General features: G+C 41.9%; 37 protein-coding genes and 1 tRNA gene. 34 read left to right on the forward strand and 4 right to left on the reverse strand.

Features of this window, described 5'->3' with window-relative positions:
* A partial coding sequence (locus tag D1164_RS21615) for a choice-of-anchor L domain-containing protein (protein ID WP_147372265.1) occupies positions 1-3955 on the reverse strand: 3955 nt, incomplete at its 3' end.
* A 583-nt stretch (positions 3956-4538) separates the two neighbouring features.
* Between D1164_RS21615 and D1164_RS21620 the strand changes: the two genes are divergently transcribed.
* The 32 genes from D1164_RS21620 (at position 4539) to rhaB (ending at position 50348) form a co-directional block, all read left to right on the forward strand.
* Positions 4539-5999, forward strand: coding sequence for an alpha-L-fucosidase (locus D1164_RS21620; protein WP_119351997.1), 1461 nt, complete (start codon positions 4539-4541; stop codon positions 5997-5999).
* A gap of 30 nt (positions 6000-6029) precedes the next feature.
* Entirely contained in the window at positions 6030-7397 is a 1368-nt protein-coding gene (locus D1164_RS21625) for an alpha-L-fucosidase (RefSeq protein WP_119351998.1), read from the forward strand.
* A gap of 10 nt (positions 7398-7407) precedes the next feature.
* On the forward strand, positions 7408-8454 hold the full coding sequence (locus tag D1164_RS21630; RefSeq protein ID WP_119351999.1) for a zinc-dependent alcohol dehydrogenase: 1047 nt from the start codon (positions 7408-7410) through the stop codon (positions 8452-8454).
* A 79-nt stretch (positions 8455-8533) separates the two neighbouring features.
* A complete protein-coding gene (locus tag D1164_RS21635; protein WP_119352000.1) occupies positions 8534-9895 on the forward strand; it encodes an Nramp family divalent metal transporter in 1362 nt (453 codons plus the stop codon).
* A 124-nt stretch (positions 9896-10019) separates the two neighbouring features.
* Entirely contained in the window at positions 10020-11267 is a 1248-nt protein-coding gene (locus D1164_RS21640) for a tagaturonate epimerase family protein (RefSeq protein ID WP_119352001.1), read from the forward strand.
* A gap of 8 nt (positions 11268-11275) precedes the next feature.
* On the forward strand, positions 11276-12682 hold the full coding sequence (gene uxaC, locus D1164_RS21645; RefSeq protein ID WP_241558311.1) for a glucuronate isomerase: 1407 nt from the start codon (positions 11276-11278) through the stop codon (positions 12680-12682).
* Positions 12683-12857: 175 nt separating this feature from the next.
* On the forward strand, positions 12858-13892 hold the full coding sequence (locus D1164_RS21650) for a sugar kinase (protein ID WP_119352003.1): 1035 nt from the start codon (positions 12858-12860) through the stop codon (positions 13890-13892).
* A gap of 36 nt (positions 13893-13928) precedes the next feature.
* Positions 13929-14597 (forward strand): bifunctional 4-hydroxy-2-oxoglutarate aldolase/2-dehydro-3-deoxy-phosphogluconate aldolase, encoded by a 669-nt coding sequence (locus D1164_RS21655; protein WP_119352004.1) that lies wholly within the window; start codon positions 13929-13931, stop codon positions 14595-14597.
* 16 nt (positions 14598-14613) lie between these two features.
* Positions 14614-15597, forward strand: coding sequence for a TRAP transporter substrate-binding protein (locus D1164_RS21660; RefSeq protein WP_119352005.1), 984 nt, complete (start codon positions 14614-14616; stop codon positions 15595-15597).
* Between the two features lie 11 nt (positions 15598-15608).
* Entirely contained in the window at positions 15609-16088 is a 480-nt protein-coding gene (locus D1164_RS21665) for a TRAP transporter small permease (RefSeq protein ID WP_206611091.1), read from the forward strand.
* Between the two features lie 5 nt (positions 16089-16093).
* Positions 16094-17557: a TRAP transporter large permease gene (locus tag D1164_RS21670; protein ID WP_119352006.1), complete on the forward strand. Its 1464-nt coding sequence runs from the start codon at positions 16094-16096 to the stop codon at positions 17555-17557.
* A 121-nt stretch (positions 17558-17678) separates the two neighbouring features.
* Positions 17679-18584 (forward strand): type IX secretion system protein PorD, encoded by a 906-nt coding sequence (gene porD / locus D1164_RS21675; protein WP_119352007.1) that lies wholly within the window; start codon positions 17679-17681, stop codon positions 18582-18584.
* 11 nt (positions 18585-18595) lie between these two features.
* Positions 18596-20251 carry a DNA repair protein RecN gene (gene recN / locus D1164_RS21680; protein WP_119352008.1) on the forward strand — a complete coding sequence of 552 codons (1656 nt, stop codon included), beginning with the start codon at positions 18596-18598 and terminating at the stop codon, positions 20249-20251.
* A 311-nt stretch (positions 20252-20562) separates the two neighbouring features.
* A complete protein-coding gene (locus D1164_RS21685; protein ID WP_119352009.1) occupies positions 20563-21525 on the forward strand; it encodes a FecR family protein in 963 nt (320 codons plus the stop codon).
* Between the two features lie 106 nt (positions 21526-21631).
* On the forward strand, positions 21632-25108 hold the full coding sequence (locus D1164_RS21690; RefSeq protein WP_119352010.1) for a SusC/RagA family TonB-linked outer membrane protein: 3477 nt from the start codon (positions 21632-21634) through the stop codon (positions 25106-25108).
* A 22-nt stretch (positions 25109-25130) separates the two neighbouring features.
* The gene (locus D1164_RS21695) at positions 25131-26903 is read left to right on the forward strand and encodes a RagB/SusD family nutrient uptake outer membrane protein (protein ID WP_119352011.1); all 1773 of its coding nucleotides are present in this window, start codon (positions 25131-25133) and stop codon (positions 26901-26903) included.
* 237 nt (positions 26904-27140) lie between these two features.
* Positions 27141-28790 (forward strand): glycoside hydrolase family 10 protein, encoded by a 1650-nt coding sequence (locus tag D1164_RS21705; RefSeq protein WP_119352013.1) that lies wholly within the window; start codon positions 27141-27143, stop codon positions 28788-28790.
* A 141-nt stretch (positions 28791-28931) separates the two neighbouring features.
* The gene (locus D1164_RS21710) at positions 28932-30218 is read left to right on the forward strand and encodes a sialidase/neuraminidase family protein (RefSeq protein ID WP_119352014.1); all 1287 of its coding nucleotides are present in this window, start codon (positions 28932-28934) and stop codon (positions 30216-30218) included.
* An 18-nt stretch (positions 30219-30236) separates the two neighbouring features.
* Positions 30237-31622 (forward strand): sialidase family protein, encoded by a 1386-nt coding sequence (locus D1164_RS21715; protein ID WP_147372261.1) that lies wholly within the window; start codon positions 30237-30239, stop codon positions 31620-31622.
* A gap of 162 nt (positions 31623-31784) precedes the next feature.
* Positions 31785-33302: a hypothetical protein gene (locus tag D1164_RS21720; protein ID WP_147372262.1), complete on the forward strand. Its 1518-nt coding sequence runs from the start codon at positions 31785-31787 to the stop codon at positions 33300-33302.
* A gap of 95 nt (positions 33303-33397) precedes the next feature.
* Positions 33398-34915, forward strand: coding sequence for a sulfatase (locus D1164_RS21725; RefSeq protein WP_172594585.1), 1518 nt, complete (start codon positions 33398-33400; stop codon positions 34913-34915).
* A 40-nt stretch (positions 34916-34955) separates the two neighbouring features.
* Positions 34956-36002, forward strand: a complete 1047-nt coding sequence (locus D1164_RS21730; RefSeq protein ID WP_119352018.1) for a glycoside hydrolase family protein — start codon at positions 34956-34958, stop codon at positions 36000-36002.
* Positions 36003-36042: 40 nt separating this feature from the next.
* A complete protein-coding gene (locus tag D1164_RS21735; RefSeq protein WP_119352019.1) occupies positions 36043-37659 on the forward strand; it encodes a hypothetical protein in 1617 nt (538 codons plus the stop codon).
* A 32-nt stretch (positions 37660-37691) separates the two neighbouring features.
* Complete coding sequence (locus D1164_RS21740) at positions 37692-38555, forward strand: metallophosphoesterase (RefSeq protein ID WP_119352020.1); 864 nt, start codon at positions 37692-37694, stop codon at positions 38553-38555.
* Between the two features lie 35 nt (positions 38556-38590).
* Entirely contained in the window at positions 38591-39772 is a 1182-nt protein-coding gene (locus D1164_RS21745) for an SGNH/GDSL hydrolase family protein (RefSeq protein WP_119352021.1), read from the forward strand.
* Between the two features lie 131 nt (positions 39773-39903).
* Positions 39904-41679 (forward strand): FAD-dependent oxidoreductase, encoded by a 1776-nt coding sequence (locus tag D1164_RS21750; RefSeq protein ID WP_119352022.1) that lies wholly within the window; start codon positions 39904-39906, stop codon positions 41677-41679.
* A 66-nt stretch (positions 41680-41745) separates the two neighbouring features.
* On the forward strand, positions 41746-42588 hold the full coding sequence (locus tag D1164_RS21755) for a polysaccharide deacetylase family protein (protein WP_172594586.1): 843 nt from the start codon (positions 41746-41748) through the stop codon (positions 42586-42588).
* On the forward strand, positions 42572-43852 hold the full coding sequence (locus tag D1164_RS21760) for an exo-alpha-sialidase (protein ID WP_119352024.1): 1281 nt from the start codon (positions 42572-42574) through the stop codon (positions 43850-43852). The genes D1164_RS21755 and D1164_RS21760 overlap by 17 nt, the downstream gene beginning before the upstream one ends.
* Before the next feature lie 20 nt (positions 43853-43872).
* A complete protein-coding gene (locus tag D1164_RS21765) occupies positions 43873-45162 on the forward strand; it encodes an exo-alpha-sialidase (protein WP_119352025.1) in 1290 nt (429 codons plus the stop codon).
* A 166-nt stretch (positions 45163-45328) separates the two neighbouring features.
* Complete coding sequence (locus D1164_RS21770; RefSeq protein WP_147372263.1) at positions 45329-46255, forward strand: dihydrodipicolinate synthase family protein; 927 nt, start codon at positions 45329-45331, stop codon at positions 46253-46255.
* A 6-nt stretch (positions 46256-46261) separates the two neighbouring features.
* Entirely contained in the window at positions 46262-48703 is a 2442-nt protein-coding gene (locus D1164_RS21775) for a sodium:solute symporter family transporter (protein ID WP_119352027.1), read from the forward strand.
* Between the two features lie 175 nt (positions 48704-48878).
* Positions 48879-50348: a rhamnulokinase gene (rhaB, locus tag D1164_RS21780; RefSeq protein ID WP_119352033.1), complete on the forward strand. Its 1470-nt coding sequence runs from the start codon at positions 48879-48881 to the stop codon at positions 50346-50348.
* Positions 50349-50458: 110 nt separating this feature from the next.
* Here the strand turns inward: rhaB and D1164_RS21785 are convergent, their stop codons facing one another.
* Positions 50459-51952, reverse strand: a complete 1494-nt coding sequence (locus tag D1164_RS21785) for a hypothetical protein (RefSeq protein WP_119352028.1) — start codon at positions 51950-51952, stop codon at positions 50459-50461.
* Positions 51953-52800: 848 nt separating this feature from the next.
* On the opposite strand from D1164_RS21785, the gene D1164_RS21790 reads away from it, so the two are divergent.
* Positions 52801-53679, forward strand: coding sequence for a MerR family transcriptional regulator (locus tag D1164_RS21790; protein ID WP_147372264.1), 879 nt, complete (start codon positions 52801-52803; stop codon positions 53677-53679).
* Between the two features lie 39 nt (positions 53680-53718).
* Here D1164_RS21790 and D1164_RS21795 read toward each other — a convergent pair whose 3' ends face one another.
* Both D1164_RS21795 and D1164_RS21800 read right to left on the reverse strand, forming a co-directional pair.
* Positions 53719-53958, reverse strand: coding sequence for a hypothetical protein (locus D1164_RS21795; RefSeq protein ID WP_119352030.1), 240 nt, complete (start codon positions 53956-53958; stop codon positions 53719-53721).
* Between the two features lie 176 nt (positions 53959-54134).
* Positions 54135-54593 (reverse strand): thioredoxin domain-containing protein, encoded by a 459-nt coding sequence (locus tag D1164_RS21800; RefSeq protein ID WP_119352031.1) that lies wholly within the window; start codon positions 54591-54593, stop codon positions 54135-54137.
* A gap of 205 nt (positions 54594-54798) precedes the next feature.
* On the opposite strand from D1164_RS21800, the gene D1164_RS21805 reads away from it, so the two are divergent.
* A tRNA-Trp gene (locus D1164_RS21805) sits at positions 54799-54871 on the forward strand.
* The last annotated feature ends 216 nt before the right edge of the window (positions 54872-55087 follow it).

Raw genomic sequence — 55087 nt, forward strand, 5'->3', positions numbered from 1 at the left:
TAGCGGTAGCTGATGTCTGTCCGTCGCTCCAGAGGTAGGAGTATCCACCCCATCCTCCGGTTGGAGTAACAGTGGCTTCACCGTCTGTTCCGCCTACGCAGGTCACCACGTTGTCAAGACTGGTTTCGCAAGAGAGTTCTGTTTCGGGACCTGTAACAGTAATATTTCCAGTTATTGGATCACAATCTCCACTTTCGCTGACACTCCAGGTATAAGTCCCTGCTGGAATGTTGGTAAAAATTCCGGTCTGGTTTTCGTAAGAATCTAATGTGTAGGTTAGAGGCCCTATTCCTCCAACAGCAGTGATTTCAACTGTTGCTGTTTCTCCATAGCAGACAATTCCATCAGTAACATTGGCTTCTGCCGATTCAAGAGAGCAACAAACTTCAACTTCGATAGTGGTTTGTGCTGTATTCGTGCAGCCGATTCCCCTATCGGTATATGTATAAGAAATACTATACGATCCAGCCCCTGTTGCAGCCGGGTCAAATAACCCGGTTTCGGAAACCCCTGTTCCTGAGAATGTACCACCTTCCGGATTCCCGGTTAATTGGTATGCCTCGCCGGTAGTACAAAATGGTCCTGCCGGAGTAATTGATACGGTAGGCAGGGCATTGATAACGATAATTATTTCAGATGAGTCTTTACACTCATTCTCGTCAGTATAAACATATTTTATAGTATTGTTGCCAATACTTGCTGTTCCGGGTGTAAATAATCCGGAAGCATCAACTCCGGGACCAGAATAAACTCCACCTGAAGGACTTCCGTCCAGTGATACCGGTTCGGCATCTTCACAGAATGGTCCCACATCAGAAAGAGTGACTGTTGGGCCGGGAATGGCACTTATGGTTGCATTCAGCGGATCCAGTATTTGGCAATCCCCAACTAATGAAACATCTTTCACCATAATTGAATAGCTTCCGGCAGCCAATCCATCAATGGTAGTTGATGTATTTCCTGCTCCAAACGGAGTCCAGGAGCCACTATTCAATGAAAATTCTAATTCGGGTGCTGGAGAGGAAGTCTCTACAGCGATTGTTATATAACCATTGTCATCTCCACAAGTTGCATCAGCAAAATCTGTAATGGAAGCTTCAAGGCCTTCAATCGTTACATTAAACTGACAAATTGCACTAGCTGGCGTTCCACTTGAAGGAGTGTATACAGCAGTATAAGTAATTAAAGAATCATTTACAACCGGGAAAAATCCGGGAACCGGCCCACTAACAACGAAGTCAATTCCGCCGGTACAGCCGTCATCGAAAATAACACCATCAAAGGATATATTGTCGAGGCTGTTGGCATTTGATCCGGTATCTCCGGAATTCTGATGTACAACAAATTTAAGTCTGTAAATACCACTTTCGTTGTTGTTGGTTGTAAACGTATAAGTTGTTTGAGCAGCTGTTACAAAATGTGAACCTGCCATCGGCAAATCATTTCCATCGACATCAACCAAATAGAGTTGAATATCGTAATCGCCATCTGTATAGATAATATCAATAGAAGCGGGAATGTTTGCTTCAATATAAACATAAGGTGTAATAAGGGTAGGATGTATACTATCTTTATTACTATTGAATAGTTTCATAAACCCACCGGAGCCACCCGCTCTGGTTACATAGTTAAAGTCCCAGCAGTCTTTGCCTAACAGATTTTCGTTTAGTTCGAATTGCATATTGAAGTTGCTGTTACTTCCCGATCCCAAACAATTTAAATTGAAATCCGGGATAGACCAGTTTATGATTTTTCCGAGTTTTCCATCATAAATCATGTCAGCACATTCAATAATGTCGGTCGGACAGTTAGTGACAGCAATTGGATCGCTGCTAACTGATACATCCACCGAAGCACTGCTAAAGCAAGTTCCATCGCTGGCGGTAACGGTATATAGCCCATCGTAAACACTTGTTGCACCCAAAATGGTCGGGTTTTGTTCGGTTGATGTAAATCCATTGGGACCTGTCCAACTCCAGCTAATTGCTTCTCCTCCGGTTTCATAAAGATGAAGGTTTCCTCCTTCACAAACTGGCGAGTTGCTTTCTGCAACAACATTAAGTTCCGTAGGTTCTGTTACATCAAGGGTTCCGCTTTCTGGACCGCAACCAAAGGTATCCGTTACACTCCATGAGTAGTTCCCTGCAATAATATTCGTAAATTCTCCTGTGTTGTTGCTTATGCCATTGAATGTATAAGTGAATGGTTCAACTCCTCCGGAAGCATTAATGAATACTTTTGCAGTGCCTCCGAAACAGTCAATCTCTTCAGTTATTAAAGCTGATGCGGAAATTGGTGTGGCAGCGTTAATTGTTAAAGGTTCTGTTACATCATTGTCGCAATTTAATCCGTCTGCTTCCCTTACATAAACTGTGTAGTTATCAGCCGCCAGGTTGGCAAAAATATTGGAACTTTGGAAGTTAGTCCCATCAATGCTGTAAAGAAAGTTTCCTGTTCCGCCGCTTGCTGATATTTCGATTGAACCACTATTGGGATCGTCACATCGAACATTTGCGATGCCCACATCATCAATTGATATCGGATCGTGGATCGTCATCGTAACTGATTCATATTCTGTCGTGGCATCGCAGGGACAACTGATTGCTATTTTTACGGTGAATGTTTCAAGGTTGTCTGATGTTCCGTCATTAACCGCTTTATAAGGAATAATTACGGAATCTTGTCCTGCTGGTATTGTAACTGAATTGGGGAATGGATTTCCGCCAGGAAGGGTAACAATGTCATTTCCATTGGAGAATGATCCTTCAAGTATGAGCGGAAAGGTTATGTCTGCACTGTTGTCGCTATCTTTTCTTTTTACAACCAATGCATTTTCGCAATTGACGTTATCAGATTCAAAAATGTTTAAGTTATTCACCATTCCACCGCCGATATTATATATACCAGCGCGATCTGAATTAAAACTTCTGGCTTCCAAAAATACTCCGGCATCCCATTTTTGGTCACTGACGTCGGCAATTGCCAGTTTTATATGATAGGTTTCACAAGCCTGTACCTCATAAGTTGCTGTGAGGACAACCGTCATTCCATCAAATTGAGTGGTTGGTGAGTTCTCTGCTGAGGTGTAGCTTTTACCGCTTCCATTATCAATGTAATATGCATCGTTTTGAGCACTACAAGGATAAGGCCCCCTTTCGTTGTAAGAGTAATAAGAGGCATCAGTTGAAGTAAACGGGCCGTGTATATTATTAATGGTAACGGCAGTGCCATTGGAAAGCTTTGCCAGGTTTACCGAGCCGGATATGCCGGGACCGCTCAAAAAGAAACCAAAAGCATCATTGTATTGAGAGCATGCCCACTCGCGGTATTCTTCTGATGCAAAAACATACCGAAATTCCATCGTATTTCCTGCCGGAACAAAATCAAATTCCAAAATCGCAGCATCATACGAAGTGTGACCTGCAAGATCTTCAAGATCTTTGTCGCGGGCACTTTCAACCATTTCGTCTGTTTTACTCGCAAGGTTGTTGGGGCCTTCTGCAGAGCTTATTTTTCCTGTTGAAAGAAGAAGTCCTTCTTCAAGGGGAAAATCAGAATTGCCTTTATGAAAATAACCTAACTGCCTGTTACCTGCTGTTGATGACCAGTAGTGATCTGACCAATTCCAGGTGGTGTAGCTTTTCGTGTAATATCCAAATTTTACGTTGCTGGCTTTTAAACAGCCAGAAACCAGGATGTTCTCTACGAGTTGTTGAGGAGAGTAGGTATTGTATTCAGCATTTTCTGCTACCTGTATAGACCCCGAAGGGACTTCTGCCGACTTGAGCATGGGCGTTGCCTGATAGTCTTCCTTTTGTTCTTCAGGAATACGGACAAAGTCCGAATCATAAGGCTGTGCAAATGCTTGAGTAGCCCATAACAGCATAAGCAAAACACCGAACAATCTTCCTGTCGGTGAAAATTTTAATCGCTTGGAAAGTAAAGATTTTTTCATATCCTTTTGTCTTTAATTGTTAACATCCTCCATTTAGTCATTACATATTCAAAGCACAGTGAACCCGATTTATTCAAATCAGTTACACGTAATAATAATTAACCTGGATTGATGAAATTTTGGGAAGGATATTGAAAATAAAAACCCCATATTTTTTTATCTTCCCAAATGTTCCAAAAACCCTTTTTTTTGCGTCATCCAATTTATGACGAAAATTTTTAAAAAACAACTTTTTTTTATGTGATGTTGCGTCCATACAACTTCATTTTTATTTCTTGTTTCCGTACTTTTCGGATTCTATTATATATTGCAATGAATGTGCCTGTTTGTGTAAGTTGTTCTTATTTAGTGTTTTATGAGTGTGTCATTTTTGGTTCTTTGTCTCGATATGGGACATGGTATCTCGTAACGATAAAGTGAAAATTTATTGTTTTTTCGATATTGTAAAATATATATTTTACATAAGTTTATAATGTGTGGTTTTGATAAATTGAAATCGAATTTTTTGAAATAATTACCCGGTATTGTATTATTCTGTGTATTTTGGTTCCGAATTTATCATTGTGCCAGTCAATTCTGAATTATGAAACTATTATTCTTTTTTTTCGGTGTCATTTTATTCTGTTCCTGTACTTCTCCCGAGCCTCCCGAACCGGTTCTTCCCGTGCCTTCTGAGCGTCAACTGGCCTGGCATGAATTGGAATTTTATGCCTTTGTTCATTTTAACATGAATACGTTTACGAATAAAGAATGGGGATTTGGGGATGAAAGTCCGGAGTCGTTCAATCCGACTGCACTGGATTGCCGCCAGTGGGCGAGAGTTTGCAGTGAGGCCGGAATGAAAGGAATTATCCTGACTGCCAAACATCATGATGGTTTTTGTCTGTGGCCTTCGGAATATACCGAACATTCAGTAAAGAATTCGCCCTGGAAAAATGGGGAGGGCGATGTGGTTCGGGAATTGGCTGATGCCTGTAGGGAGTATGGGTTAAAGTTTGGTGTTTACCTTTCTCCCTGGGACCGAAATCATCCTGATTATGGTAAACCGGAATATCTGACCTATTACCGTAACCAGTTACGTGAGTTACTGACAAACTATGGCGAAGTGTTTGAAATGTGGTTCGACGGAGCCAATGGAGGAACAGGCTGGTACGGTGGGGCAAACGAAGAACGGCGCATTGACCAGAAGTCTTATTATGACTGGGAAAATACCTGGAGAATAGTTCGGGAACTTCAACCCGGTGCCTGTATTTTCAGCGATGCCGGTCCCGATATTCGCTGGGTTGGCAACGAGCAAGGTTGGGCGGGGGAAACCAATTGGTCATTGCTTTACCGCGATGATTTTACCCCGGGGCTGGTTTCCGATCGAACATTTTTGCAGCAGGGACAGGAAACCGGGACCCATTGGGTGCCTGCCGAGGTGGATGTATCCATCCGTCCGGGGTGGTATTACCATCCTTCTGAGGACAATAAGGTAAAGTCGTTAGAGCAATTATTGGATATTTACTATAATTCTGTGGGGCGCAATGCTTCTTTACTCCTGAATTTTCCGGTTGATACCAGAGGGCTTATTCATGAAAATGATGTGGAGCAAGTGCTCAAACTCGCCGGAGCATTAAAAGCCGATTTTGCCGTGGACCTGGCCAGGGAAAACCGGGTAACAGCTACCAATATCAGAGGAAATTCAAGGAAATACAGGGCTGGAAATATAAATGATGGTAACCCGGATACTTATTGGGCTACCGATGATAATATTTTAGAAGCATCACTGGAAATTCATTTGGGAACCCCTGCCGAAATAAACCGGGTTTTAATACAGGAAGACATTCGACTGGGGCAACGGGTTAAAAAGTTTAAGCTTGAGGCACTGGTTGAAAATGAGTGGCAACTGGTAGCGAGTGAAACGACGATTGGAAGAAAACGGATTTTGCGTTTTCCCAATATTACCACTTCAAAACTCCGACTGACAATTGAGGATGCAAAAGCCTCTCCGGTTATTACAAATCTCGAGGTTTACAATGCTCCCAACGTTTTGGTTGAATAAGCGACGATGTTGAATTAAAATTATATTACAATGAAACGATTACTAATTGCATTACTGTTGACTGCATTTGTTGGTCAAACCGCCTTCTCCCAGAAGAAAATATGGGATGAAACCGAAGCAGAAAAAACCGAACGCCTTGCCTGGTGGACTGATGCCCGTTTTGGCATGTTTATTCACTGGGGATTGTATGCACAGGCCGCCCGACATGAGTGGGTGAAAAAGCGGGAACGCATTTCCGATGAAGCGTATCAAAAGTATTTTGAGATTTTTAATCCTGACCTTTTTGACCCTTCAGAATGGGCCAAAAAAGCAAAGGCTGCCGGAATGAAGTATGCCGTTATTACCAGTAAGCATCACGAAGGCTTTTGTATGTTTGAATCGGATTATACTGATTACGATGTGATGAATACCCCTTACGGGCAGGATATAATTAAAAAATGGGTGGATGCGTTTCGGGCCGAAGGACTTGGTATCGGATTTTATTATTCGCTTATTGACTGGCACCATCCGGAGTACACCATTGACAGGGTGCATCCGCAGAGCGCCAACACCCAGGAAGAGTATGATGAACTGAATAAAGATCGCGATATGGCCGTTTACCGCGAATACCTTAAAAACCAGGTACGGGAAATTCTTACCCAATATGGAAAGATTGACATTTTATGGCTCGACTTTTCGTTTCCCGGCGAATTTGGCAAAGGTTACGAAGATTGGGGCTCGGTGGAACTGATAAAAATGGTGCGGGAACTTCAGCCCGGAATTATTATAAATGACCGTGCCGATCTGAAAGATTATTGGGGAGGCTGGGATTTTACCACACCGGAACAGTTTAAAGTGGAAAAATGGCCTGAGGTTGACGGAAAGAAAATTCCATGGGAAACTTGTCAGACTTTCTCTGGTTCCTGGGGATATTACCGCGATGAACATACCTGGAAAGATAAAAAGCAGCTGCTGGTGTTACTTATCGAATCGGTAAGCAAAGGGGGTAATTTATTGTTGAATGTAGGTCCTACTGCCAGAGGAACTTTTGATTACCGGGCAGATAAAGCTTTAAATGAAATGGGCGAGTGGATGAAATACAATAGTCCATCGATTTACGGATGTACACAGGCACCTGCTGACTTTGAAGCACCGGACAATACGCTCCTTACATACAATCCTGAAACCAACCGGTTATATATTCACTTGCTCGACTACCCGTTGCAAAATTTCCTGTTGCGTGGTTACAAAGACAAAATTAAATATGCCCAGTTTTTGCACGATGCCTCTGAGCTTAATATTTCTGAGCCACGCGGGCACTGGATTAAACAGGAAACCGGTGAGAATGATATAAACCTTTTATTGCCGGTTAATAAGCCAAACGTGGAAATTCCGGTTATAGAAGTATTTTTGAAGTAAGTATTTTTATATGAAAGCAGCCGTACTTGAAGCGTACAATCATTTTATTTGGAAAGATGTTCCCACCCCGGAAGTGAAGGAAGGAGAAGTGCTGGTACGAATACAGTTTGCCAGTATTTGTGGAACTGATATGCATATTTTTCCGGGAGATTTTCATCCACGAACACCTGTGCCGTTCATCCCCGGGCATGAAATGGGAGGGATAGTTGCGGAAGTAGGGGAAGGTGTTTCCGGTTTCGAACCCGGCGATAAAGTGGCTGTTGATCCTATCATCTGGTGTGGTGAATGTCCGGCCTGCCAACGGAAACACTATCCGGCCTGTCCCCGTTTGAAACTGCTGGGCGTGGATTTGGATGGCGGCTTTGCCGAATACATTTCCGTACCACCGCACATGTTGTTTAAAACGGCTCCTCATTTGCCCGACGAGCATGTGGCACTGGTGGAAATTTATGGAATCGGTTTTCATGCCAATAACCGCGCCGGAACGAAAGAAGGCGATACGCTGGCCATTTGGGGGGCCGGAAGGGTGGGGCAGGTGATTTTACAGGCTGCCCGCACCAAAACCAAAGGAAAGATTTTTTTGGTTGATCCGGCAGAAAACAGGTTGCAGATAGCCGTTAATCATTATGAAAATGTGATTCCTGTCAATCCAAAAAAAGAAAACCCGGTGGACGCCATCAGGCGGCATACCGAAGGGAATGGGGTGGATATTGCCTTTGAGGCCGTGGGCCATGCCGAAGAGATAGCAGGTGTTTTCAATCCTGTACGCTGTTGTGTCCAAAGTTTGCGGGGAGGCGGAAGAGTATGTGTGCTTGGGTTGGGGGACGACCCCGCACCGGTTGTTTTTAAAGAATTAATCTGGAAGGAAGGACATATTATTACGTCCCGGGTAAGCGACGGAGAATTTACCGAAGTAATCGGGCATTTGAATGCCGGAAACCTGAAACCGGATGCACTGATTTCAAAAGTGATGCCCGGTTCGGAAATACAAAAGGCATTTGAACTGGTGCAGCATGAAAAAGAGAAGTACCTGAAGGTGTTGCTGGATTTTAGGTGAAAAGAAAAATTCAGGACATCTTTCCGGAAAAGCAACTAAAGCCAGCTAAGATTGCTCCAGCCGGCATTAAAACTAAATAATGATAACAAAGTCAGATCCCTATATTCGTTCTGCTGAAGGAGTGAAGCCTGCTCCGGCTACTTTTTTTGGGAAGCTGAAATATCTTGGCCCCGGATTTATTTTGTCCGCATCGGTTGTGGGATCGGGTGAACTCATTTCCACCACCACCCTTGGGGCCAAGGCAGGTTTTACTACCTTGTGGGTTATTCTTGTCAGTTGCGCAGTAAAAGTGGCGATTCAGCTTGAATTTGGAAAACAGGCTATTCGTACCGGCGAAACAGTATTTACCTCACTCAACCGTATCGGGGGTCCCAGGTTTGGCCGCAAACGGATCAACTGGAGCTTATGGACATGGTTTTTTCTCTGGCTTTTTAAGCCTTTGCAATTGGGGGGTATTATCGGCGGTGTTGCCATCACATTGAATATGGCTTTCCCTTCCATTAGTATTAATATATTTGCCATAATCGTGGGAATTATTGTGGCCGCCCTGGTTTTTAAAGGCTACTATTCTTTTATTGAAAAGATGTCGGTGGTATTGATGCTGGTGTTTACACTGTTTACAATTGTTGCGGTATTTATGATTCAGTATACTCCTTCGGCCTTTTCATTTGCTGATGTGCTCGAAGGGCTCCGTTTTAAGCTTCCTGCTGCCAGCGTGGGGTTTGCTATTGCCGCATTTGGACTCACCGGGGTGGGAGGCGATGAAATTGTAGCTTACAACTATTGGTGCCTCGAAAAAGGATATGCCCGGTTTACCGGTCCGCATGAAAATACCGATGAATGGAGGGAAAGGGCCAAAGGCTGGATTAAAGTAATGAACCTTGATGCTATTTTTTCCATGGTAGTTTATACGCTGGTGACTGCTGCGTTTTATCTGCTGGGGGCTGCGGTTTTGTACAAGAGCGGAGATATTCCCCGCGGATTTGCCATGATTGAGACTCTTTCAAAGATGTACACCGGGGCCTATGGAGAGTGGGCAAAGAGTTTCTTTCTGTTCGGGTCGTTTATTGTGTTGTTTTCTACCTTGTTTTCGGCGTTGGCAGCCCGTACCCGTATTTTTTCTGATTTGTTCGGGCAACTGGGCTGGATTGATTTTTTTAACCGGGAGCAAAGGCGGAAAACAATTGCCATTCTTGCATGGGTCTTCCCCGTTTTGTGGATCATTGCACTGGCGTGGATAAAACTTCCTGTGTTGATGGTTACCATTGGTGGCATTGTTACTTTTTTTATGCTGCTTATTATTGTTTATGCCGGTCTGCATTTCAGGTACCGGCAACAACAGTTTGGCCTCGAATCTTCCCGGTTTTATGATATCGCGTTGTGGGTCAGTTGTGTATCTGTTTTTGTTGTAGGTTTTTATGGTGTAGTCTCACTCCTTTAGTATCGTTAATTATTCCTGAATAACATTCAAATATTTTTTGGTAGTCCAAAATATATCTCTATTTTCGTGTTCGTACACGGAAATACTTTTTCAATACAAATAAATCATCTAATAATACGTAAAAATGAAATTGGGAAAATACAGTTTTGGGGTAGGAGATCGCTTTAACCATGAAGGAGAAGCACAACTCCGGGCTATTTTAAATGCCAACAAAAAGGGAGTGGAAGTTTCACCTGTCTGGAACAAGTCGAACCGGGAGCACAACACCATTCATTCCGAGCCCCTGGGTACCCGCGAAGAAGCTGATGCAGCGGTAAAAAATCTGGGTTGGGACAAGCCTTACTTCGTAGATGCCGATCATATTAACCTTACGAATGTGGATCGTTTTATCGATCATGCCGATTTTTTTACACTCGATGTGGCTATGTATATTGGTAATGCTTCTTCACCGGAAGATGTTGCTGCATTTAAAAAGTCCTGTGCATCGTTAGGTACAAATGTAACGATTCCCGGAATTTCGGAACCAGTTCAGATTTCGGATGAACTTTTGGAAGAAGAAGCGGGGAAATACCTTGCAGCTGTGAAAGAGGCGGGAAAAATTTACCGGCATATTGAAGCGAAAAAAGGGGCAGGCAATTTTGTAACAGAGGTTTCAATGGACGAGGTGGAAGCGCCGCAAACGCCTGTTGATATGTTTTTTATTCTGAAAATGATTGCCGATGAAAAAATTCCGGCACAAACCATTGCCCCTAAATTTACCGGAAGGTTTAATAAAGGAGTGGATTATGTGGGTGATGTGGAACAGTTTACCAAAGAGTTTGAGCAGGATGTGCTGGTTATTGATTATGCTGTAAAAAACTTCGGTCTTCCCGAAAATTTAAAACTCAGTGTGCATTCCGGGTCCGACAAGTTTACGATTTACCCCGTAATGGCTGAGATTATAAAAAAATACGATAAAGGTTTGCACGTTAAAACCGCTGGTACCACCTGGCTGGAAGAGGTAATTGGATTGGCCGTTTCCGGAGATGAAGGGTTGGCAGTGGCCAACGAAATTTATAAAAGTGCACTGGCCCGCAAAGAAGAACTGTGCGGTCCGTATGCCGATGTTATTGATATTGATGATTCCAGGCTTCCTTCTCCGGAAGAAGTTGCAGGTTGGACCGGTGAAAAATTTGGTAATACATTGCGCCATATACCCGGACATTCTGATTATAATCCCAATTTCAGGCAACTGGTTCATGTAGGATATAAAGTGGCTGCCGAGATGGGTGAAAAATATACCAACTTGCTAAAAAAGTATAGCAATATAGTGGGAGGTTGTGTAGAAGAAAATATTTATGACCGTCACCTGAAAAGGTTATTCGATCTTTAAAAACGAAAATGATGAAGAAATTTTTGGATGACAATTTTCTGCTGCAAACCGAAACGGCACAGAAATTATATCACGGGCATGCGGCAAAAATGCCCATTTTCGATTACCATTGCCACATTCCGCCCATTGATATTGCAAAAGACACACAATTTGAAAATATAACTCAAATATGGCTTTACGGCGATCATTATAAATGGAGGGCCATGCGCTCCAATGGAGTGGATGAACGGTTTTGTACCGGCGACGCTTCCGATTGGGAAAAATTTGAGAAGTGGGCAGAAACAGTCCCCAATACAATCCGGAACCCGCTTTACCATTGGACACATCTGGAGTTAAAACGTTTTTTCGGAATAGATAAATTATTGAATGCTGACACGGCCAAAGAAATATGGGATACGTGCAATGCTAAGTTGCAAACCCCTGAATATTCGGTTCGAAATATTATTCGGATGGCCAATGTCCATACCATATGTACTACCGACGATCCGGTAGATTCGCTGGAATATCATCGCCAGATAAAAGAGAGTGGTTTTGAAGTGGCTGTTTTGCCGGCCTGGAGACCAGACAAAGCCATGGCGGTGGAGAATGTAACAACGTTCAATGAATATGTGGATAAGTTGGCTGAAGTTGCCGGAACAACCATCGATTCATTTTCTGATTTTATGGATTCGCTTGAAATTCGCCACCGTTTTTTCCATGAAAATGGGTGCCGTCTTTCCGATCATGGACTGGAAACTGCCATTGCCGAGGATTACACAGAAAAGGATATCCGGGATATTTTCGAAAAAATACGCGGCGGAAATGATTTGAAGGAGATAGAAATTTTGAAGTTCAAGTCGTGCATGTTATATGAGTTTGGCATTATGGATCATGCGCGTGGCTGGACACAGCAGTTTCATCTGGGGGCATTGCGCAACAACAGTACCCGCCTGCTGAATAAATTGGGGCCTGATACCGGATTGGATTCCATCGGTGATTTTGAGATCGCCCGCCCGCTTTCGAAATTTCTGGACAGGCTGGATTTGGAAAATAAATTGACCAAAACCATTCTTTACAACCTGAACCCGCGCGATAATGAGTTGATTGCCACTATGTGCGGAAACTTTCAGGATGGATCGGTTCCGGGAAAAATGCAGTTTGGGTCCGGCTGGTGGTTCCTGGATCAAAAAGATGGGATGGAGAAACAGATGAATGCGTTGTCAAATCTTGGTTTACTGAGCCGCTTTGTCGGAATGTTGACCGATTCACGTAGTTTTCTTTCTTATCCGCGGCATGAATATTTCCGCCGGACGCTTTGTAACCTTTTGGGGAATGATGTGGAAAACGGCGAAATACCTGACGATATGGAATTGCTGGGGACTATGGTTGAAAACATATGTTTTAACAATGCTAAGAGTTATTTTAATTTCGGATAATTCATGGCCAATCTTTTTTTGTTTTATGAGAGAATGTTAATTTTGCAATCGATTGCAGAATCGTTAGAATAGAATTATGATGAAGCAAGCCGCGTCAGATATTTTGACTTACGATGAGAATCATTGTAATGGCGGGGTTACATCAAATACCTTAAAAAATTAACAATTTAAAGAGATGAAAAAAGTCGTTACGTTTGGAGAGATTATGTTGCGTCTGGCAACACCCGGTTATCTTCGTTTTTCACAGTCAAATGAGCTAACAGCCACTTTTGGAGGTGGCGAGGCCAATGTTGCCGTTTCGCTTTCTAACTACGGTATTCCGGTTGATTTTGTAACCCGTCTCCCAAATAACGATATTGGTCGTGCCTGTATGATGGATTTGCGTAAGCACGGAGTAGGAACCGATCAAATCGTATGGGGTGGCGAACGTCTGGGGATTTATTTTCTTGAAACCGGGGCAGTAAGCCGTGGCAGTAAAGTGGTTTACGACCGCGCCCATTCTGCGGTGTCGGAGATTGAGCCCGGAACAATAGATTGGGAGAAGGTTTTTGAAGGGGCAAACTGGTTTCACTGGACGGGCATTACACCGGCCATTTCGCAAAATGCAGCGGATGTGTGCCTGGAAGCTATCAAAAAAGCAAATGAATTGGGAGTAACGGTTTCATGTGATCTGAACTACCGTAAAAATCTCTGGAAATATGGTAAAACAGCCGGAGAAGTGATGCCGGAACTGGTGGCCGGGACCGATGTGGTTTTGGGTAATGAAGAAGATGCTGAAAAAGTGCTTGGCATCAAACCTGAAGGGGTAGATGTGACCGGAGGACATGTGGAAGGCGCTGCTTATGAGTCGGTTTCAAGGCAGATTATGGAAAGGTTTCCCCGTTGCAAGAAGGTAATCACAACCTTACGGGGATCTGTAAACGCCAACCATAATACCTGGTCAGGTGTGCTTTGGGATGGTACAAGACTATACGAAGCGCCCACCTATCAGATTACCCACATTGTTGACCGCGTAGGTGGTGGCGATTCGTTTATGGGAGGCCTTATTTACGGATTACTTACCTATGAAGGCGACGACCAAAAAGCGCTGAACTTTGCGGTGGCGGCTTCTTGTTTGAAACATACCATTTACGGTGACTTTAACCAGGTAACTGTGGATGAAGTGGAAAAACTGATGGGAGGCGATGCTTCCGGCAGGGTAGCACGATAATTCAACCGGAATTTAAACTCGAAATTTTAAACTACGATGGCAAGATTTACAAGAATAGAAGTGGCATTAAAAATGAAAGAAACAGGGATGATCCCTGTGTTTTACAATGCCGATGCAGAAGTGTGCAAAAAAGTGGTGAAAGCCTGCTACGAAGGAGGAGCGCGGGTATTTGAATTTACCAATCGCGGCGATTTTGCCACGCTCATTTTTGCCGAATTAAATAAATGGGCAATGCAGGAATGCCCCGACATGATAATGGGAGTGGGGTCGGTTGTTGACGAAGGAACGGCTGCTATGTACATTGCATTGGGGGCAAATTTTATTGTTTCGCCGCTTATTGATGAAGCAACCGCCAAAGTGTGTAACAAACGAAAAATTGCCTGGAGCCCGGGATGCGGTACGGTTACAGAGATTGGCCGGGCGCATGAACTGGGGGCCGAAGTGGTTAAAATTTTCCCTGGTTCGCAGGTTGGTGGCCCCGGTTTTGTGAAGGCAGTAAAGGGGCCCATGCCATGGACAAGCATCATGCCTACCGGCGGTGTTTCACCCACAGAAGAGAATCTGAAAGAGTGGTTTGAGGCCGGTGTGACCTGTGTGGGAATGGGATCAAAATTGTTCCCCAAGGAGGTTCTGGCCAACAAAAATTATGGCTACATTACGCAAAAATGTAAAGAAGCACTTGAAATTATAAGTAAGTACAAGTAATATCAACTACAAACGAATGAATTATAACAGATTAACCAAATTTTTGGTAAGCCTTCTTTTGCTCGCGACTTTCGCCTGTATGGGGCCTTCTGAAAAAAGGGAACTAAAACTGGCGCACGGACTTCCAACAGATCATCCGGTGCATAAGGCTATGGAATTTATGGCCGAAAGGTGCGGTGAATTGTCGGAAGGAAAGCTGACCATTGAAGTTTACCCGGCTGAGCAATTAGGATCGGAACAACAGTGTGTGGAACTGGTGCAAATTGGAAGTCTTGCCATTACCAAAGTTTCGGCTGCAGTGATGGAAAGTTTTGCCGAAGATTACAAAGTTTTCGGGTTGCCTTACATCTTTACATCAAAAGAGCATGCCTTCAAAATTATGGATGGCGAAATAGGCAGGGACTTGCTTCTCAGTACCGAAGACAAATGGATACGTGGCCTTTGTTATTACGATGCCGGCTCACGTAGTTTTTATACCAAATCGAAACCCATTACTCATCCGGATGATTTGTCCGGATTGAAAATCAGGGTAATGCGCAGTATTACGGCCGTAGAGATGATTCGGGCCCTTGGTGGTTCTGCAACCCCCATTTCCTGGGGCGAACTTTACACCGCCCTTCAAAGTGGCGTGGTAGATGGTGCGGAAAATAATCCGCCCAGCCTGTATACTTCGCGCCATTATGAGGTATGTAAATATTACTCTCTCGATGAGCATACCACAATCCCCGATGTACTGGTCGTCAGTAAAATTATCTGGGACAAACTTTCTGATCAGGAAAAGAAATGGCTTCAACAGGCTGCTGATGAGTCAGCTGTGCTCGAACGGAAGCTTTGGGCTGAATCGGAAATTAAATCGCTGGAAGAGGTACAGAAGGCCGGTGTAAAAATTAATTACCCCGACAAACAACCTTTTATCGACAAAGTGCAGCCTTTGCTTGAAAGTTACCGCGATAATGAGATTATCTATTCTTATATAAAACGAATTCAGGCTGTTGAATAAAATCAGAAACTATGACGATACGAAAAATCATTGACAAAATACTGGAGTGGGTACTTGTATTTCTTTTAAGTATACTGGTAATTGATGTGTTATGGCAGGTTACCAGTCGTTATGTGTTAAGTTCGCCCAGCAGTTTTACCGATGAACTTGCGGGATTTCTTTTGATTTGGGTGGGGCTTCTTGGTGCGGCCTACGTAGCAGGGAAACGTGAACACCTGGCCATCGATCTTCTTATCCAGAAGAGTTCTCCGGAGCGAAAATATAAACTGGAGTTGTTCATCAGTATTGTTGTAATTATCTTCTCCATGACAGTTTTGATTGCAGGGGGAAGCTGGTTGGTCTACACCCGCTTTTATCTTTCTGTAAAATCGGCAGCACTCGGTTTGCCTTTAGGGTTTGTATACCTGGTGTTACCTATCAGCGGATTACTGATTGCTTATTTTGATATCGACAATATGCGTAAAATGGTTAAAGAAAACCGGAAAAACTAATTGGTATGGAATTTTTAGAAGTATTTGTACTTGTTTTCAGTTTTATCATCTTACTGGTAATTGGGGTTCCCATTGCATTTAGTATTGGAATTTCCGGAATTTTAACCATGTTGGTTAGCATCGATGTTGTACCGGCGTTAACTACCTTCTCTCAGCGAATGGCTACCGGCCTCGACAGTTTTGCCTTACTTGCCATCCCGTTTTTTATATTAGCGGGAAATATAATGAACAGCGGGGGGATTGCCATCCGGCTTATCGACTTTGCCCGTGTTTTGGTAGGTGGTATTCCGGGAGGTGTGGCCATGGTAAATGTGCTGGCTAACATGTTGTTTGGTGCGATTTCCGGATCGGCTGCAGCTTCGGCTTCGGCTATTGGCAGCATCATGCAGCCTGAAATGAAAAAAGAGGGATACCCTGAAAATTTCAGTGCAGCGGTAAACATTACTTCTGCCACAACCGGGTTGTCTATCCCACCAAGTAATATTCTCATTGTTTATTCTTTGGCCAGTGGCGGGGTTTCTATTACTGCATTGTTCCTTGCAGGTTATTTGCCGGGAATTCTTACCGGTTTGGGAATTATTGTAACTGCCATTACTATGCTCATTTACAAGAGAAAAGGGATGAAGGCTGCATTGAAAGCTTTGGGTGTGGTTTCACTGGTTGTCGTTTCATTTTTGGTTTTTTATCAGGGAGTTTCATTTTCCCGTGCCAATCTTTCACCTCTTGTAAACCGGATATTCCTATATGTAATTCTGGCAGCAGTAGCAGTCTGGGGATATATAAAAACGAAAAACAATAAGCAAAAAGCGCTTCACGGAACGAAAAAGTTTCTGGATGCCATTCCCAGTCTGATGATGCTTGTTATCGTTATCGGGGGAATCGTGGCCGGATACTTTACTGCAACCGAAGCTTCTGCTATTGCCGTATTATATTCTTTGATACTGGCATTTATTTATCGTCAGATTTCGGTGAAAGATCTTCCGGATATCATTTTACGATCGGTAAAAACAACAGGTATTGTTATGCTGCTTGTAGCTACCTGTTTGGGGTTGTCGTGGATTATGGCTTATGAAAACATTCCGCAGAATGTGAGTTCGGGTTTGTTGGCGTTAACCAGCAATCCTTTTATGATTTTGCTGATTATAAATATGATTTTGCTTTTTGTCGGAGTATTTATGGATATGACTCCGGCAGTATTGATTTTTACACCTATTTTTCTCCCGATTGTTACATCAATGGGAGTAGATCCGACGCACTTCGGGATTATTATGGTGCTGAACCTGAGTGTAGGACTTTGTACTCCGCCGGTTGGATCGGTGCTGTTTATCGGATGTAGTGTGGCCGGACTAAGTATCGATAAAGTAATAAAACCGTTGCTGCCCATGTTTTTGGCGATGGTTATTGTTTTATTGTTGGTTACTTACATTCCTGAAATCAGTTTGTGGTTACCCGGTAAGTTCGGATTCTGATTTTGAAAAGGAACTTGCGGTACGATTTTAAAAAATAGAAAGTACCGCAAGTTCCTTTTGTATTAACACGCTATTTATTCCCGGTAATTTTTATAATTTTACCTCCCTGAAGGAGGTATATATGAAGAAAATTGTTGTACTACTGATAGCCTTATTTTCAGTAACCACCCTGTTTGCTCAGGAATTACGATGTAATGTTACCGTTTCGGCCCAACGAATACAAGGCGCCAACCGGCAGCTTTTCAGGACCATGCAGGCCGATATTTATGAGTTCATGAATAACCGGAAATGGACTGAGCATGTTTTTACATACGATGAAAAAATCAGGTGTAACATTCTTATTCGGCTCGACGATCAAATATCGACGGATGAATTCAGCGGTTCTATCCAGGTTCAGCTAATTCGGCCAGTGTTTAACTCCAGTTATGAAACCACCGTGCTGAATCTTAAAGATAATGATTTTCGGTGCCGCTACGTGGAGTTTCAACCGCTTGAGTTTAATGAAACCTCGAACCGGGATAATCTGACCAACATCCTTGCCTATTATGCCTACATTATTTTAGGGTTCGATTATGATACTTTTTCGCCGGAGGGCGGAACCCCTTATTTTGAAAAAGCGCAGGCGATTGCGAATAATTCGCAGAATGCCCGTGAAAAAGGCTGGAAGGCTTTTGAAAGTGAACGAAACCGTTACTGGCTTATCGAGAATATCCTGAATAAATCATATTCCGATTTTCGTAAATGTATGTATTTTTATCACCGTCAGGGCCTTGATTTAATGTCTGATAAGCCGGAAGAGGGGAGGGCCAATGTTGCCCAGTCGCTTCGGGATATTCAGACGGTTTTCCGTCGCAGGCCGTCGGTATATATTCTTCAGGTATTTTTCGATGCCAAAGCCGATGAGATTGTCAATGTTTTTTCCAAATCTTTTCCCGATGAGCGGAACCGGGTGATGACCATTTTAAATGAGGTGGACCCATCAAACGGCAGCAAGTATGAAAAGATTGCTGAAAGCGAAGGGTTTTAACTCGTTCAGTAATGTTGGTCAAACTAACTATTTCAAATTACGCGCTGATTAGTAAGCTGGATGTCGAGTTTCATACCGGATTAAATTCCGTAACAGGTGAAACAGGTGCCGGGAAATCCATTATTTTAGGGGCACTTGGACTCATTTTGGGAAACAGGGCAGATCTGTCAGTACTAAAAAATCAAGACGAGAAGTGTATTGTTGAGGGCATTTTTGAAGTAGGAAATTACCATCTCCAATCTTTTTTTAAAAAGAATGACCTCGACTACGATAAGGTTGCCATTTTACGAAGGGAAATTACTCCATCGGGCAAATCACGCGCTTTTGTGAATGACACCCCGGTAAACCTGAAAACACTCAGGGAACTGGGATTAAAATTGATTGACATTCATTCGCAGCACCAAAATCTGGAATTGGGGAACCGGAAGTTCCAGTTACATCTTGTGGATACCGTTGCGGGCACAGAAAAAGTTCTTAATGAATACCGCGAAAAGTACTCCCGTTTTATTACGCTAAAAAATGATCTGGAAAAATTAATAGAAAAAAGTGAAAAAGAACGGGCGGATCTGGACTACTGGCAGTTTCAGTTTAACCAGTTGGAGGAGGCCGGATTAAAAGAAGCTGAACCGGAAGAACTGGAAGCTGAACTGGAACAACTTACCCATGCAGAGGAGATTAAAAGCGCCTTTTCTGAGGTACAGCAACTGCTCGACGATGAATCGTTTTCCGTTATTCAAAACCTGAAAGAGAGTGGGCGGAAACTGGAAAGCATCCAGGGATATGTTGCTGAAGTTCCGGGTTTGGCGGAGAGACTGCAAAGCAGCTTCCTGGAAATAAAAGATATTTTTGATGAGGTGGAAAGGCTGGCCGGAAAAGTAGAACATGATCCTGCCAGAATTGAACTGGTGAACGACCGCCTTAATTTACTTTACAGCCTTCAGCAAAAACATAATGTAGCAACAGCCGGAGAACTGATTGAATTGAAAAATTCATTTGATGAAAAAATCAACCAGGTTACCGGCTACGACCAGGAAATAGAATCGTTAAAAACCGAATTTGAAAACAGCCGGTTGAGACTGGAAGAGAAGGCGGACGAACTAAGCCGGATTCGGAAAAAATCGTTTGAGCTGATTGAAAAAGCAGTCCGAAAAGACCTGCAGCAACTGGGAATGCCAAAGTCAAAACTGGAAGTAGTGCATGAGCCCTTGCCTGGATATACTCCTGTTGGCAAAGATGCTGTTTCTTTCCTGTTCAGCTCGAATGCCGATATGCCGGCTGATGAGATTTCCAAAATTGCTTCCGGCGGAGAAATGTCCCGCTTAATGCTGGCCATTAAAAACCTGTTACGCACTTCCAAAGCATTACCTACCGTCATTTTTGATGAAATAGACACAGGCGTTTCGGGAGAGATTTCCCTGAAAATGGGAAACATATTAAAGGAATTTTCCATTTCTACACAAATCATAAATATTACCCACCTTCCGCAAATAGCCGCCAGGGGCAATGCCCATTTTATGGTGTACAAGTATGAACAAAACGGTAAAACATATACTTCCATCAGGCAACTCAATGGAAAAGAACGGGTGGAAGAACTGGCCAAAATGGTTGGGGGTGAAAACCTGACTGATACAACATTAAAAGCTGCAGAAGAGCTGCTGAAGCAGTGATTCTTTTTCAATTAATTAATTTCCTGAATATTCAAAAAAAGACAGTCCCGTTGTCCTGTGCACGGGAGGTTGTTCTGAGCTATTGCCGTATGGTTGTAAAAGACGTGGTGGTTTCAAATTGAAATGGGAAACAAAAGGAGAGATTCATAAAATATAAGGGGAAAAGATATTTTTTTTGTGCGTATCTGTTTGATACATTGTTTTTTATTGTTGTCGATAAAAAGCAATGTGAAAAAAAATAACGATTCTGCTACGGAAGAAGTCTTTTCAAACGTATTCATAGTTGTAATCGAAAATGAATAAGTAAAGGAATGAATAAAACATCCGAAAATCTGATCAATAAATTTATTTCCGGGCAAAGGTTGTCGGATGAAGAATTTATTTTGTTTAACGATTTTTTGAACGACCTGCATTACCGGGATGAACTTATCCGGTTTCTGGAAAAAAACTGGCAGCAAAGTCAGCCGGAAGAAGTAGCGTTACAGTTCGAACAGATACGGGAAAAAATCAGGGTTTCATCTTTGAAGGTGAAGATGAATCGATTGTTTATAGCTTTGTCAAAGGCAGCAGCAATTTTATTTATACCACTTATTGCTGCTGTTCTTTATTTCTATTTCAACCAACCCATCTCCTCCGAGATGCTTACACTTTCTACAGAAAAAGGGGAATTTACCCATGTAATTCTTCCGGACGGATCGAGAGTATGGCTGAATGTAGATACAAAATTGAGCTATCCGGCCGATTATGGTTTAGGCTCCAGGAAACTTGAGTTGGAAGGGGAAGCCTATTTCGAAGTGAAAAAGGATGAAGAGTTGCCGTTTGAAGTGACATCAGGAAATCTGACTACCACGGCATTGGGCACCCGGTTTGTCATTTCCGCATATCCGGAATCTTCTGTTATAAAATCGTCGCTGCTTGAGGGATCTGTGGAGATAAAATACGGCAATACTTACAAAATAATAGAACCGGGCCAACAGTTGACACTCGATAAAAATAAACAAGCTTTGGTTTTGAAAGCTTTTAGTGAAGAGTATGAATTGTCGTGGAAGAATAACCAACTGGTATTTCGGTTGACACCGTTTGACCATGTTATTTCGATACTCGAAAAATGGTACGATATCAGTATTGTGTATAATCCGGAATTATTTAAATCAGAGACGCTTACAGTAAGGTTTGAAAAGTATGAATCATTGGAAAATGTACTCAAAGTTATTTCAAAGGTAAACGGATTCAATTATAAAGTTGAGGGTAATAATGTTAAAATAACAAAGTAATGAAAGGATGATGTGTATATAAAAAAATCGGGCAAAGTCGCTGGAACCGACGATGCCCGACAGATCAAATTAAATTAAGTATTTAACTTTAAAACGGTTCAAATCTATGAAAAAAAGAAAACCATTCCTAACAGGGAATGAATTTTTCCTGTTACGAAAAATTTTAAGGATCATGAAACTAACGGCTATTTTTTTGTTGGTATCGACGATGTTGGTTTCTGCGAGTGTGTACTCACAGAGTACCCGGCTGACACTAAAATTTAAGGACATTTCTTATGAAGAATTGTTCAAAGAGATTGAAAAACAAACCGAGTTCCGGTTTGCATTCTCCGATTCAAAACTTAATTCGCGGCAGAAAATCAGAATCGATGTCACGAATGAAACGCTGGAAGAAATTCTGAACACAACACTTCCGGACGAGATTGCCTATGAAATCATCGACCGATATGTGGTCATCCTGAATGCTATTGAAAAAAGCCCGGTAATGAAAATTCTGCAACAGCAAGGAACTGTCTCCGGGAAAGTGACAGATTCTGATGAACTGCCCTTGCCGGGAGTTACTGTTGTGGTAAAAGGAACCACCCAGGGAACGGTAACAAATGCAGATGGAGAATACTTTTTAACAAATGTACCGGCGGAGGCTACATTGGTATTTTCATTTGTGGGTATGCGAACTCAAGAAATATCTGTTGGAGCTCAAACAAACATCAATGTGGCGATGGAGGTGGATGCGATTGGCATTGAAGAAGTGGTTGCCGTAGGTTACGGTACACAAAAGAAAGCAAACCTGACAGGTGCCGTTGGGGTTGCCAATTCTGAACGACTGGAAAACAGAACGATTACATCTTTGGGCCAGGGGCTGCAGGGAGTAATTCCCGGGTTAAATATAACATATCAGTCCGGAGACCCCAATGAGGCCGCTAACTTTAATATCAGGGGATATGAATCGATTAATGGTGGCGATCCTCTTATTCTGGTTGATGGCGTTCCTATGGATGTGGAGAAAATCAACCCCAATGATATCAAGTCGGTATCCGTACTTAAAGATGCATCTTCAGCGGCTATTTACGGGGCAAGGGCTGCTTTTGGAGTTATACTGGTCGAAACGAAAACCGGGCAGGTTGGCAAAACCAATATTAACTTTTCAGTTCAAACAACTTTGCAAAAAGCCATTTTCCCGGGGTACGAACCGGTAAGAGACGGAGGTACTGCCAGGCAAATTCAGAACGAAGCCTATAAAATAACGAATGGAAGGACGTTGCTGCCCGACCCGGTAATTCAAGCCGCCCTGGCATATCAGGAAATGGAAAATCCAACTACTGATGATGCCTGGTTTTATTATGAGGGATTTCTTTATCCTTTGGAGAATACATACATGAAGGACTTGGCGATGAGGAATTTTGCTCCGCAGCAACAATATGATTTTAGTATCAACGGAGCCAGTGAAAAGGCCAGTTATTATGTTTCTTTGGGAGCCATTAATAAAGATGGATTCTTTCGGTATGGAAATGAAAGCTATAAAAGATACAATGTGTTATCTAAAATTGATTTTCAGGTAACCGATTGGTTTAAACTGGAAGAAAGGATTTCATTTTCTTCTGTATTAAATGATAATCCGCATGATTATCATGACCAGTGGTACTACCAGTCCATAGCAAAACATTTTTATTCTCCTCATACTTTTCCTGACCTGACTTACTACGTGGAGCCGGGTGACCATGACCAATGGGCGCCATATATCGGAATGCACCTGGATAACAGAAATCCGCTGCCGTACCTAAAGAATGGAGGCCGAAATACTACTACTGAAAATGACATCTGGCTAACACAGGGGGTTACAATTACTCCGATTAAAGGATTAAAAATCAGAGGGGATTTTTCTTATAGATATTACTGGCAGGACATGGAGAGAGTCAGGTCACAGGTTGATGTGTTAAGAGGTTTTAACGGTTTCGAAATGACGGAAGATATTGTTTATAAGGGACAAAGTGCCAACGACTGGATAGAAAGTCGATTTGATAAAAATACCTATTATGTATTTAATACCTATGCAGAGTATGTAAGAAATGATATTGGCGACCATTATATAAAAGGATTGATAGGGTTTAATGAAGAATATGGGGCAACACACAGGGTGACAACGAGATCTACCCAGCTGATTACACCAATCATTCATTCATTAACTGCTACAACCGGTGTAAAGTCTAATTCGGATGCCAAGAATGAAATCATGCTCCGGGGGATGTTCTACCGTTTAAATTATTCTTATAAAGATAAATATCTTTTTGAGTCAAATGGCCGGTATGATGGAACCTCCCGGTTTCCCCAAAAGGATCGTTTCGGATTTTTCCCATCATTTTCTTTGGGATGGAGATTATCGGAAGAAGCATTTATGGAGGGGGCAAGTGTGTGGCTGGATAATTTAAAAATCAGGGCATCTTATGGCGAGCTTGGGAACCAGAGTGTGGGGGCCTATTATCCTTATATCTCTACCATGGCATCGGGAACTTCCACATTTTTACTCGACGGAGGCGGAAATCTTACTAATATAATATCCCCGGGAGGGTTAGTTAGTAATTCTCTAACCTGGGAAACAGTTGAAAGTAAGAATGTTGGTATTGATTTTACCATAAAAAGAAAACTGGATGTATCATTGGATTACTTTATCCGGGATACCAAGAATATGCTGATGGAAAAAAGTTATCCCGATCCTCTTGGGGCAGAGGCTCCCAGTGAAAATGCTGCTGATTTAAGAAATACCGGATGGGAACTGGCAGTAACCTGGCATGATAAGGTAAGTAATGACTGGTCATACAATGTAAATCTTTCACTGTCTGATTACCAAACGGAAATAACAAAGTACGACAATCCAACCGGCGACATAGGCGACTATTATGTGGGTAAAAAAATAGGTGAGATTTGGGGATATAAGACAGTGGGCTTGTTTCAAACAGAAGAAGAACTGGCCAATGCAGCAGATCAGTCAAGGTTAGGTTCTAACTGGAGATTGGGTGATGTACATTATGCGAATCTTGATGATGATGATGAGATTACAACAGGGTCTAATACATTGGATGATACCGGTGACAGAATAAGGATAGGAAACTCTACGCCACGATATGCATTTGGTATCAACCCGAGTATCAAATATAAAAATTTCTCTCTCGATATTTTTGCTCAGGGGGTATTAAAAAGGGACTGGTACCCGTCAAGAGGAAATTTTTTACGGTTCTGGCCTTTTAAATCATTGTCGATGGAGCAATGGTGGCTCGATGATACCTGGTCGCCAGAAAATACCGATGCCTATTTCCCGGGTAAACAATTTGCATATTCCGATAATAAAAATACGCACGTACAGACCCGTTATTTGCAGAATGCGGCATATATAAGGTTGAAAAATATAACTTTAAGTTATAACATTCCTGTAAAGTTTGTTGCCAATGCCCAGGTTTATCTTAACGGTACAAATCTTTGGGAAGCCACAGGAATGTATAAAACCCTGGATCCGGAATACTCTACTGATCTGGTGCCAAGATACATGTTTCAACGGTCGTTTACACTTGGCCTGAAAGTTACACTATAAGCAAATTTTAAAACGAATAGAAATGAGAAATAAAATATTATATTTTTTAATTTTTGCAGCTTTCCTGATTAGTTGCAACGATGATTCTATGAATAGGTATCCCTTGACCAGCATATCTGGCGAAACATTCTGGAATACTGAAAATGACCTTATGGTTTACAATAATGTATTTTATAATTATGCCAAGTCGAATGCCATGCGGTTATTAAATGGCAACCATGAAGGCGCAACCAGGGACGGGCAATATTCATTAGACGGAATGACTGACAATGATGTCCGGGCTTTATCTTACAATGGAAACCACGTAAGAATTAGGGCCGGGCAAATAACACCCGACAATAATCCAATTTCATTTGGCTGGAATAGAACATGTTTTTATTTTGTGCGTGCCATTAATATTGGCCTGGCTAATTATGATAAGGCGGATATCAGTCAGTCAATTATTGATCAATATAAGGCGGAAGCGCGTTTGTTCCGTGGGTGGATGGTTGCTGACAAAGTTTCTCTTTATGGTGACTATCCCTGGATAGACAAAGAATTGAATATCGATTCTGACGAATTATTTGCGGAGCGTACGCCCCGTGAAACGGTAATGGAAAAAGTACTTGCTGATTTGGATTATGCATGCGAATATTTACCTGACGATTGGGGCGACGGCAGTGCTCCGGGAAGACTGAATCGTTGGAGTGCTTTGCTGATAAAATCGCGTGTTTGTCTGTTCGAGGGAACATGGAGAAAATACCACGGAGGTACAAATCCTGACTCATGGTTACAGGCTGCAGCTACCGCTGCAAAAGAATTAATAGACAACGGCCCGTATCAACTGTATTCTACCGGCGATCCGGCGCATGATTACAACGCCATATTTCAAATGACAGATCTTACCGGAGTGGATGAGGTCATGTACTGGAGAAGATACGAGCAGGGTATCGTACAAAATTCATGGCAAATATATTACTACATGTCTACCGCAACAAAAAGTATGGTAGAAGATTATTTGTGTACCGACGGATTACCCATCACACTTTCAGATTTATATCAGGGCGATGAGGTTTTTGAGAACTTGTTTGAAAACAGGGATCCCCGTTTAAAGCAAACTATTTTGCACCCGGATGATGTTGAATATTATGATTACGGCGGGTTAACAGCTATTGGAACTACGATTCCCAATCCGACCGGAAAAACAGGTTCGTGGACATCGGTAACCGGCTATCACCAGGTGAAGCATGTTAATCAGCCACAAAACGTGTATTTCCATGATGGGTTTACCCCGTGTGTTATATTGCGATTTGGTGAAGCATTGCTCAACTATGCCGAGGCCAAAGCAGAATTGGGAACATTGTCTCAGACCGACCTGGACATAAGTATAAATCAACTGAGGGATCGGGTTGGAATGGTTCATATGGATATTAATAACATTCCGGTTGATCCAAGATATACCGATTGGGGTGTTTCTCCATTGATTGTTGAGATTCGGCGGGAGAGAAGGATTGAATTATTTGGCGAAGGTTTCCGCTTTGATGATATTAGGAGATGGAAACTGGGTGAAAAATTAATGACTAAAAAAGATTATGGCATTCGCTGGGATGAAGCAAACAGGAACAGCATCGATCCTGCCGGTGCCGTCTCCCTACAGTATGAAGTTGTTCCCGGGACCGGAATTGAATATATCTGCCCTAATAAAGGAAGTGACTTTGAAAATCCGGTATTTGAGAGCAAACACTATTTGTGGCCTATTCCGGTAAGCGCCAGGTCTCAAAATCCTACGTTGGGACAAAACCCCGGCTGGGAATAACATTTTAGGGGTGTCTCTAAGAAAGCAAAAGTATGGGTATTCGTTGCTCCCGGATACCTGCTTTCTTAGAGACCGCTTTTTTCAAAATAAATAGATAAAATGAATATAAGACGGGCCATGCGCCCGGCTTTTGTGCAGACGGTTGATTTTTTATCCCGATGATTATCGGGATGAAGAGTTCCCTGTATGACTGTGCAGGCCGGACAGGCTGTTTCACCTTTTAAAAATGTATAAAATATGAAAAATAACCTCATGCCTAAAGGTATCATCCTCATTCTTTTTTGTTCGTTATTTTTTGTTTCATGCGGCAGTAGTGAAAGAAGTAATAACATTGATTCGATTGAAAAGTATCGGGAATTAAGGACAGAAAAGCTTCATAAATCCAGAAGGGTTATCCATAATAACGATGGTTGTGATGCGCTTTATTTTCCTGTGAACGAAAAATATACCGTTACAAATTTCCTGGATAAACGATCTGCAGGTTTAATAGGTACAGATGTAAGTACCATTTCATTCTGTCCCACTGCATCAGGATTTGGCAATTTTACATATAATACCCAGGCTGGAGAGCTGTTGGTAAAGCATGGTTTTGAATTCGGGCTGAGGGATGATACCCGAAATATAACTGCTGAAATGATTGCCGAAGGAACTGATCCTTTAAAAGCCAATGTTGAATTTGCACGTGACAACGGATTTGAAATATTTTGGTCCAACCGTATGAATGATACCCACGATGCAGCTCACCGGGTTGATAAACCGTTTTATCTGTGGACAAAATTTAAAGAAAACAATCCACAATATCTGTTTGGCGATGTGGGTGAGAGACTACCAAACGGAAGGTGGAGTTCTGTTGATTTTACACATCAGGAGGTGAGAGATCGGTGTGTGCAATTCTTTAAAGAAGTCTGCGAAAACTATGATGTCGATGGTGTTGAAATGGATTTTTTACGGCATTTTGAGCTGTTTAAAAATGTGGGAAGAGGCGGAGTTGCCAGCCAGGAACAGTTGGATATGCTAACCGATATGGTTTCGCAAATCAGAAAGGTAACCGAAGAGGCCGGTATGAAAAGAGGCAATCCGATTTTGGTGCTCACGCGGATACCTACCTCGCCGGAATATGCAAAGAGGGCAGGCGTTGATATCGAAAGGTGGATAGAAGAAGGCCTGGTAGATATCGTAGTTGGTTCCTGCTATTTCCGGTTAGACTTCTGGCAAAATTTCGCCGAACTGGGAGAAAAAGACAATGTAAAAATATATGCCGGATTAAGTGAATCCAGGGTAAGAGAGGAACATCCCTTACTCGTTCGTCAGCAAAATTCCGTATTTCGCGCCAGAGCTGCCGCAGCATGGGAGGCAGGGCTGGATGGTATGTATTCTTTTAATGAATACAATTCGAGGGTGAGATACCTTTGTGAGATCGGCTATCCGGAAAAACTGGCAAAAACAAATAACCTGTATTTTGTTACTTACCGTGATTATACAGCAAGCCGCTACCTGAAAGGCGGAGATGACTTTTTTAAAATGCCCAGATTATCGCCCACTCCCGGCAATCATCTGAAGTTGAATTCAGGTCCGTTTAATTTCGCTATGGAACTGGGCGATGAATCAGTTCAGGCCGACGTTTACGCCTTGGTATATGCCGATGACATTAATCCCGGTAATTTGACTGTTAAAGTGAATAATTCTGAAGCAGAATTTAAAGGGAAAACAGAGGATGGCCTTTATATATTTGAAGTAGAGCAAACCGCGATAAGTCGGGGAATAAATGAGCTTTATATTGAAGGCGGAAATCTTAAAAATGATCCTGAACTGAAAGATGCGGCTTTATTCTTCTGTCGTGATAAAAAAGACATCGAAATGCGGAATTTGATAGCAGAATGTAAATAGTGTCCGAAGTGATTTGGATTGTTATAATAGCTTTAAATTCAATAATTTAATTGCTTTTAGGTAAGGCCTTGTTTATTTATCTGTTTGATTCGTCTGTATAATTTAATTCGTCACATAGCTGTGAGCATTTTTCGCTGTAAAATGAATAATTTGCAAAAATATAATCAAAAACTGATATTGATGAAAGTTATAAAGAGTTTGTTTATTTTTTTGACATGCATTTTTGTTTTAGGATGGCAAAGTCATTCTGTCAAAGGGCAAGTAATAAATCATCCGACCAATATTTCAGGGATATCTTCTCTACAAGAGCACATCCTTATTAGGGGAGATACACATTCCGGCTTATGGCTTAGTGGTGGTATTGCATTTATCCCTGGCAAGGTTCCAAAAGATTTTCATTTCTTTTTTGTTGAAACCGATCGAAAAGGAGGGGATTCAATGCAAAAGCATCATCATTTTGCCGCGAAAGATTTTCCAAAAGGCGATAAGGTTCTTTCAGACTGGAGGGATAGTTGGAAGGAGGTAGCTTATCCTGATGCTTTGCAGGAAAGGAAAGATAAAGAAGGTTACCGGTTTGTCCCCTCTTTTAACTGGAAATATCATAAACAAAGTGGAAAAGTAATAGGATTCGGCCATCTGTTGCGTCACAAAGGGCAAGCCTTGTCCAATCATTTGGAACACCTTGCAATAACCTATTCTGTATATGATCCAAATACACAGGCGTTTTCACAATGGAATTCATTTAATATTGAAATTGACGGGAAAGAGGTGCCATGTGTTGCTTACGGTCAACGTGTTGATTTGCCAAATGGTGATATCCTAATACCTTTTTCCACAATCAAGAAACTTGAAGGGTGGAATTCTATCCGTTGGTGTGGTTCGGCAAGGTGTAGGTTTGATGGTGAAAAAATAACAGTTGTTGAGACAGGTAATCTGGTTACACATCCGGTGCCCCGAGGTTTTGTTGAGCCAAGTATGGCCGAATATAACGGTACATTTTATATGACACTTCGAGCACAGGATGGCCATTCCCACGTAACTACAAGTAGAGATGGGTTGACTTGGGAGAAGCCTGTACCCTGGAAGTGGGATAACGGAGAAGCAATTGCTATGGAGCAGACAATGACAAAATTTATTAGTCGTGATGATGGTTTGTATCTTGTTTATACCCGTATTACCACAAATAACAATAATGTATTTCGTAATAGAGCTCCTTTATTTGTAGCCCGGATTGATTCGGAAAATCGCTGTCTTGTGCGAAAAACAGAAAGTGTTGTTTTAGGCAACAACGGTTTTCCATTAGGCAATTTTTGGGTTTATCCCGTAAAACCAAATGAAACCTGGATTATTTCGCAAGAGTGGGATCGTAATGGGCGGGACATTGATTGTAACAATCTTTTGGGGCGTATCATATGGAAAACAAACTAATTGTAATAAACCATTAAAATGAGAAGCAAATTACAAACAACATACATTCTTTTTATTTTATGTAACTCATTGTTTTTTGTATCGTGTGGTAATCTTAAAAAGAAAAGCAATAATGCAGATTCGGATAAGAAACCGATATGTAAGGTTATAAAGGAAATTTATGTAGATAATACTCAGCCAGGGCAGGCACCTTGGGTATCAATGAGCTATTCCGGAAATTCGCTGCAAAGAGTAGAAATGAGATCCATCATGCAATCCAGCGACTGGAATGAATCGTTGCTAAAACGTACTTCGGAAGACAACGGACGTACCTGGTCTGATTGGAAGCCGGAGCCTAAACAGGAACAAACCAAAGGAGAATATACCTTGAGTGGAGGGGCGTTTCAGGGGACTGTTACGTACGATCCTGCATCCGGTAACCTGGTAAAACTGGTTTTTCAACGTATTTTTAAAGGAAAACCCCAGGTGGCTTTAAAGGAAATTTGGAAAGGGAACCGGTTATTCTGGGATCACGGTTTTTATCAGCTTTCATCAGACAACGGAACGACCTGGGGAGAGCAACGGCAGCTTAAATATGAAAAAGGCCCGGACTTCGATCCCTCTGATTGGGGAAACACAAACTATCTGCAAACAAATGAAATGTATATTGGCAATGCCACTTCCTTAAGCAACGGAGATGTTATTGTCAGTGCCACCATTCCTGTTCCTTATACAGATGAAGAAGATATGAAGTATCCCTCCATTTATCCAAATAATTACAGAGAGGGGTGCGTGGCCGGAGCCATTTGTTTTATCGGCAGCTGGAATGAAGAAAAAAAGGATTACGACTGGAAAACGTCAAATGCTGTTTTTTTACCCCGAAAAATATCAACAAGAGGGTTAACAGAACTGGATGTGAGTGAATTGAAGAATGGGAATTTACTGCTCATTATGCGCGGCTCAAATGCCGGACTCGATATCTCGGAATCACCGGGCAGAAAATGGTATTCTGTATCAAAAGACGGAGGGCTCACATGGAGCGAAGTAAAAGACATGCGCTACGATAACGGTGAACAATTTTATTCTTCTGCCACCATTTCCAAAACAATACGAAGCTCAAAAACCGGTAAATTATACTGGGTGGGGAATATCAACAGGGAGCCTCCGAAAGGGAATTATCCCAGGTATCCGTTGCAAATTGTTGAGATTAATGAAGAGGATCCCTCCTTTAAGAAAAGTACCCTTACCGTTATAGATGATCGCGATCCGGATAAGGATTCTGAACATCTTCAACTTTCTAATTTTTCCCTTCTTGAGAACCGGGAAACATTGAATCTTGAAATTTACCTTACCCGGATTGGTGAAAAGGGTGGTGGAAATGACATTTGGACAGCAAGTGCTTATAAGTATACGCTTGAATTATAATGATATAACATAAATACAGATCGAATGAATGGGTTAAAGTCATACTTTTTTAGGTTATACGGATTTTCTATTTTTCTGCCACTGATCATTTTGATGTCATGCACGCCATCAAAGTCGGAAAATGATAACGTTTCAATTAATAATATTGAAAAATACCGGGAAATGCGCAAGGAAAAACGTAACCAGCCACGTCCTGTCATTCATAACAATGATGGTTGTGACGCCTATCTGTTTCCTTCCGACCGGGGATTTTCCATTCAGAATTTTCTTGATTTCCGCTCTGCCGGGCTAAAAGGCACCGATGTCAGTACTATTTCTTATTGTACGATAACCTCATCATTTGGGCAATTTACTCATAATACCAGGGTCGGTGAATTTCTTACGCTGACTCATAACCGGCCCGGACGGAAGAATATTGTGCCGGAATTTGTAGCGCTGGGAACCGATCCTTTGGAAGTAACCAGTAACTATGCCCGCGAAAATGGTTTTGAGTTTTTTTGGTCAAACCGGATAAACGATACCCATGATGCTGGTCACCGCCCTGACAATCCTTACGAACGGTGGTCAAAATTAAAGCAGGCACATCCCGAATATCTTTTTGGAACGGTTGGCGAACGGTTACCGCATGGCCGCTGGAGCTCAGTAGATTTTTCACACAAAGAAATCCGTGATTTATGTGTGCAATACTATACAGAAGTGTGTGAAAACTATGATGTGGATGGGATTGAACTGGATTTTTTCAGGCATCTCTATTTGTTTAAAGAGGTGGCAAGGGGTAGTCTGGCTTCTGAGGTGCAACTTGATATGATGACAGATATGCTTACGCAGATTCGGGAAATGACCGAAAGAGTGGGCATGAAAAAGGGAAAAACAATACTGGTACTGGTGCGAATTCCGGATTCGATGGAATATTGCCGTGGAGTGGGTATTGACCTGGAAACCTGGATGGAAAAGGGATTGGTCGATATTGTTGTAGGAAGCGGTTATTTTCGGTTGAACTTCTGGAAATACCTGGTTAATGCAGGCCATAAATATGGCGTTAAAGTGTATGCCGGGTTAAGTGAGCCACGGGTGAAAAAAGAACATGCTTTGTTAATGCGTTTGCAAAGTCCGGTTTACCGCGCGCGAAGCGCCGCTGCCTGGCAGGCCGGAGTAGACGGAATTTATATATTCAACGAATACAACACCCGCAGCAGGTATTTGAAAGAAATTGGTAGTGCCGATAAATTAAAGGATAGAAACAAACTGTACTTTGCTACCTACAGGAATGGTAACCCCAACTCGTATTTGTTTGAGGGGAAAAGCTATTCGAATCTCCCGGATATTACTCCCACAAATCCGCATGTAATCGATTCCAGTCCGTTGAAAGTACAATTTGAGTTAGGCGATGAAAGTGTTCCCGCACAAATGGCATTTATTCTCTATTCCGAGGGAGGCAATCCGGAATATTTTAAAGCCAGTTTAAACGGTACCGAACTTCCGTTTCTGAAAAATGTAAAGAATGAAATTACAGTTTTTTCAATACCTCAGGAGTCCGTGCTTTCAGGGATGAATGAAGTGAGTATTTCATATAATCAGGAGAAGGACAAAGTAACTTTATTTGATTCGGCTATCTTAGTCCAGCGTGATTCTGATGATCCGGATACAAAAGAATTGGCAAATCTGTGTTTCGGAAATTAAGTGATTGGAGGAGCAGGATAGGCTGGGTTTCGAAACGGAGTAGACTGTTTTCGTTTCGATCCTGGAAAATCTTAATGGTAAATAAATTTCAGATTATGGAATTTTTTCGAAGGTTGAAATATGCCGTTGGAATTGTTTTTTTAGCAAGCATCAATTTTGCCTGCGATCCTGCTGAAGGGAACAGAAAATTGACAAAACCAAATGTTCTTTTTATTGCCATTGACGATTTGAGAACGCAATTGGGGTGTTACGGCGAGTCTTCAGTTATATCGCCTAATATTAACAGGTTGGCAGAAAGTGGTTTGGTCTTTAACAGGGCGTATTGCCAGATGGCTTCGTGCGGCCCTTCCAGGGCGTCATTGCTTTCTGGCAGAAGGCCTGATGTAACCCGGATTTTTGACAACCGGCCTGTTTTAAGAGAAATGCTTCCCGATATTGTTACGCTGCCTCAGCAATTCAAAAATTACGGATATCATACACAATCTTTTGGGAAGGTTTTTCATGGAATATTTAAAGGGGAGATAAGAGAAGATTCCCTCTCCTGGACACTTCCGGCCTGGAGACCCATGGCAATTCAGTATTTTACCGATAACGGAATTGAGGTGATAAAAGAACGACATTCAGAATACATTAAAAAAGCGGGTAATGTTTGGGATGCAATGGCTGAGAGGCGATTAAAAGGACTTCCATGGGAAGCGCCTGACTTACCGGATAATGAATTTGTTGATGGTAAAATAGCGGAGAAAGCCGTTGAAACACTAAATCAGGTAAAGGGAAAGCCGTTTTTTCTGGCCGTAGGGTTTACCAAGCCTCACCTGCCTTTTGTAGCACCGAAAAAATATTATGATCTTTATAAAGGAAAAGATATTAAACCGATAACCGGTGAGCAATTACCAACCCGGGCTCCCTGGCAGTCGCATAATTCAGACTCAAAAGAACTCAGGGGCTACAGTTCCATGCCACAACACGGGGCACTCTCTCTGGAAGAAGCTTATGAGCTTACCCTGGCTTATAATGCCTGTGTTTCGTTTGTCGATGCTCAAATCGGGAAAATATTGGATGAATTGCAGCGTTTAAATCTTCATAAAAATACGATGGTTGTATTGTGGGGCGACCATGGCTATCATTTGGGGCATTTGGGACTGTGGTGTAAAAATACCAATTTTGAAACTGCTGTAAGGGTTCCGCTGATTATTTCCTATCCCCATTCCTCATTTTCAGGAAAAAGAACGAACGTAATTGTAGAACTTCTCGATTTGATGCCCACATTGTGCGAATTTGCAGGGCTTCCTGTTCCTGATGGAACACAGGGAAAGAGCCTTCTGCCGTTATTAAATGACCCCGGAAAAGAATGGGATAAAACTGCCGTAAGTCAGCATACCCGGATTTTGCCCGGGGAAAAACCGCTGCTCTATATGGGATATAGTTTGCGTACCGACCAATTTCGTTATACTGAGTGGATTCCGGATGATACTGCCAAAGAAACCGAATTTGAATTATATGATTTAAGAAATTCGAAGGTTGAAACTGAAAATGTAGCGCTGATCGAAAAATATAATTCGGTAAAAAAGCAGCATGCTAAAATGTTACACGAAATTTTGGGAAATGAATGAATGTATAAGGGAATATTTTTTCCGGTTTAATCGATATAGCATGAACAGAAAATCTCTCCTTTTCGCAATAGTTGGTGTAACTATCCTTCTCTGCCCGGGTATTATTCAGGCTCATATTAATCCGGAGGCGGTTACTGTACGTAAAATCTGGAGTGATGAGCACCACAATGCATTTACCGGACTTTTGTTTTTTAAGGGTAATTTTTATTGTTCTTTCCGGCAGGGAAAACATCATGCAAGTGGAGATAAGGGAGTTGTCAGAGTGATAAAGTCGCAAGACGGAATTAAATGGGAATCGGTTGCTGTTTTGGAAAAGGAAGGGTATGATCTCAGGGATCCAAAACTTTCTGTAACTCCTCAGGGGAAAATTATGATAATTATGGGGGGCTCGGTTTATAAAAACGGAGAGCGGCAAAGTATGCTATCTCATGTATCCTTTTCCGATAAAAATGGCAATCGTTTTTCAAGTCCGGTTGCCATAAAAGTAGAGAAGAGAAACAAAACGGCAAATGATTGGATGTGGCGTGTTACATGGCATCATTCAGTAGGGTATGCTGTACTCCAGCGGGTGAATCCCAGAACAAGCCTGTTGTTTAAAACCCGTAACGGCAGGAAATACAAACTGATTACAGATTTTAGTGAACAGATAAGCGGAGGACCCGGGGAGTCAACAGTTCGGATTTCGCCCGATGGTGAAATGTTTATGATGGCGAGAAGAAGGACGGGGAACGGGTTGTGGGGACGAAGTGAACCACCATATCTGGATTGGGAATGGAGTGATACGGGAATCCGGATGGGCGGCCCTGATTTTGTACCGCTAAATGATAGTTTTTATATTGCCGGTACAAGGGTTGCTAACAACCAGCCATATTACACGGGGCTTTTTCTGGTAAATAAAGAAGGTCATTTTACTGAGATATACAAACTTCCGTCGGGTGGTGATAACAGTTATCCGGGGATTGTGGTTGAGAATAACAAAATATATGTGTCGTATTACTCATCACATGAAGGAAATGCTTCCATTTATTTTGCTGAAATTCCTGTTTCCGCAGTGAAAGACCAACTCAAAAGCCTGATGAATAAATAGTATTGTGAGATTTATTTGAATGAATGACTAAAAAATCAAAATGAATAACCATATAAAAGTGCTTAACCTTTTTCCCCTCATACTGCTTACCTGTTTAATCTGCTCGCCATGGGCGACAGAATCCCAGGAATCACAACGTAAATACGACAACAGGAAAGATGCTTATAACTATCCTGTACGGCCTGGCATTCCGGGTAAAACGCCATTTTGGAATACTTATTCGAAAAGATTTATGTATGCTCCGGCTTTTGATTTTAACGAAATAGAAAAAGCTGTTTTTTACCGGTTTACGGCTATTTCACTTGCTTCAAATGAAGAATTTTCGTTTGATGCGGAAACGCCTTCGGCTTCTCTTGCGCCCATTTGGGAGAAGTTACCTGTGGGACAGGTGGCCCTGATATGCGAAGGGCACGACGACAGAGGACAGATTTTCGGACTAGCCGGCACGCGGGTTTTTTACAGGGCTGCAGGCTACAACGGGCCATATTTAAAACAGGAAAAAGATTACGGGGAAAGCGCCCGGCAGGCTTTGAAGTTTCTGTTCGACTTTAAGCCAATTCAAACCTGGCTGGAAGCCCGTTTGGATACTTCGTATTTTTTGTATTGTTACCCTTCAAAAATAATCGGAGCTGTTGTTGAAAGTATGTTGCTTTACGCCGACGTGGCCTCGGACGATGATGGGCAAAAAGCTATAAATATTGCAAAGAATGCTGCTGGTTTTTTAATGGGTATTAGTGAACCGGAAGGCAAACCTTATGCCTGTTTCCCTCCTACATATTACAAGGATTATCAGACATTAAGCAGGGGAATGTTCACACGTGCCAAAGAGTTTCAGGGCCAGTTAATGATGACTTATCCGGCGTCTGTGGCAGATATTTATCTAAGTCTTTTTGACGCAACCAAAGATCAAAAATATTTTGAAGCAGCCGTAAAAATTGCAAATACCTATTTAAAAACCCAGTTGCCTTCGGGTACATGGCACCTAAAAGTTTGGATGGATACCGGAGAGCCGGTAAATAAAAATGTTTGTTTGCCCACTTCGCAGATTGTATTATTTGATCGTTTTGAAAAACAGTATCAGATAACGAATTATAAGTCTGCCAGAGATAGAGCATTTCAATGGATTATGGATAATCCTGTAAAAACGTTTAACTGGGAAGGACAGTTTGAAGACATTCCCCCGGTGGAGGAATATGCGAACCTGAGTGGCAGCTGGGCCATGGATTTTGCATCGTATCTGTTCGAACATTCTGCCCGGCAAAAGGATATTGTCCTTGCAGAAGAAATCCTCAGGTACGTAGAAGATCAGTTTGTGGTGTGGGAGAAACCATTGCCTAAAAAGGAGTATCTGACCGAAACATGGTGTAATCCATGCGTTTTGGAACAGTATCGTTATTACACTCCGGTGGGGGCCGCGGCAACAAGAGTTATGCTTGCCTACCAGAAAGCATACGTTGCTACCGGAAAAGAAATTTATCTTGACAAGGCAAAAGATTTTGCCAATAATCTTACTAAAATTCAGAATGCACAAACAGGACAATATTATACATGGTGGGATACAAATCCAAAGCATCAGATTATTGGGTGGTTTAACTGCGCAACAGAGGATATTAAAGCAATACTGGAGTTTAATGCATTTATGAAAACAATGAATTGACAGGCTACAACTTTTTCAGTAATACAAAAAAGATGACTGTAAAATCTATTTTATTCTTTACTCTTATTTTTGCTTGTAATTTTTCATTTTGCTACGCACAGAATGATCCCGCAAAAAAGCAAAATACTTCTGAAGTCAATGGAACGCCTTTGGTTTTTGGAGTAGTGGCTGACATTCAATATGCTGACAAGGATGCTTTGAGGGGACGATTTTACCGTGCTTCCATCAATAACCTTAAAAATTGTGTGGCCGCTATTAATGATGAAAATCCCGTATTTACAGTTCAGTTAGGAGATATTATTGATGGGCATAAGGATGACAATCATAAAACACGCGCTGATTTGGATTCGGTAGTTCGCGTTATCAGTCATTTAAATATGCCCCTGCACCATGTTATTGGAAATCATGATATGTTGGCAGGTAAAGCGTACCTGGAAGCGAAACTCAATATGAAAAGTTTTTATTATGATTTTACAACACCTTCCTGCGACGGATGGCGTTTTGTGGTACTCGATGGCAACGATGGCGGGTACGGGATAATGACTGATAGTCAGGTTGAATGGTTTTCATTGTTAATAAAAGAAGCAGAAAAGAGGGGAGAAAAGGTGATTTGTTTTTGCCACTACGCTTTAGTTCCGGATGCCGCTGCCAATCACCGGATGGCCAAACCCGAACCTGTGTTGGAAATACTGGATAGCACCGGGTGTGTGAAAGCCTGGTTCGCAGGGCACGACCACAAAGGCGGTTACTGTCTGCGAAAAGAGGTTCATCATATTACCATGAAGGGGATGGTAGAGGCGCCGGAGAAAAATTCCTTTGCGATAGTTAAACTTTATCCCGATAAAATGATTATCAACGGATTGGGTAAAGAAGAGAGCCGGTTGTTACAGTTTTAGGAGTAAGTATTGTGTATAAATAAAAGTTTGGTATTATGGATAGATTTGTTTACATCATTTTATTGTTGGGGGTGACGTTTAATGGGGCATTTGCTGCTTCTTATAATGAAATACTTTCCCCAAAAACAGAAATTTTGAATTCGCTGGCTGTTTCAGTTCTTGCGGATTCTGATAAGAAAGAATCAACGGATTTAAAATACGTGGATGGTTTTTCCCTCCGGATAATGGGAAAATATCATCCGGAGAAAAACTACAACAGGCTGCCTGCTAAGTTTGAAGAAATAGTCAGGCCCGCTGTTTGGAGTTTAAGCAAAAATTCATCGGGCATTTCAATACATTTTACGACCAATTCGCCCGTTGTTGCTGCAAAATGGAAGGTGACAAGATACCCGAGACGGGCCAACATGGCTCAAATAGGAACCAGCGGACTGGATTTATATTGTTTGGTTGACGGAAATTGGCAATATGTAAATTCGGCAGTACCCTCCGGGCTTGAAAATGAGAAAACAATTATTTCGGATATGGATACGGCGTATAAAGAATTCATTGTGAATCTTCCGTTATACGATGGGGTTGAATATGTTGAAATTGGAATTGAGCGTGGATTTTCCATATCGACGCCAAAGAAAAGTACATTCCGTACAAATAAACCCATTGTTTTTTATGGAACCAGCATTACCCAGGGGGCAAGTGCATCGAGGCCCGGAATGGCTTATCCGTCGATTATATCAAGGAAACTGAATGTGGGAACAATGAATTTTGGTTTCAGTGGAAATGGCAGGTTTGAAGAGTCGGTGGGAAAAGCGCTGTGTGAAACAGGTGCAGGGCTGATTGTCCTGGATTGTACCCCCAATTCCTCCCCGGAGACAATAAAGAATAATGCCCCTGAACTCATAAAACAAATCAGGGCCTGTAATCCTGAAATACCCATTCTGCTGGTTGAAAGTATCGTTCGGGAGTATGCACATTTTCGAAAATCGGACTCCTCCGTATTTGGAGGTCTGAAATACATCGAATCGCAAAATCAGGAGTTGCGTAATTCATTTTTAAAGGCTGTGGAATTGGGGATGTCGGATATATATTATTTAGAATCTGGTGATTTGATTGGGGCAGATCATGAAGCTACGGTGGACGGCACTCACTTGTCAGATTTGGGGATGGTACGGATTGCAGAAAAAATCAGCGAAAAAATAGTAGAAATATTAAACCTGGAATGAGATCCCTCTGAAGAGAAACAGAATGTTATGTTTTGAAATACAGTATACAAGTATAAATTGTAGCAGGAAAGACGCAGGGGAACAGAACAGTGAATGGAATTATGAGGATTAAAAAGAATAGCAAATAAAATATGGAGAATAAAAGAACACTTCTTATAGAAGCTGAAAATTTTGAAGATGTTGGTGGTTGGGTGATAGATCAGCAGTTTATGGATTACATGGGCTCTCCGTTTTTACTGGCGCATGGTATGGGGATTCCCGTGAAAGATGCAGTTACAAAAGTGCATTTTCCTGAAACCGGCATTTTTCATGTTTGGGTGCGTACCCGTGATTGGGCCGCCCCCTGGAAAAGAGAGGTGCCGGAGGGTGTATATCAGGCGCCCGGAAGATTTCAGCTTCTGGTTAATGGTCAGACTCTTGATGCAATTTTTGGTACTAAAAAAGCAAAGTGGCACTGGCAATATGGCGGTACCATAAAAATAGAACAGAACACCAATGAACTCCGACTCCACGATTTGACCGGATTTGAAGGTCGTTGCGATGCGGTTTTATTTTCAAAAGATGCTAAGCTGCTTCCTCCTGATGATGGTTTAGAGCTGAAAAATTTCAGAAAGAAACTTTTAGGTTTTCCTGATGAGGATAAGAATGTGGGAAAGTACGATTTTGTTGTTGTTGGTGGGGGAATTGCCGGAATTTGTGCTTCTGTAGCTGCGGCCCGGAAAGGCGTGAGCGTTGCTTTAATACAAGACAGGCCGTTGGTTGGAGGAAACAACAGTTCAGAAATACGGGTGCAGTTAGGAGGGAAGGTAAATTTACCGCCGTATCCGGCCATTGGCAATCTGGTGAATGAATTGAATCCGAATTTCAGCCAAAATGCCAGACCGGCGGAGCGCTATAAAGACTGGTTAAAGATGGAGTTGGTTAAGAATGAAACCAATCTTCATCTTTTTCTGAACACCCATGTAAATGGCGTTGAAACGGATGGTCAGAAAATAAAATCGGTTATAGCGCAGAGTGTTATTACAGGAGAGAGCCGAAAGTTTGAAGCGCCTGTTTTTGCTGACTGTTCCGGAGACGGTACTTTGGGGTACCTGGCGGGTGCTGATTATTGGTATGGCAGGGAATCCCGGAAGGAAACGGGGGAAAGGCTTGCACCAAAAGAAGCAGATGAGTTGACGATGGGAACTTCTGTAATGTGGTACTCTGTAAAACGAAAGGGCGAATATAGTTTCCCGGAAACTCCCTGGGCAGTTCAGTTCGATGAAAGTACCTGTCAGAAAGTGATACGGGGAGATTGGAACTGGGAGCTGGGGCTTGGCCGCGACCAACTGGAAGAATCCGAATTTATCCGCGACTACGGGTTCCGGGTCATTTACGGAAACTGGTCTTTTCTGAAGAATAAAAGTTCTTTTGACGAAGAGTATAAGCGCCGAAGGCTAGAATGGGTTTCGTATATTGGAGGAAAGAGGGAGTCTCGGCGGCTTTTGGGGGATGTGCTGCTGAAGCAACAGGATATAGAAAGCAATAAATTATTTCCTGATGCGTGTGTAACAGCAACATGGACCATTGATTTGCATTACCCGAAAGATATAGAGGGACTGGATGAAGAAACATTCAGAACTACGGCCCGGAAGAAAAAAATTCAGCCTTACAGTATCCCGTTTCGTTGTCTGTATTCCCGGAATATCGATAACCTGATGATGGCCGGTCGGAATATCAGCGTTACGCATGTGGCCCTGGGAACGGTGAGGGTGATGAAAACAACCGGAATGATGGGGGAGGTGGTTGGGCTGGTAGCCTCGCTGTGTAAAAAACTGGATACACTGCCACGCAATGTGTACCAGAAATATTTATCCCGTTTTAAAGAGACACTAACAGAAGGTGTTCCTGCAAAAAAAGAGAAGTAAAAGGTTTATTTTCAATAGTTTGATTGCTCTAAAAGAAGTCTGAACAGAATGAGGCATTTAAATATTATGGAATTATCTTTTTACCCTTATCACCTAAATATTTTTTCAGAATTAAAGAATATGGGAAAAGGGAGGTATAGGAATTTAAGAACTGTTTTTATCCTGTTTATAATTATAATAACAGGCGGTTGCAAGAATACGGGAAAGATTACAGAACCCGGGGTGATTTTGACATTCGATGACAGGAATATGCTCAACTGGGAAAAGCAGATTCCTTTATTTGCCAAATACAATGCCCATGTAACTTTTTTTGTTGACCGTTTCGATGAATTGACGCCGGAACAGTTACAGGCGCTAAAAAGGTTAAAAGAGGCCGGTCACACGATTGGCTGTCATGGGTTGAGACATCGCAAAGCCGCTGAATTTTGTGAAAAATTTTCTGTGGAGGATTATATTGTTGCCGAAATTGAACCTGCAATAAAAGTGATGGAGGAGAAAGGTTTTCCTCCTATGTGTTTTGCATATCCCAACAGCAATCACAGTGCGCTTACCGACAGTGTGCTTTTAAACTATTTTCGTTACCTGCGCAGCGGGGGAATAAGAATCGACGACTCTTCTTCAAACAAAGAAAAGGCATTTGTTCCGGTGAATGATATACGGGGAAAAGGCCGGTTGGATGGAGTAAGCTTTCATCCAAAATCAAAAAATGACGACTTGGTTTTGCAGGTAAAGGATGCCATCAAACGGTTGAAAGAGAACAATGAGTTGTTGGTTTTGTATGCTCACGATATCCGCAACTTGGGAGAGGAAGGACCTAAAAATTACATTACAGTTGAGGCGCTGGATGAAATTTTAAGTTATGCACATAAGTATCAAATTAAGTTTTATTCGTATGAAGAACTACCATAATAAAAAGGATTTAAAGAATTTCGGAAGACGGGATTTCCTGAAACGCTCCCTGATCAGTGGTATTTCAGTTTGTTGTTTGCCTGTAAGAGGCTATTCATTCCTTTCAGAAAATCAGAAAACGGATTTCCGTCTTTCTCTTGATACACCAACTCGTCATTTTGACGAAAAAAGACGCAGTTGGGTACACCCGCGCGCAGGAATTGTACCAGGAGCCGGGAAGGATGGATTACCCCGTGTAGTAATGACAATGAACCTGATTTCCGGGAGTGATGTTTTTAATACCATTTACGGATTAGAGACTGATGACCTTGGCAAAACCTGGACGAGCCCTGAAGAGATTATTCCACTGGCGCCGCACTATGAGGAGATAAAAGGTGTTAAACGACCGGTCGTGGTTAGTGATTTTTGGCCACGCTGGCATAAAAAAACAAAGGTGCTGCTCGGAACCGGTCATACTGTTATTTATGCGCCCGACTGGAAATTTGTTTCCGGTCCAAGGCCCCGGCATACCTCATATGCTATTTATGATCAGGGTACTAATGCGTGGTTACCATGGCAAAAGTTAGAAATGCCTGATCCAGAGAGATTTTATGATTGTGGTGCAGGCAGTACACAACGTTATGACGAAGAAGATGGATCAATTCTTCTGCCTGTCTATTTTCGTCTTCCCGGAGCGGGCAGAATAAGTACAGTTACTATTTCCCGTTGTAAATTTGATGGCGACAAGTTGCAATGGGTCGAGCATGGCAACGAACTCAGCACTGATGTCCCAAGAGGATTTGGAGAGCCGTCAATTACATTTTTTCAGGGTTGGTACTTTCTTACAATAAGGAATGATGAAAAAGGTTATGTGGCTAAAAGTGCTGACGGATTACATTTTGATGAACCCATACCCTGGACTTTCGATGACGGGACTGATCTGGGAAATTACAATACCCAACAGCATTGGGTAACTCACAGCGATGGTTTATTTTTGGTTTATACCCGCCGAGGTGCGAATAATGATCATGTAACCCGGCACAGAGCACCTCTTTTTATGGCACAGGTTGATCCGGATAAACTTTGTGTTATTCGTGAAACTGAATGTATTTTAGTGCCGGAGCGAGGGGCTACCCTTGGTAATTTTGGTGTTACCGATGTAAGTGAACAGGAAACATGGGTAACGGCAGCCGAGGTGATGTTGCACCCTGGTGTTGAAAAATACGGAAGTGATGGGAGTGTATTTGTCGCACGAATTCATTGGGAAAAACCAAATCGTTTATAACAGTTTAAAAAATTAAAGCAATGAAATTTTATAAAAAAACTATTCCCAGCCAAAAGTATACAGGCAGGCGAAGATTTTTAAAAAACTCCCTGGCAGGAGGAATTTCAATTTTGTTTTTACCATTAAACGCCAAAAGTTTTTGGTTGGATGAGGGTAAAATAAGTTATGATTTGGCCCTGGATAATCCAACGCGCTATTTTGACGGGGAAAACTGTTTTGTCCATCCACGGGTGGGAATTGTTCCGGGAGTAGGGAAACACGGCATGCCCAGGGCAGTTATGACAATGACCACTCAGGATCTTTCGGGCAGTGATGTTTTCCGGGCGGCTTACGGGTTGAAAACCGACGACCTGGGAAAAACCTGGTCAACACCCAAAGAGCTTCCCGGCCTGGCACCACGTTACGAAATCATTGATGGGGAGAGGCGTCCTGTTGCTTTGAGCGATTTTTGGCCGACCCGGCATAAAGCTTCAAAAATGTTACTTGGAACCGGTCATACCGTTGTTTACACCCCCGAGTGGAAAGTTACACACCCCCGGCCCCGTCATACCTCATATTCCGTTTATAACCCGGAATTAGGAGGATGGTTGGCTTGGAAGAAACTGGAAATGCCCGACCCTGACAAGTTTTACGACTGCGGTGCAGGTAGTGTGCAGCGATATGATAAACCTGACGGTACCATCCTGTTGCCGGTATATTTTCGCCCTCATGGGGCCGGACAAGTTAGCTCAGTTACTGTCGTCCGCTGTTCATTTTACAATGGAAATTTAAGTTATATTGAACATGGAGATGAATTAAAATTAGATATTCCGAGAGGTTACGGAGAACCGTCGCTCACTTTTTTTAAGGGACAATATTTTATGACGCTGCGTAACGATAAACAAGGTTATGTAACAAAAGGCCCGGACGGATTACATTTTGATGAACCCAGGGTATGGACCTTCGACGATGGAGAAGAACTGGGTAATTACAATACACAACAGCACTGGGTTACCCACAGCGATGGATTGTTTTTGGTTTACACGCGCCGGGGGGCTGACAACGACCATGTGTTCCGTCACAGGGCACCTTTGTTTATGGCTCAGGTTGATCCTGAAAATTTATGCGTAATCCGTGAAACGGAACAAATACTTGTGCCTGAACGAGGTGCCAGGCTTGGTAATTTTGGTGTTACCGATATTAGCCCAAACGAAACCTGGGTTACCGTTTCGGAATGGATGCAGCCCAAAGGTGTTGAAAAGTATGGAAGCGACGGAAGTGTGTTTGTGGCCCGTATCCACTGGGATAAACCAAACCGTTCGTTTGGCTGATTTATTAAATGCAGTGAACCCTAAACAGAATGCAGTGATTTTTTTTAGGAATACATTAAATGATTGAATAGGTGAAACAAACCATGAGCACAAATTTTACATACAACAGAATTTTTGTTCTGGCAGGTTCCCTGTTTTGACCATTAAAAATAAAAATTATAAAAACATGAAAGAATATTCAAAAATTGACGGACTGATAGCTCCTGTGTTTACCCCCATGAAAGAGAATGCAGATATTAACACGGTAGAAATTCCGGGTTATGCTGATTTTTTGATTTCAAACGGGTTAAATGGCGTATTTGTTAACGGGTCTTCAGGCGAAGGAATGCTGCTGACAACCGATGAACGAAAAATGATAACAGAGGCCTGGGCTCCCTTTGCCAGTGAAAACTTTAAATTTATTGTGCATGTGGGAAGCACAAGTTATCGCCAGGCACAGGAACTGGCTCTTCACGCCCGGGACTGTGGTGCATGGGCCATTTCCTGTATGGGACCCACATTTTTACAGCCTAAAACTCCACTTGAGTTGGTGGACTTCTGTCGCCAGGTGGCTTCAGTAGTGCCTGATCTTCCATTTTATTATTACCACATTCCGGAACGTTCGGGAGTGAATATCAGAATGTCTGAGTTTTTAAAAGAAGGACAAAAAGTAATTCCGAACCTGGCAGGTATCAAATTTACAGACGCCAATTTTATGGAAATGCAGCAATGCCTTGCCCTGAGTAATGGCCGCTTTGATATTACCCACGGACAGGAGCAAACGTTGTTGTGTGGCTTGTCCATCGGAGTGAAAGGGGCGATAGGTACTTCCTATAATTTTGTTCCGCGGTTGTACCAGGAATTGCTGGAAGCATTTAAAAACAGGGATATGGAAAAAGCCAGGGAATTGCAAATGGAATCGGTTAAGATAACGGAAGTCATCATAAAATATGGCGGAGGTATTGTAGGCGGAAAAGCGATGATGAAGTTGATCGGTATTGATTTTGGCCTTTGCCGGTCGCCACTTAGAAACCTTAGTAGTACAGAGTATATCGGGCTGGAAAGGGATCTGAAAGAAACTGGTTTTTTTGATTTTATTGCCCGCTTGAAATAATAAACTATGAATTTGGGATATAGAGATGTTTGCTTATTTCTGGTTTTGTTGTTCCTTATTTTCGCCGGCTGTTCTGCTCCGGAGGATCGCGTTGTTTCCGGGGAGCTGAGGCAGGAAGCGCTGGAGCAACTTCAGTCTGTTTTGCGTAGCGGCCAAAAATGGGAAAAAGTACATGCCGCCGAATGTCTGTTAGATCTGGGCTATTCACAGGATATTACAGATATTTTTCGTGAGGAGGAAACACTAAGTGGAACAGAATATTACTATCGGATAGGTATTTGGCGGGTATTAGCCCGGGCAGCAGCCAGCCCTGCTGAGAAACAGAAATGGGTCGATTCTGTTTCATCTGTTTTTAGCAAACCGGAACTGCCGGATCATCTGCATGCAACAGAGTCTCTTGCTAAACTTGGTATTTCGCCCTACCGGGTAAGTCCGTCCATTGCAGATTCAATCCTGAATAGCTATCACAACTCATTGTGGTTGTACGTTTTATGGGGAAAAGCGTATTCCGGCGAAGAGGAAATGAATCAGGTAAAAAGTAAATTACTCGATATTGTTTGTTCTAAAAAAGAAACGGACACAATCAGGCGATTGGCAGCTTACGCATTGCGTAATATGAAGAATATTAACGATGAACAATGGAGCGCCCTGGCTGATGCCGCATGTAACGAACCGGATACATCCCTTGCATACACCTACATTCTGAGCAGTGCATTTGTAAATACTCCGGCAGATTCATTGGTATCACCACTGGCTGTTTATTGCAAAGAGGCTCTTCTTAATGAATTGTCCAATTCCGGGAAGCCGGAAAATTATGAAGCCCTGTTTGCGCTGGCAGAAAAGGGAGTTGATGAAGATTTACCGCTTCTTACATCGCTTGTTAGAGAAGAGACCGCAGCAATGTATAAAAACAAAGAGGACATTGCCGTGGCTGCCTCCAATGCTATTTTGCGGATTGACCGCCGCCAAAAATACACTTTGCACGGGATTGACTGGGGCGTTATTGTTCTTTACGGAATAGGGATGCTTTTAGTAGGGTTTTATTATTCCAGAAAGGCGAGGAATACGGAAGATTACCTTTTGGGAGGGAGAACAATGAGGCCTTTTGCTGTTGGCTTGTCGCTTTTTGCAACGATGGTCAGCTCCCTGAGTTACCTTTCCTATCCGGGCGAAATGATACTAAACGGGCCGGCTTTTTTTATCGGTATGATTATTTTTCCTCTAATTTATTACATTGTTGGTTGGTTCCTGATTCCGAAATTTATGGAAATGAAAGCGACCAGCGCCTATGAGTTGCTGGAGAAACGTTTGGGATTGGGGGTAAGAATGCTTGCTACATTTTTTTTCCTGACGCTGCGTTTCCTTTGGATGGCGACCATCATTTATGCAACCATTAATACCGCACTGGTGGCCATCGTTGACATCCCTCCATCGTATGCCCCATATATCAGTGTTTTTTTAATGTTGCTTACAATAACTTACACTTCCCTTGGTGGCTTTAAGGCAGTGGTAACAACCGATGTTATCCAGTCTATTGTACTATGGAGTGGTGCATTTTTGACCATTTTTGTTGTATCTATGCATTTCAACTCATTAACAGCCTGGCTTCCCGACCATTATTTGGAGCACTGGAGCCCACTTAGGTGGGGGGCAGATGTGCAGCAACGCACAACAATTGGCAATGCTATGGTGATGCTACTGGTTTGGTTTATCTGTACCAACGGGTCGGATCAGATGGCCGTGCAAAGGTACCTTTCGACCAAAGACCTGCGGGCAGCAAGGCATACGTTTGGTATATCCCTGATAGCTACTTTTGTGGTAAAAATATTTTTGGCTGTAGTAGGCCTGGCAATGATTGCCTATTTTACGGCCAACCCACATTTTCTGGATGACGGACAATCGATCACGGGGCAGGCTGATCGGCTGTTCCCAAAATTTATTTTAATCGGGTTGCCGGTAGGGATATCGGGCCTGGTTGCTTCGGGCATATTTGCAGCTGCCATGTCAAGCCTTTCGTCCGGGCTGAATTCATCTTCATCGGTTATCAACGAAGACATTCTTAAGCGACTGATCCCGCGGTTAGTATCGGCAAATCCTTTACGTCAGGTGAAAAAAATATCTGTTTTGGTTGGAATTATTGCTATTCTGCTGAGCCTTGTCATTGGCAATGTACAAGGGAACCTGCTGGATGTGGTTGTCAAAGTTGTCAACCTTTTGGTAGCCCCCCTGTTTGTACTGTTTTTTATGGCCATTTTTGTGCCGTTTGCCACCAGTAAGGGGACTATAATCGGCGGACTGGCAAGTGTTGCCATGGCTATTGTAGCCGCCTTTTGGCAGTTTATGGGAATAACCGTACTCTGGATAATGCCATCAGCACTTTTTGTCGGTATTGTGGTTGGGGTAATCGCAAGCTTGTCCGAAAAGCTTATTCGTTCTTTGAGTCGCTGAATGAAAGTTTTTATGTTTTGAATAGTTCTTTGAGTCAGGTTTTTGAAGATGTTAATCTGACAAAATCCGGATTAGGAGGTTGCTGACCTGTTTTTATTTGCAAATTCATGACAGCGCAGGATGGAACTTCCTGTTGAAATGTATTAATTTGGGAGAAATTAATGAAAGACCGGAAATGAGCAAAAATTATTTTTTAGCGTTTGACCTGGGAGCATCCAGCGGCAGGGCCATGTTAGGTATTTTGGAGAATGGAAGGCTTGAACTAGCGGAGGTTCATCGTTTTAAGAACCAGATGACACGTATTCATGGAAGTTATTACTGGAATATTTTCAACCTGTTTGAAGAATTGAAAACCGGCCTGAAAAAGTGTGTTTCAGAGTTGGGTATTCAACCGCTGTCTGTTGGAATAGACACGTGGGGTGTTGACTATGCTTTGGTTACTGCAGGCGGAAGATTGGCCGGCTTACCATTTGCCTACCGCGATCACCGTACCGACCAGGCAATGGAACAGTTTTTCAGAATTTTACCACAAAAAGAAACTTACCTTTCATCTGGTATACAGTTTATGCAGTTTAATACACTTTTTCAGTTATTTTCTTCGGTGAAGCAAAATGATCCTGAACTAAAGGTGGCTGAAAAACTGCTTTTTACTCCCGATGTGCTTAATTTCTTTTTCACAGGTATTACAAAGAATGAATACACCATTGCAAGCACTTCTCAGCTTTTAAAACCCGGTCGGCCGGAATGGGAGCCGAAGCTTTTTGAAGCAGCGGGTATTGATCAAAAGTTGGGGGAAGAAATCGTTCAGCCGGGAACAGTGCTTGGAGAAGTTCTTACTGAAATTCAGGAGGATACAGGTTGCGGTGCCATTCCTTGTGTAGCTGTGGCTTCGCACGATACAGCTTCGGCGGTAGTATCCGTTCCGGCAGAGGGGGAGAACTGGGCTTATCTCAGTTCCGGTACCTGGTCACTGCTTGGTATCGAAAGCCCGGAACCTTTGGTTTCTGAAAAGTCGCTTGAAATGAATTTTACCAACGAAGGCGGAGCAGAGGGAACTACCCGCTTCCTGAAAAATATTATGGGCATGTGGCTTATCCAGGAGTGTAAACGTATTTGGGATCAGAAAAAGGAAATGGACTGGCAGGAGATTGTGGAGTTGAGCAACGCTGCTGAACCTTTTAAATGTCTTGTTAATCCTGATGATCCGATGTTCCTGAACCCGGGCGATATGCCGGAGGCGATAAAAAGTTTTTGTAAAAAAACAGGGCAACCGGTTCCTGAAACCAAAGGCGAAATTGCACGTTGTATTTACGACAGTCTGGCGCTGAAATACAAATATACATTGGGGCAGATTGAAACAGTTACGGGTAAAAAGATAGAAAAACTGCATATAATAGGAGGGGGAGCAAACAATGAAATGCTGAACCGCTTCACGGCAAATGCTATCGGAATACCGGTTGTTGCAGGCCCGACAGAAGCTACAGCCATCGGCAATATTATGATGCAGGCAAAAGCTCTGGGGATGGTGCATTCGGTTCAGGAAATCAGGGATGTAATCCGGAATTCCTTCGATGTAAAAACCTTTGAACCCCATTCAGATCCCGGATGGGAAAAGGCCTTTGGCGCTTTCTGTAAAATGTTCTGATTGCAGTTTCTGCTATATTGTTCCAGGGCTTTTTATCGTTTAACTGTTCCAAATTATGCACTGGAAAACTGGAAAGGGGGCTTCGGTGTTATACTTCCAATGAAGCTGTGTTACCCTCTTATTGTTTCTGTGCCAGCCTTGACAGTTCTCCTTATTTTCCATTTGTATCCACATTTTTTGCATACCTGATGATCGTCAAAATGATCGTAGGTATGAATTGTGGCATCCTGATGAACATCATAATGAGTGGTTGTAATAATTTCTTTTTCCGTTTCTTCTGTTGTTGTTCCTTTATACTCCTTACGTTCGCTCCAGGTCACATTTCTCTCAGTTCCTTCATAGGTTGAGCCAAGACTTTTAGCTTTGGCATACGTATTACAGTTGGCGCATCGGTTGTATTTAATGTTTTTGTTAAAAATACTGATAAATAGAAAAAGTAATCCCAGTCTTATAAGAAGATTCAGTGTGACTTCCTCCTGGGTATTCATTGCTACGGATAGCCAGATAAGATAGGTAAAGAAAAAAGATATTCCGAAAACGATCAGAATCAGTGAGCCATTGGAAATATTATCATTCCAGATTAAACGAACCCCAATAATAAACCCGATTAATAGTGCCAAAATAAAGGTGAACCAAAAGAAAACATTGCTGATTCCCAGTATAATATCATTCCCAGTGATTTTCTCTTCCACTTTGTGCGTCACATTAAAATAATAATCGCTTGTAATAGAATAGTTAACCACTTTTAATGGGATTAAATAGGCTAGCCGTTTTAAAGGTAGGCCAGCATACCATTTGCTGTGCCATGAATCGGGATAACTCAAAGCTGAAACCTTACCGTCTTTAATCACAAATTGAACACCATCGTGACTCAATTTTGACCGATAGACGGAAATTTTGTCAATAAAAGCATATCCATTTCTTTTTTCCTTGTCAGTATAAACAAGATAATCCAGAGGAAATAGTTCTTCCTCCAAATCTTCCACATCTAATCCCAATACCTTTTTCTTTATTTTATTTTCGAAATAGAATTGTCTTTCGTATTTCAGGGTTTTTATTTTAATTGGAATAGTTTCAGCAATCTCATCCGCCGCAATGTTACCGGTCAATCCATTTTCAAATTTTGCCACTATTGGATGACTTTGAGGGTACGGCGGTGTCTCAATAATTTTACCTTTCGTATTTGGCTCAATTTCTGTTGATTTCCACCTGTTGTTTTCTCCTTTAACGCCAATAACAAGTTTCTTATTTTTTTTGAGTTGTCGAAATTCTTCCAGATCCCAAACTCTGAGAGTACCTATTTCTCCTGTTTTTAGTTTGACAAGAAGGTCGTATTTTCCGGTTCGGTAAAGCGGTGTAACTTTTTCCCCTTTCTTTGCAATTAGTTTTATGTTTAAAACACTGGCCGGGTTTTTATCATTCTGTACTTTTTTCGAACTTTTTGTTTTGTTGCCGTAATCTTTAAACTGTGAAGAGTTTATCTTTAATTCTGTGGTTTTGAATACAGTAAAATCTTTATCGTAAGTCGATTTTTCTTTTTTAGGGCTGCAAGAGCAGAAAATGACAGCAATAAGACTTAGAAGCAGATAGATATATTTTTTCATAATTATATGTTTTTGTAACAGAATATTTTTGATTGATATGATTCATTGTTATTAATCCTTGATACAGCGAACGCTTAATCCTTTACTTTTCCATTAAGTTCCTTTAGTAAGGTGTTTATTGTATAACTACAAAGTACGTCCCCAAACAAGCGAATGGCCATTAACCGTTGAATTCAACCAGGTGCCCTTTTCTCCCATTCCAAGGGAGATAGCCTGGTTTTCTGTTTTTTCTCTGTTTCCTTATTTGGATGCAAAATGTAAATCACATTATTTCTTGAACCATTGGGAACTCTATCATTTAGAGTAACATAATTTCTTTGGTTTTCAGTCATTAGCTTTTTTAATTAAAGTTAAAAGCTTCTGTTGTTAAGTCTTTTAAATCAATATTTTACTTTTGGAAAATCCAACCAATTGACATTTCTCTATTCTCAGATGGTAGCTAGGAGAAAATAGGGTTTGTTTATCATATTATGGCGCCGTAAAAATATTATTTTTTTTATAATCATATGTGCTAAATTTTTAATTATTCATAGCGGTTTTGCAAAAATTATTATTTTTTATATCTGCTCTTTTTAAGACACTTTTTTTGCTTCTGATATATTGTATCTCTAAGGAATTTAAAATTTTATTGAGAGTGGTTATTTACAGGAATAAACAGTTTGGAAAGTAGATGTAGGGAATGTTTGTACATTGTAAAACAATAAATTAATCAGCGCGAATGTTGCTCCGGCCTATTAAGTTTCCTTATCTTTGTTTAAATGTTTTGTTTTTAAGTTTAAACAAGAATGTGTTGATTTGTGTTACATAATCAGCTATTCAATAAACGGGAAAATAAAGACATTCGACAAATGAAAAACAGGGGCTATTCGATTAAAGATTTGGAAGTACTGTCGGGCGTGAAAGCCCATACCATCAGGATTTGGGAAAAACGTTACGAGTTGCTGGTTCCGGAACGTACGGATACAAACATCCGGTACTATTCGGATGACGATTTGCGGAGAATGCTCAACGTTGCGATGCTGGTACGGCACGGGTACAAAATCTCCAAAGTAGCAAAATGGGATGAGGAGCGAATCAATCAAACCGTACTGGAATTGTCAAAGAAAAAAGCATCGGAGTCTGATTTTACGGACCGTTTAATATTGAGTATGGTCAATTTTGATAACCGGAGTTTTTACAATCTTGCCACTGAAATAATCGATTCGTTGGGCATAGAAAATGCGGTAGCCAAAGTATTTTTTGAGTTTTTTGTGCGGGTAGGAACTTACTGGCAGGTAGGCTCTGTTTTTCCGGCACAGGAACATTATGTAACCAATATATTACGGCAGAAATTAATCGCTGAAATTGATAAGCTTGGAGTGTCCGGAGAAAAAAATGCTACCATCCTGTTTTTTCTTCCTGAAAATGAATTGCATGAGATGAGCCTGCTTTTTTATTCTTATCTCGCGCAAAAAATGGGATACAATGTTATTTACCTGGGACAATTTGTTCCGTGGGACGATTTAATAAAAATTCAGAAGAAGGTAAATGTCGATTATGTTTTTACGGCCTTTATTAATTCTATTTCTAAAACAGAATTGGAAAATTACCTGGAATCACTTAAAGAGCTTTACAGCAAACAGAAAGTTTTTATTACCGGTTGGCAGTTGCAATTGCATCAGCCCAGGTTGCCACGGAATGTGAAGGTTGTAAAGGATTACCACGAGTTTAAGCGGTTTCTGCGATAGGGGCGAATGGGGGGTTAAAAGCTGCTTAGCGTTTGCTACTCAGTATTTCAGCTGTTTTTCTTTCGTTTCTTCCATGACCATGTTGTGAGGAATTAAATTCCCTTCCTCTGATTCTTTTAATCCCTTTTCAATTATAATCTTTTCCTCTTCGCTTAAAGTTTTCCACCAATCATTATTCTTCCCCTTAGTTAGAAGAATTTTAATTGCCATTAGTAATTGTGTGTCAGTAATATCCTCTATTAAGGAATGTAATTCTGTTTTTAACTCCAGTGTTTTCATTTTGAATTTTTATAGTGTTGTAAAGGTGAAAAAATCAGGGAATATTGCCGCTATGAGAAAATATGCCTGAGTTGGACAAAGTTTGTTACTGATATTTTATTGCAAAGCTCTATCCGTTGGAAAATTGCAGATAACCCGTCAACACTGCATCAAATACCCCGGATACAATATTTTTTTTATCTGCATTTTTCTAGTAGCTCCTCCCCGGAAATAAATCCGTACTTTCTGAAAATCTCCTGTCCGTTTTTGTCAAGAATCAGGTGGGTTGGCACAACGGAAATTCCGAAGTATTTCATCACATTCAGGCTATTTTCATTTAGCACATTTAATACAACCACATTCACCCTGGGGGTAGTAGCATTTTTTATTTTTTCCAGTTCGGGCTCCATTTGTTTGCAGATGGTGCAACCGCCCGATTTAAACTGAAGCAGGCTGAACTCAAAATTTTGTTTGTTTTTTGTGTAATTGAAGAGCGAATCAACCCATTCTTTTCCTGAAAGTATGGTCTCATCTCCGGCTATTTCACGCATTTTAGCTGAGATGTAACCATTCAGGTTATCTTTCAGCAGGTAGCCCAAAAAGAGGACAATCACCAGGATGACCAGAAGAATAACCGGAAAATTTTTTCGAACCATATTGATACTGTTTTTGTAAAGATAGTGGTTTCTGTTATGAGTATATGGTACCGGGAACTGATAAAAGGCAATTACGTGTAAGACGGTCTTGCTCTATTTCCCATATTCATTTTGGCTGCATGCTCAAAATAGGGAATTTTCTGCAACAGAAATCTCTTCTCATTAGGTATTTTGGAATGAATTACTATATTTGCAGTCGCAAAATACGGGTGTAGCTCAGTTGGCAGAGCACTGGTCTCCAAAACCAGGTGTCGGGAGTTCGAGTCTCTCCTCCCGTGCGGGCCGAAAGGCAGATGAAAAGCGAGGTTCAGCAAGGTGTTGAACCTCGCTTGTTTTTTATTTATACAGTAAATTTTGTACGTTTATCGGATCAATTTAAATTCTTGTGGGGTAAGGTTTAAATTTTCAACTTTGTGGGGTAAAAAAATACAGAGAATTGGAACAGATTGATACCTATGGTGAGCTTTTAAAACTAGTGCTCCCTGACGAGATTT

This window comes from Mariniphaga sediminis (assembly GCF_003573545.1).
Lineage (GTDB): Bacteria > Bacteroidota > Bacteroidia > Bacteroidales > Prolixibacteraceae > Mariniphaga > Mariniphaga sediminis.

Excerpts from the sequence above, each read along its gene's own strand:
- D1164_RS21670 (WP_119352006.1), top strand. The coding sequence starts at position 16,094 with ATGGAATTTTTAGAAGTATTTGTACTTGTTTTCAGTTTTATCATCTTA.
- D1164_RS21800 (WP_119352031.1), bottom strand. The coding sequence starts at position 54,593 with ATGGTTCGAAAAAATTTTCCGGTTATTCTTCTGGTCATCCTGGTGATT.
- D1164_RS21730 (WP_119352018.1), top strand. The coding sequence starts at position 34,956 with ATGAACAGAAAATCTCTCCTTTTCGCAATAGTTGGTGTAACTATCCTT.
- D1164_RS21655 (WP_119352004.1), top strand. The coding sequence starts at position 13,929 with ATGGCAAGATTTACAAGAATAGAAGTGGCATTAAAAATGAAAGAAACA.
- D1164_RS21625 (WP_119351998.1), top strand. The coding sequence starts at position 6,030 with ATGAAACGATTACTAATTGCATTACTGTTGACTGCATTTGTTGGTCAA.
- D1164_RS21630 (WP_119351999.1), top strand. The coding sequence starts at position 7,408 with ATGAAAGCAGCCGTACTTGAAGCGTACAATCATTTTATTTGGAAAGAT.
- D1164_RS21650 (WP_119352003.1), top strand. The coding sequence starts at position 12,858 with ATGAAAAAAGTCGTTACGTTTGGAGAGATTATGTTGCGTCTGGCAACA.
- recN (WP_119352008.1), top strand. The coding sequence starts at position 18,596 with ATGTTGGTCAAACTAACTATTTCAAATTACGCGCTGATTAGTAAGCTG.
- D1164_RS21790 (WP_147372264.1), top strand. The coding sequence starts at position 52,801 with ATGAAAAACAGGGGCTATTCGATTAAAGATTTGGAAGTACTGTCGGGC.
- D1164_RS21765 (WP_119352025.1), top strand. The coding sequence starts at position 43,873 with ATGAAATTTTATAAAAAAACTATTCCCAGCCAAAAGTATACAGGCAGG.
- porD (WP_119352007.1), top strand. The coding sequence starts at position 17,679 with ATGAAGAAAATTGTTGTACTACTGATAGCCTTATTTTCAGTAACCACC.
- rhaB (WP_119352033.1), top strand. The coding sequence starts at position 48,879 with ATGAGCAAAAATTATTTTTTAGCGTTTGACCTGGGAGCATCCAGCGGC.
- D1164_RS21710 (WP_119352014.1), top strand. The coding sequence starts at position 28,932 with ATGAATAATTTGCAAAAATATAATCAAAAACTGATATTGATGAAAGTT.
- D1164_RS21705 (WP_119352013.1), top strand. The coding sequence starts at position 27,141 with ATGAAAAATAACCTCATGCCTAAAGGTATCATCCTCATTCTTTTTTGT.
- D1164_RS21755 (WP_172594586.1), top strand. The coding sequence starts at position 41,746 with ATGGAATTATCTTTTTACCCTTATCACCTAAATATTTTTTCAGAATTA.
- uxaC (WP_241558311.1), top strand. The coding sequence starts at position 11,276 with ATGATGAAGAAATTTTTGGATGACAATTTTCTGCTGCAAACCGAAACG.
- D1164_RS21715 (WP_147372261.1), top strand. The coding sequence starts at position 30,237 with ATGAGAAGCAAATTACAAACAACATACATTCTTTTTATTTTATGTAAC.
- D1164_RS21795 (WP_119352030.1), bottom strand. The coding sequence starts at position 53,958 with ATGAAAACACTGGAGTTAAAAACAGAATTACATTCCTTAATAGAGGAT.
- D1164_RS21665 (WP_206611091.1), top strand. The coding sequence starts at position 15,609 with ATGACGATACGAAAAATCATTGACAAAATACTGGAGTGGGTACTTGTA.
- D1164_RS21620 (WP_119351997.1), top strand. The coding sequence starts at position 4,539 with ATGAAACTATTATTCTTTTTTTTCGGTGTCATTTTATTCTGTTCCTGT.
- D1164_RS21640 (WP_119352001.1), top strand. The coding sequence starts at position 10,020 with ATGAAATTGGGAAAATACAGTTTTGGGGTAGGAGATCGCTTTAACCAT.
- D1164_RS21660 (WP_119352005.1), top strand. The coding sequence starts at position 14,614 with ATGAATTATAACAGATTAACCAAATTTTTGGTAAGCCTTCTTTTGCTC.
- D1164_RS21735 (WP_119352019.1), top strand. The coding sequence starts at position 36,043 with ATGAATAACCATATAAAAGTGCTTAACCTTTTTCCCCTCATACTGCTT.
- D1164_RS21690 (WP_119352010.1), top strand. The coding sequence starts at position 21,632 with ATGAAAAAAAGAAAACCATTCCTAACAGGGAATGAATTTTTCCTGTTA.
- D1164_RS21760 (WP_119352024.1), top strand. The coding sequence starts at position 42,572 with ATGAAGAACTACCATAATAAAAAGGATTTAAAGAATTTCGGAAGACGG.
- D1164_RS21745 (WP_119352021.1), top strand. The coding sequence starts at position 38,591 with ATGGATAGATTTGTTTACATCATTTTATTGTTGGGGGTGACGTTTAAT.
- D1164_RS21635 (WP_119352000.1), top strand. The coding sequence starts at position 8,534 with ATGATAACAAAGTCAGATCCCTATATTCGTTCTGCTGAAGGAGTGAAG.
- D1164_RS21685 (WP_119352009.1), top strand. The coding sequence starts at position 20,563 with ATGAATAAAACATCCGAAAATCTGATCAATAAATTTATTTCCGGGCAA.
- D1164_RS21750 (WP_119352022.1), top strand. The coding sequence starts at position 39,904 with ATGGAGAATAAAAGAACACTTCTTATAGAAGCTGAAAATTTTGAAGAT.
- D1164_RS21725 (WP_172594585.1), top strand. The coding sequence starts at position 33,398 with ATGGAATTTTTTCGAAGGTTGAAATATGCCGTTGGAATTGTTTTTTTA.
- D1164_RS21740 (WP_119352020.1), top strand. The coding sequence starts at position 37,692 with ATGACTGTAAAATCTATTTTATTCTTTACTCTTATTTTTGCTTGTAAT.
- D1164_RS21785 (WP_119352028.1), bottom strand. The coding sequence starts at position 51,952 with ATGAAAAAATATATCTATCTGCTTCTAAGTCTTATTGCTGTCATTTTC.
- D1164_RS21770 (WP_147372263.1), top strand. The coding sequence starts at position 45,329 with ATGAAAGAATATTCAAAAATTGACGGACTGATAGCTCCTGTGTTTACC.
- D1164_RS21695 (WP_119352011.1), top strand. The coding sequence starts at position 25,131 with ATGAGAAATAAAATATTATATTTTTTAATTTTTGCAGCTTTCCTGATT.
- D1164_RS21775 (WP_119352027.1), top strand. The coding sequence starts at position 46,262 with ATGAATTTGGGATATAGAGATGTTTGCTTATTTCTGGTTTTGTTGTTC.
- D1164_RS21720 (WP_147372262.1), top strand. The coding sequence starts at position 31,785 with ATGCGCAAGGAAAAACGTAACCAGCCACGTCCTGTCATTCATAACAAT.